The 55,501-nt window shown below is 72.6% G+C and carries 57 protein-coding genes and 1 tRNA gene (1 of these 58 cut by a window edge); 40 read left to right on the top strand and 18 right to left on the bottom strand.

Annotation, left to right across the window (positions count from 1 at the left end):
• The 5 genes from ABD086_RS06605 to ABD086_RS06625 form a co-directional block, all read left to right on the top strand.
• Window positions 1-255 (top strand): type II secretion system F family protein (locus tag ABD086_RS06605; RefSeq protein ID WP_425571562.1); only part of this gene is annotated, 255 nt, incomplete at its 5' end.
• The gene (locus ABD086_RS06610; RefSeq protein WP_343906688.1) at window positions 252-959 is read left to right on the top strand and encodes a type II secretion system F family protein; all 708 of its coding nucleotides are present in this window, start codon (window positions 252-254) and stop codon (window positions 957-959) included. The genes ABD086_RS06605 and ABD086_RS06610, both read left to right, overlap by 4 nt.
• A gap of 137 nt (window positions 960-1,096) precedes the next feature.
• Window positions 1,097-1,288, top strand: a complete 192-nt coding sequence (locus ABD086_RS06615; protein ID WP_343906689.1) for a DUF4244 domain-containing protein — start codon at window positions 1,097-1,099, stop codon at window positions 1,286-1,288.
• Window positions 1,285-1,650: a TadE family type IV pilus minor pilin gene (locus ABD086_RS06620; protein WP_343906690.1), complete on the top strand. Its 366-nt coding sequence runs from the start codon at window positions 1,285-1,287 to the stop codon at window positions 1,648-1,650. Before ABD086_RS06615 ends, ABD086_RS06620 begins: the two co-directional genes overlap by 4 nt.
• The gene (locus tag ABD086_RS06625) at window positions 1,647-1,991 is read left to right on the top strand and encodes an Rv3654c family TadE-like protein (protein WP_343906691.1); all 345 of its coding nucleotides are present in this window, start codon (window positions 1,647-1,649) and stop codon (window positions 1,989-1,991) included. The genes ABD086_RS06620 and ABD086_RS06625 overlap by 4 nt, the downstream gene beginning before the upstream one ends.
• Here ABD086_RS06625 and ABD086_RS06630 read toward each other — a convergent pair.
• Window positions 1,988-2,290, bottom strand: coding sequence for a hypothetical protein (locus ABD086_RS06630; RefSeq protein WP_343906692.1), 303 nt, complete (start codon window positions 2,288-2,290; stop codon window positions 1,988-1,990). The genes ABD086_RS06625 and ABD086_RS06630 overlap by 4 nt on opposite strands.
• Window positions 2,291-2,305: 15 nt before the next feature.
• The gene (locus ABD086_RS06635; RefSeq protein ID WP_343906693.1) at window positions 2,306-4,636 is read right to left on the bottom strand and encodes a DEAD/DEAH box helicase; all 2,331 of its coding nucleotides are present in this window, start codon (window positions 4,634-4,636) and stop codon (window positions 2,306-2,308) included.
• A gap of 177 nt (window positions 4,637-4,813) precedes the next feature.
• Between ABD086_RS06635 and ABD086_RS06640 the strand changes: the two genes are divergently transcribed.
• Entirely contained in the window at window positions 4,814-5,152 is a 339-nt protein-coding gene (locus ABD086_RS06640) for an STAS domain-containing protein (RefSeq protein WP_343906694.1), read from the top strand.
• A 178-nt stretch (window positions 5,153-5,330) separates the two neighbouring features.
• A complete protein-coding gene (locus ABD086_RS06645; RefSeq protein WP_343906695.1) occupies window positions 5,331-7,709 on the top strand; it encodes a sodium-translocating pyrophosphatase in 2,379 nt (792 codons plus the stop codon).
• A gap of 59 nt (window positions 7,710-7,768) precedes the next feature.
• Here ABD086_RS06645 and ABD086_RS06650 read toward each other — a convergent pair whose 3' ends face one another.
• Window positions 7,769-9,145 carry an Ig-like domain repeat protein gene (locus tag ABD086_RS06650; protein WP_343906696.1) on the bottom strand — a complete coding sequence of 459 codons (1,377 nt, stop codon included), beginning with the start codon at window positions 9,143-9,145 and terminating at the stop codon, window positions 7,769-7,771.
• 120 nt (window positions 9,146-9,265) lie between these two features.
• On the opposite strand from ABD086_RS06650, the gene ABD086_RS06655 reads away from it, so the two are divergent.
• Window positions 9,266-10,726, top strand: coding sequence for a DUF7059 domain-containing protein (locus ABD086_RS06655; protein ID WP_343906697.1), 1,461 nt, complete (start codon window positions 9,266-9,268; stop codon window positions 10,724-10,726).
• Here the strand turns inward: ABD086_RS06655 and ABD086_RS06660 are convergent.
• On the bottom strand, window positions 10,716-11,474 hold the full coding sequence (locus ABD086_RS06660) for a hypothetical protein (RefSeq protein ID WP_343906698.1): 759 nt from the start codon (window positions 11,472-11,474) through the stop codon (window positions 10,716-10,718). The genes ABD086_RS06655 and ABD086_RS06660 overlap by 11 nt on opposite strands.
• Window positions 11,475-11,652: 178 nt before the next feature.
• Here ABD086_RS06660 and topA point away from each other — a divergent pair, with 178 nt between their 5' ends.
• The 6 genes from topA (at window position 11,653) to ABD086_RS06690 (ending at window position 18,700) form a co-directional block, all read left to right on the top strand.
• The gene (gene topA, locus ABD086_RS06665; protein WP_343906699.1) at window positions 11,653-14,343 is read left to right on the top strand and encodes a type I DNA topoisomerase; all 2,691 of its coding nucleotides are present in this window, start codon (window positions 11,653-11,655) and stop codon (window positions 14,341-14,343) included.
• Window positions 14,344-14,360: 17 nt separating this feature from the next.
• On the top strand, window positions 14,361-14,954 hold the full coding sequence (locus ABD086_RS06670; protein ID WP_343906700.1) for a hypothetical protein: 594 nt from the start codon (window positions 14,361-14,363) through the stop codon (window positions 14,952-14,954).
• Window positions 14,955-14,990: 36 nt separating this feature from the next.
• Window positions 14,991-15,158: a hypothetical protein gene (locus ABD086_RS06675; RefSeq protein ID WP_343906701.1), complete on the top strand. Its 168-nt coding sequence runs from the start codon at window positions 14,991-14,993 to the stop codon at window positions 15,156-15,158.
• Between the two features lie 181 nt (window positions 15,159-15,339).
• Window positions 15,340-15,987 (top strand): dTMP kinase, encoded by a 648-nt coding sequence (gene tmk / locus ABD086_RS06680; protein ID WP_343906702.1) that lies wholly within the window; start codon window positions 15,340-15,342, stop codon window positions 15,985-15,987.
• Entirely contained in the window at window positions 15,984-17,159 is a 1,176-nt protein-coding gene (locus ABD086_RS06685) for a DNA polymerase III subunit delta' (RefSeq protein WP_343906703.1), read from the top strand. Before tmk ends, ABD086_RS06685 begins: the two co-directional genes overlap by 4 nt.
• A complete protein-coding gene (locus ABD086_RS06690; RefSeq protein ID WP_343906704.1) occupies window positions 17,156-18,700 on the top strand; it encodes an alpha/beta hydrolase in 1,545 nt (514 codons plus the stop codon). The genes ABD086_RS06685 and ABD086_RS06690 overlap by 4 nt, the downstream gene beginning before the upstream one ends.
• A 24-nt stretch (window positions 18,701-18,724) precedes the next feature.
• Here the strand turns inward: ABD086_RS06690 and ABD086_RS06695 are convergent, their stop codons facing one another.
• From ABD086_RS06695 to ABD086_RS06705, 3 genes are read right to left on the bottom strand one after another with little or no spacing between them, the layout of a single operon-like run.
• Window positions 18,725-19,915, bottom strand: coding sequence for a peptidase C69 family protein (locus tag ABD086_RS06695; protein WP_343906705.1), 1,191 nt, complete (start codon window positions 19,913-19,915; stop codon window positions 18,725-18,727).
• Between the two features lie 27 nt (window positions 19,916-19,942).
• On the bottom strand, window positions 19,943-20,344 hold the full coding sequence (locus ABD086_RS06700) for a limonene-1,2-epoxide hydrolase family protein (RefSeq protein WP_343906706.1): 402 nt from the start codon (window positions 20,342-20,344) through the stop codon (window positions 19,943-19,945).
• Window positions 20,341-21,288 (bottom strand): LysR family transcriptional regulator, encoded by a 948-nt coding sequence (locus ABD086_RS06705; protein ID WP_343906707.1) that lies wholly within the window; start codon window positions 21,286-21,288, stop codon window positions 20,341-20,343. Before ABD086_RS06705 ends, ABD086_RS06700 begins: the two co-directional genes overlap by 4 nt.
• Before the next feature lie 117 nt (window positions 21,289-21,405).
• Between ABD086_RS06705 and ABD086_RS06710 the strand changes: the two genes are divergently transcribed.
• From ABD086_RS06710 to ABD086_RS06745, 8 genes are all read left to right on the top strand, one after another.
• Complete coding sequence (locus ABD086_RS06710; RefSeq protein WP_343906708.1) at window positions 21,406-21,588, top strand: hypothetical protein; 183 nt, start codon at window positions 21,406-21,408, stop codon at window positions 21,586-21,588.
• Window positions 21,589-21,738: 150 nt separating this feature from the next.
• Window positions 21,739-21,814, top strand: a tRNA-Thr gene (locus ABD086_RS06715).
• A gap of 378 nt (window positions 21,815-22,192) precedes the next feature.
• The gene (locus ABD086_RS06720; RefSeq protein ID WP_343906709.1) at window positions 22,193-22,540 is read left to right on the top strand and encodes a cupin domain-containing protein; all 348 of its coding nucleotides are present in this window, start codon (window positions 22,193-22,195) and stop codon (window positions 22,538-22,540) included.
• Between the two features lie 65 nt (window positions 22,541-22,605).
• Window positions 22,606-24,078, top strand: coding sequence for an NAD-dependent succinate-semialdehyde dehydrogenase (locus ABD086_RS06725; RefSeq protein WP_343906710.1), 1,473 nt, complete (start codon window positions 22,606-22,608; stop codon window positions 24,076-24,078).
• Window positions 24,079-24,175: 97 nt separating this feature from the next.
• Entirely contained in the window at window positions 24,176-25,669 is a 1,494-nt protein-coding gene (locus ABD086_RS06730; RefSeq protein WP_343906711.1) for a PucR family transcriptional regulator, read from the top strand.
• A gap of 155 nt (window positions 25,670-25,824) precedes the next feature.
• The gene (locus tag ABD086_RS06735; RefSeq protein ID WP_343906712.1) at window positions 25,825-27,789 is read left to right on the top strand and encodes an oxidoreductase; all 1,965 of its coding nucleotides are present in this window, start codon (window positions 25,825-25,827) and stop codon (window positions 27,787-27,789) included.
• Window positions 27,786-28,580, top strand: coding sequence for an SDR family NAD(P)-dependent oxidoreductase (locus ABD086_RS06740; RefSeq protein ID WP_343906713.1), 795 nt, complete (start codon window positions 27,786-27,788; stop codon window positions 28,578-28,580). Before ABD086_RS06735 ends, ABD086_RS06740 begins: the two co-directional genes overlap by 4 nt.
• 113 nt (window positions 28,581-28,693) lie before the next feature.
• The gene (locus tag ABD086_RS06745; RefSeq protein WP_343906714.1) at window positions 28,694-29,371 is read left to right on the top strand and encodes a TetR/AcrR family transcriptional regulator; all 678 of its coding nucleotides are present in this window, start codon (window positions 28,694-28,696) and stop codon (window positions 29,369-29,371) included.
• Here the strand turns inward: ABD086_RS06745 and nhaA are convergent.
• From nhaA to ABD086_RS06760, 3 genes are all read right to left on the bottom strand, one after another.
• Window positions 29,299-30,591, bottom strand: coding sequence for a Na+/H+ antiporter NhaA (nhaA, locus tag ABD086_RS06750; protein WP_343906715.1), 1,293 nt, complete (start codon window positions 30,589-30,591; stop codon window positions 29,299-29,301). The genes ABD086_RS06745 and nhaA overlap by 73 nt on opposite strands.
• Window positions 30,592-30,689: 98 nt before the next feature.
• Window positions 30,690-31,643, bottom strand: coding sequence for a PDR/VanB family oxidoreductase (locus ABD086_RS06755; protein WP_343906716.1), 954 nt, complete (start codon window positions 31,641-31,643; stop codon window positions 30,690-30,692).
• A gap of 46 nt (window positions 31,644-31,689) precedes the next feature.
• Window positions 31,690-32,796 (bottom strand): aromatic ring-hydroxylating oxygenase subunit alpha, encoded by a 1,107-nt coding sequence (locus tag ABD086_RS06760; RefSeq protein WP_343906717.1) that lies wholly within the window; start codon window positions 32,794-32,796, stop codon window positions 31,690-31,692.
• 173 nt (window positions 32,797-32,969) lie between these two features.
• On the opposite strand from ABD086_RS06760, the gene ABD086_RS06765 reads away from it, so the two are divergent.
• The 3 genes from ABD086_RS06765 (at window position 32,970) to ABD086_RS06775 (ending at window position 35,342) form a co-directional block, all read left to right on the top strand.
• Window positions 32,970-33,479, top strand: a complete 510-nt coding sequence (locus ABD086_RS06765) for an Lrp/AsnC family transcriptional regulator (RefSeq protein ID WP_343906718.1) — start codon at window positions 32,970-32,972, stop codon at window positions 33,477-33,479.
• Between the two features lie 265 nt (window positions 33,480-33,744).
• Window positions 33,745-33,897 carry a hypothetical protein gene (locus ABD086_RS06770; RefSeq protein WP_343906719.1) on the top strand — a complete coding sequence of 51 codons (153 nt, stop codon included), beginning with the start codon at window positions 33,745-33,747 and terminating at the stop codon, window positions 33,895-33,897.
• Window positions 33,894-35,342 carry a purine-cytosine permease family protein gene (locus ABD086_RS06775; RefSeq protein ID WP_343906720.1) on the top strand — a complete coding sequence of 483 codons (1,449 nt, stop codon included), beginning with the start codon at window positions 33,894-33,896 and terminating at the stop codon, window positions 35,340-35,342. Before ABD086_RS06770 ends, ABD086_RS06775 begins: the two co-directional genes overlap by 4 nt.
• A gap of 78 nt (window positions 35,343-35,420) precedes the next feature.
• Here the strand turns inward: ABD086_RS06775 and ABD086_RS06780 are convergent, their stop codons facing one another.
• From ABD086_RS06780 to ABD086_RS06790, 3 genes are all read right to left on the bottom strand, one after another.
• Window positions 35,421-35,915, bottom strand: a complete 495-nt coding sequence (locus ABD086_RS06780) for a TetR/AcrR family transcriptional regulator (RefSeq protein WP_343906721.1) — start codon at window positions 35,913-35,915, stop codon at window positions 35,421-35,423.
• 55 nt (window positions 35,916-35,970) lie between these two features.
• Window positions 35,971-36,291 carry a DMT family transporter gene (locus ABD086_RS06785; protein ID WP_343906722.1) on the bottom strand — a complete coding sequence of 107 codons (321 nt, stop codon included), beginning with the start codon at window positions 36,289-36,291 and terminating at the stop codon, window positions 35,971-35,973.
• A gap of 118 nt (window positions 36,292-36,409) precedes the next feature.
• Window positions 36,410-37,066, bottom strand: a complete 657-nt coding sequence (locus ABD086_RS06790) for a TetR/AcrR family transcriptional regulator (RefSeq protein ID WP_343906723.1) — start codon at window positions 37,064-37,066, stop codon at window positions 36,410-36,412.
• A gap of 171 nt (window positions 37,067-37,237) precedes the next feature.
• Here ABD086_RS06790 and ABD086_RS06795 point away from each other — a divergent pair, with 171 nt between their 5' ends.
• The 6 genes from ABD086_RS06795 (at window position 37,238) to ABD086_RS06820 (ending at window position 43,846) form a co-directional block, all read left to right on the top strand.
• Window positions 37,238-38,632 (top strand): NAD-dependent succinate-semialdehyde dehydrogenase, encoded by a 1,395-nt coding sequence (locus ABD086_RS06795; RefSeq protein ID WP_343906724.1) that lies wholly within the window; start codon window positions 37,238-37,240, stop codon window positions 38,630-38,632.
• Window positions 38,633-38,800: 168 nt separating this feature from the next.
• Window positions 38,801-39,076 carry a hypothetical protein gene (locus ABD086_RS06800; protein ID WP_343906725.1) on the top strand — a complete coding sequence of 92 codons (276 nt, stop codon included), beginning with the start codon at window positions 38,801-38,803 and terminating at the stop codon, window positions 39,074-39,076.
• Window positions 39,077-39,087: 11 nt separating this feature from the next.
• Window positions 39,088-40,263 carry an NAD(P)/FAD-dependent oxidoreductase gene (locus ABD086_RS06805; RefSeq protein ID WP_343906726.1) on the top strand — a complete coding sequence of 392 codons (1,176 nt, stop codon included), beginning with the start codon at window positions 39,088-39,090 and terminating at the stop codon, window positions 40,261-40,263.
• Window position 40,264: 1 nt separating this feature from the next.
• A complete protein-coding gene (locus ABD086_RS06810) occupies window positions 40,265-41,647 on the top strand; it encodes a (2Fe-2S)-binding protein (protein WP_343906727.1) in 1,383 nt (460 codons plus the stop codon).
• A 3-nt stretch (window positions 41,648-41,650) separates the two neighbouring features.
• Complete coding sequence (locus ABD086_RS06815; RefSeq protein ID WP_343906728.1) at window positions 41,651-43,039, top strand: NAD(P)/FAD-dependent oxidoreductase; 1,389 nt, start codon at window positions 41,651-41,653, stop codon at window positions 43,037-43,039.
• A 159-nt stretch (window positions 43,040-43,198) separates the two neighbouring features.
• Window positions 43,199-43,846: a lysoplasmalogenase family protein gene (locus tag ABD086_RS06820; RefSeq protein WP_343906729.1), complete on the top strand. Its 648-nt coding sequence runs from the start codon at window positions 43,199-43,201 to the stop codon at window positions 43,844-43,846.
• On the opposite strand, the gene ctlX is transcribed toward ABD086_RS06820, so the two are convergent.
• On the bottom strand, window positions 43,836-44,876 hold the full coding sequence (gene ctlX, locus ABD086_RS06825; RefSeq protein WP_343906730.1) for a citrulline utilization hydrolase CtlX: 1,041 nt from the start codon (window positions 44,874-44,876) through the stop codon (window positions 43,836-43,838). The two genes, ABD086_RS06820 and ctlX, sit on opposite strands and share 11 nt — an antisense overlap.
• Window positions 44,877-45,042: 166 nt before the next feature.
• Between ctlX and ABD086_RS06830 the strand changes: the two genes are divergently transcribed.
• Entirely contained in the window at window positions 45,043-48,807 is a 3,765-nt protein-coding gene (locus tag ABD086_RS06830) for a SpoIIE family protein phosphatase (protein ID WP_343906731.1), read from the top strand.
• A 66-nt stretch (window positions 48,808-48,873) separates the two neighbouring features.
• On the top strand, window positions 48,874-49,944 hold the full coding sequence (locus ABD086_RS06835) for an NADH:flavin oxidoreductase/NADH oxidase (protein WP_343906732.1): 1,071 nt from the start codon (window positions 48,874-48,876) through the stop codon (window positions 49,942-49,944).
• Between the two features lie 122 nt (window positions 49,945-50,066).
• Here ABD086_RS06835 and ABD086_RS06840 read toward each other — a convergent pair whose 3' ends face one another.
• Entirely contained in the window at window positions 50,067-50,561 is a 495-nt protein-coding gene (locus ABD086_RS06840; RefSeq protein WP_343906733.1) for a nuclear transport factor 2 family protein, read from the bottom strand.
• Between the two features lie 151 nt (window positions 50,562-50,712).
• Here ABD086_RS06840 and ABD086_RS06845 point away from each other — a divergent pair, with 151 nt between their 5' ends.
• Window positions 50,713-50,889, top strand: coding sequence for a hypothetical protein (locus ABD086_RS06845; RefSeq protein WP_343906734.1), 177 nt, complete (start codon window positions 50,713-50,715; stop codon window positions 50,887-50,889).
• Between the two features lie 15 nt (window positions 50,890-50,904).
• Here the strand turns inward: ABD086_RS06845 and ABD086_RS06850 are convergent, their stop codons facing one another.
• Window positions 50,905-51,345 (bottom strand): DUF6314 family protein, encoded by a 441-nt coding sequence (locus ABD086_RS06850; RefSeq protein ID WP_343906735.1) that lies wholly within the window; start codon window positions 51,343-51,345, stop codon window positions 50,905-50,907.
• Window positions 51,346-51,403: 58 nt separating this feature from the next.
• On the opposite strand from ABD086_RS06850, the gene ABD086_RS06855 reads away from it, so the two are divergent.
• Window positions 51,404-51,901: a ribonuclease H family protein gene (locus tag ABD086_RS06855; RefSeq protein ID WP_343906736.1), complete on the top strand. Its 498-nt coding sequence runs from the start codon at window positions 51,404-51,406 to the stop codon at window positions 51,899-51,901.
• Window positions 51,902-51,971: 70 nt separating this feature from the next.
• A complete protein-coding gene (locus ABD086_RS06860; protein WP_343906737.1) occupies window positions 51,972-53,036 on the top strand; it encodes an exonuclease/endonuclease/phosphatase family protein in 1,065 nt (354 codons plus the stop codon).
• A 12-nt stretch (window positions 53,037-53,048) separates the two neighbouring features.
• On the opposite strand, the gene ABD086_RS06865 is transcribed toward ABD086_RS06860, so the two are convergent.
• Complete coding sequence (locus ABD086_RS06865) at window positions 53,049-53,381, bottom strand: winged helix-turn-helix transcriptional regulator (RefSeq protein WP_343906738.1); 333 nt, start codon at window positions 53,379-53,381, stop codon at window positions 53,049-53,051.
• 125 nt (window positions 53,382-53,506) lie between these two features.
• Between ABD086_RS06865 and ABD086_RS06870 the strand changes: the two genes are divergently transcribed.
• Window positions 53,507-54,364, top strand: coding sequence for an NmrA family NAD(P)-binding protein (locus tag ABD086_RS06870; RefSeq protein ID WP_343906739.1), 858 nt, complete (start codon window positions 53,507-53,509; stop codon window positions 54,362-54,364).
• On the opposite strand, the gene ABD086_RS06875 is transcribed toward ABD086_RS06870, so the two are convergent.
• Window positions 54,345-55,082, bottom strand: coding sequence for a putative protein N(5)-glutamine methyltransferase (locus tag ABD086_RS06875; RefSeq protein WP_343906740.1), 738 nt, complete (start codon window positions 55,080-55,082; stop codon window positions 54,345-54,347). The genes ABD086_RS06870 and ABD086_RS06875 overlap by 20 nt on opposite strands.
• Window positions 55,083-55,098: 16 nt before the next feature.
• Between ABD086_RS06875 and ABD086_RS06880 the strand changes: the two genes are divergently transcribed.
• The 3 genes in view from ABD086_RS06880 to ABD086_RS06890 are tightly spaced (each overlapping or abutting the next) and all read left to right on the top strand, a layout consistent with a single transcriptional unit that may run on beyond the window.
• Complete coding sequence (locus ABD086_RS06880; RefSeq protein WP_343906741.1) at window positions 55,099-55,224, top strand: hypothetical protein; 126 nt, start codon at window positions 55,099-55,101, stop codon at window positions 55,222-55,224.
• Window positions 55,225-55,458, top strand: coding sequence for a hypothetical protein (locus ABD086_RS06885; protein ID WP_343906742.1), 234 nt, complete (start codon window positions 55,225-55,227; stop codon window positions 55,456-55,458).
• On the top strand, window positions 55,455-55,501 hold the beginning of the coding sequence (locus ABD086_RS06890) for a hypothetical protein (protein ID WP_343906743.1). 373 nt of this gene lie beyond the right edge of the window; only the first 47 of its 420 coding nucleotides appear in the window; the start codon lies at window positions 55,455-55,457; the stop codon falls past the right edge of the window. The genes ABD086_RS06885 and ABD086_RS06890 overlap by 4 nt, the downstream gene beginning before the upstream one ends.

Here is a 55,501-nt window from a genome sequence, read left to right on the forward strand (position 1 = left end):
GTCGCGGAGTCGCTGCGCGCCGCGGCGGCCACCCGCCGAGTGGTGGAGGGCGAGCTCGCCTCGGCCCGTGCCACCGCGCGGCTGGTGGCCGGGCTCCCGGTGCTCGCGCTCCTCATGGGGTCCGGTGCGGGCGGCGACCCGTGGGGGTTCCTGCTGCGCACCCCGGCCGGCCTCGGCTGCCTCGCCGGCGGCCTGGCGTTCGGGCTCGCCGGGCTCTGGTGGATCGAGGCGATCGCCGCCGAGGTCGAGCCGTGACCTGGGTGCCGGTCGCCTGCGCCGCCGTGGCCGCCGCCCTCGCCTTCCCCGCGCGGCCGGTCCTGCGGGTCCGGGGTGCGACCGCGGCTCCCAGCGCCGCCGGCTGGCTGCACCGGCACCGGCTGCTGTGGAGCGGCTTGGCCGGCCTCGGTGCGTTCCTGTTCCTGCAGGGGCCGGTGGCGCCGGTCGCCGGCGCGGCTGCCGCCGTGGCCACCTGGACGGCAGTCGGCCGGGCCGAGCCCGCGGACGTGCGCCGGCGGCGGGCCGAGGTACGGCGCGACCTGCCGCACGTGGTGGAGCTGTTCGCCGCGACCCTGCGCGGCGGCGCCGCGCCCGGCGACGGCGTGGCGGTGGTCGCCGCGGCCCTGCCCGGCGCCGCCGCCGACCGGCTGGCCCCCGTGGCCGCCCGGCTGTCGCTCGGCCTCGACCCGGTCCAGGTCTGGGAGGGTCTCGCTGCGGACCCGGAGCTGGGCCGCCTCGGTCGCGCGCTCGCCCGGGCCCACGCCTCCGGCGCACCGGTCGTCGCGTCGATGGAGCGGCTCGCCGACGACCTCGCCCGAGCCGGCCGGGCCGAGACCGAGGACCGCGCCCGCGCGGTCGGGGTGAAGGCGGCGCTGCCGCTGGGGCTGTGCCTGCTGCCCGCGTTCGTGCTCGTCGGGATCGTCCCGCTGGTGGTGGCACTGCTCACCGCGCTGGACCTCTGACGGCCCACCTGTCGTCCACCGCGCCCCGTCCCGCAGCGGCTTCCACAGCGCGTCCGGCGGGCTCGGCGCGACGTCCCCGGACTGGCGCAGGGTCGACGTCGTCGGCCGCACCGGGCGGCCGGGAAACGGAGAGCCAGATGACCCACCACCTTCGCCGCCGCTCCCACGCGGGGGACCAGCGCGGGATCACCACCGCCGAGTACGCCGTGGGCACCGCCGCGGGGGCCGGCCTCGCGGGCCTGCTCTACAAGCTGCTCACCGGCGGGTTCGGCGACCAGCTGCTCAAGACCCTGTTCGACCACGTGCTGAGCCTGCTGGGCATCGGATGAGCCACACCGACCGCGAGCGCGGGGCCGCCACCGCCGAGTTGGCCATGGTGCTGCCGTTGCTGGTCGCGGTGACCCTCGGCCTGGTGTGGCTGCTCGCGGTCGGAGCGGCGCAGGTCCGCGCGGTCGACGCCGCCCGGGAGACCGCCCGCGCGGTCGCCCGGGGCGACGCCGTTCCGGAGGCCGTGGCCCGCGGCGAGCGGGTGGCCCCGGCGGGCAGCGCGGTCACCGTCCGCGACGACGGCGGTCAGGTCACCGCCGTCGTCGTGGGCCGGGTCGCCGGGCCGGGCGGGCTGTTCGGCCGGCTGCCCGGCGTCACGGTGTCGGCGCAGGCGGTGGCGGCCGCCGAGGAGTCGTCTCCGTGAGGGGCGAGCGCGGCTCGGCGACCCTGTTCGCCGTCGCCTGCATCTCGGTGCTGCTCCTGCTCGGCGCCGCGCTGGGCGTGGTCGCGGCGATGGTGCGGGCCCACCGGGTCGCCCAGTCCGCGGCCGACCTGGCGGCGCTGGCGGCGGCCGACGCGGTGGGCACCGGCCGCGACCCGTGCGCCGCCGGCTCCGCGGTCGCCGCGGCCAACGACGCCCGCCTGGTCGCCTGCGCTCTCCAAGGCCGCGACGCGATCGTCACGGTGACCGTCGACGGGCCGCACTGGCTCGGCCAGGTCGCCGACCTCTCGGCGGAGGCGCGGGCGGGACCGGCCCAGCCCTAGTAGCTGCGCTCCTGGCGGTCGTTCTCGTCGGCGCGCTCCTCGGCCTCGCGCTTCTCGAGCTTCTCGTGCAGCTCGCTGAGCTGCTTGCTCTCGCGGCGCTGCCGCAGGGTGCGCTTGGTGCCCCACTTGGAGAACCCGAAGCCCCACACGATCGCGAGGCCGGCGCCGAGCCCGACGAAGAACATCGCCAGCGCACTGATGTCCAGGCCGAACAGCTGGGTCGACCCCTCCGCGGTGAACAGTGCACCCACGACGGCGACCGCGCCGACGGCCATGAGCAGCAATCCCAGGACGACCATGGCCGGACCCTACGGCTACCCGAGCAGTACGTCGAGGAGCGCGGCGGCGCCGGCCTTGTCGAGCGGGTTGTTCTGGTTGCCGCACTTGGGCGACTGGATGCACGAGGGGCAGCCCTCGTCGCACTCGCAGGACCGGATCGTGTCGCGGGTCGCGGTCAGCCACTCGCGGGCGGCCCGGAACCCGCGCTCGGCGAACCCCGCCCCGCCCGGGTGGCCGTCGTGGACGAAGACCGTGAGCAGGCCGGTGTCCGGGTGCACCGCGGTCGAGACGCCACCGATGTCCCACCGGTCGCAGGTGGCGAACAGCGGCAGCAGGCCGATCGAGCAGTGCTCGGCGGCGTGCGCCGCGCCCGGCAGGTCGCGGCCGGTCAGCCCGGCCTCGGCCAGCGCGGCGTCCGGCACCGTCCACCACACGGCGGTGGTGCGCAGCGAGCGCTCGGGCAGGTCGAGCGGCTCCTCGCCGAGCACGTCGCCGCCGGGCTGGCGGCGCTTGAGGAAGGACACCACCTGGTGGCTCACGTCGACGTCGCCGAAGGACAGCCGGCAGTCGCCCCACCACGCGTACTCGCGCTCGCGGACGATCGAGATGTCGGTGACCTCCCGGGCGCTGGTCGAGTAGTCGGGCTCGGCGCGCTCGATCACCGCCACGTGGTCCTCGAGGTCCAGCGACCGCACCAGCCAGGTCTCGCCCCGGTGGACGTAGACGGCGCCGGGGTGGGCGGTGCCGTGCGCGCTGGAGGCGTCGACGGTGCCGACGACCCGGCCGGTGTCCGCCTCGATCAGCTGCACCGGCGACCCGCCCGTCGAGCGGATGTCGGCCAGGTCGCTGGCGCGACGCCGGTCGGTCCAGAACCAGCCCCGCGGCCGCCGGCGGAGCAGCCCGCCCTCGGTGAGCGCGTCCACGACCTCGAGCGCGGTCGGCCCGAACAGCGGCAGGTCCGCCTCCGTCAGCGGCGCCTCGTGCGCGGCGGCGCACAGGTGCGGGCCGAGGACGTACGGGTTGGAGGGGTCGAACACGGTCGCCTCGACCGGGGCGCCCAGCAGCGCCTCCGGGTGGCCGACCAGGTAGGTGTCCAGCGGGTCGTCGCGCGCGACCAGCAGCCCGAGCGCGTCCTGGGCCCCGCGGCCGGCCCGGCCCACCTGCTGCCACAGCGCGGCGCGGGTGCCGGGGAAGCCGGCCATCAGCACCGCGTCCAGGCCGCTGATGTCGATGCCGAGCTCGAGCGCGTTGGTCGCCGCCAGCCCGGTCAGCTCGCCGCGGCGCAGCGCCTCCTCGATCGCCCGGCGCTCCTCGGGCAGGTAGCCGCCGCGGTACGACGCCACCCGGCCGGGCAGCGCGGGGTCGACCTCGGCGAGCAGCTCGGCGGCGGTCATCGCCACCTGCTCCGCGCCCCGGCGGGACCGGATGAACGCGAGCGTGCGGACGTCCTCCGCGACCAGGTCGGCCAGCAGGTCGGCGGTCTCCGAGGACGCGGCCCGGCGCACCGGCGCGCCGTTCTCGCCCGTGAACGAGGTGAGCGGCGGCTCCCACAGCACCAGCGAGACCTCGCCGCGCGGCGAGGCGTCGCCGGTGACCGCCAGCACGTCGAGGCCGGTCAGCCGGCCGGCGAAGACCTCCGGCTCGGCGACGGTCGCGGACGCGAGCACGAACGTCGGCGACGCGCCGTACAGCGCGCAGATCCGGCGCAGCCGCCGGAGCACGTGCGAGACGTGCGCGCCGAACACGCCGCGGTAGTGGTGGCACTCGTCGACCACGACGTAGCGCAGCGAGCCGAGGAACGACGCCCACCGCGCGTGCCCGGGCAGCAGGGAGCGGTGCAGCATGTCGGGGTTGGTGAGGACGTACTCCGCGTGGTCGCGCGCCCAGTCCCGCTGCTCGCGGCTGCTGTCGCCGTCGTGGGTGGTGACCCGGACGTCGAGCCCGAGCGCCGAGATGCCGGCCAGCTGGTCCTGGGCGAGCGCCTTGGTGGGCGCGAGGTAGAGGACGGTCGCGCCGCGCTGGCCCCGCGTGCGCCGTGCCGAGCGGACGGCGGACAGCGCCGGGAGCTGGTAGCCCAGGCTCTTGCCGGACGCGGTGCCGGTCGCCATCACGACGTGCTGGCCGTGGTGCGCGGCGTCGGCCGCGGCGGCCTGGTGCACCCACGGCGTGTCGACGCCGCGGGCCCGGAAGGCCGCGACGACGTCGCCGGCGGCCCACGCCGGCCAGTCGGCGTGGCGGGCGGGCCGCGCCGGCAGGACCTCGAGATGACGCAGCCGGTCCTCGCGGCCGGGGACGGCGGCGAGCCGCTCGACCACGCCGCGCACACCGGTCGCACCGGGGGGTCGGGATCCGACCGTCGACGTCACCCGACCATTGTCCGCCACGGCGCCGACATCGGCGGCGGCGAGGCGCTCGCACCGCGCCGTCTGTCGACTACTTGTGCACACATCGCCACAGGCGTGGTTTCATTGTGCTGGCCGGATGTCGGGGTGCCTTCCCGCGACGCCTCCGGCGACCTGACCAGCTGCACCCGGGAGACATAGGTGGACCTGACTCTGACGACGCGCGAAGCCGGTGGCAAGACCATCGTTGCCGTCGGTGGCGAGATCGACGTCTACACGGCTCCCAAGCTGCGCGACAAGATCACCGAGCTGGTCGCGGGCGGTGTCTACGACATCGTCATCGACATGGAGGAGGTCGAGTTCCTCGACTCCACGGGGCTCGGTGTCCTGGTCGGCGGCCTGAAGAAGGTGCGCGCCCACGACGGCTCCCTGCAGTTGGTGTGCAACCAGGACCGGCTGCTCAAGATCTTCCGCATCACCGGCCTCGCCAAGGTGTTCGTCATCCACGAGTCCGCGGACGCCGCCCTCGCCGGCAGCTGACGTTCCTCGCCACGGACCCCTCGTCGTACGACGAGGGGTCCGTCGCCATTTCGGGTACTGCACCACGACACGTGATGTGGTCCGGGTCACAACCGCGTGCCGCCGCGCGGCCGGCCATGCGTAGACTCCGGCCCGTCCGTGAGATCTGCATCACTCCATCACTCCCAGGAGGACTCGCATGACGGGGATCTATCCCGCCGCGGTGGAAGTCTCCGGGGGCAATCTCGTCCTGGTCATCGTCGTCGCACTGATCGCGCTGGGCGCGCTCGCGATGGCGGCCATGTTCCGCCAGGAAGTACTTGCCGCCGGTGAGGGCACCGACAACATGAAGAACATCGCCCAGGCGGTGCAGGAGGGCGCGAACGCGTACCTGCAGCGGCAGTTCCGCACCTTGGCGATCTTCGCCGCGGTCGCGTTCTTCCTGCTGCTGGCCCTGCCCGCCGACGACGCCACGGTCCGGATCTTCCGGTCGGTGTTCTTCCTCGTCGGCGCCGGCTTCTCCGCCACCGTCGGCTACCTCGGCATGTCGCTGGCCGTGCGGGCCAACCTCCGGGTGGCGTCGGCCGCGCAGACCGAGGGCCGCAACCCGGCGATGAACATCGGCTTCCGCACCGGAGCGACCGTCGGCATGCTGACCGTCGGCCTCGGCCTGCTCGGCGCCAGCCTCGTGGTGATCCTGTTCCAGGACCACGCACCCCACGTGCTCGAGGGCTTCGGCTTCGGCGCGGCCCTGCTCGCGATGTTCATGCGAGTCGGCGGCGGCATCTTCACCAAGGCCGCGGACGTCGGCGCGGACCTGGTCGGCAAGGTCGAGCAGAACATCCCGGAGGACGACCCGCGCAACGCCGCCACGATCGCCGACAACGTCGGTGACAACGTCGGCGACTGCGCCGGCATGGCGGCCGACCTGTTCGAGTCGTACGCCGTCACCCTGGTCGCGGCGCTGATCCTGGGCTCCCAGGCGTTCGGCGACAAGGGCCTGGTGTTCCCGCTCCTGATCCCGGCCATCGGCGCGCTGACCGCGGTCGCCGGCGTCTACCTGTGCCGCCCGCGCACCGGCGAGAACGGCCTGGTCACGATCAACCGGGCGTTCTACATCTCGGCGGCGATCGGCGCGGTGGCGAGCGTGATCCTGGCGTTCGTCTACCTGCCGGGCGACTTCGCGGACTTCGCGAACGGCACGGTCCAGTCCGACGCCGACCCGCGGATCGTGGCCTCGGTCGCGGTCCTCATCGGCATCGCGCTCGCGTCGATCATCCTCAGCCTCACCGGCTACTTCACCGGCACGGACCATCGCCCGGTCAAGGACGTCGGCAAGACGTCGCTGACCGGTGCGGCGACGGTGATCCTCTCCGGCCTCGCGGTCGGCTTCGAGTCCGCCGTCTACACGACGCTGGTCATCGGCGCCGCGGTCTTCGGGGCGTTCCTGATCGGCGCCGGCTCGATCCCGGTGGCGCTCTTCGCCGTCGCCCTCGCCGGCTGCGGCCTGCTGACGACCGTCGGCGTGATCGTCGCCATGGACACGTTCGGCCCGGTGTCGGACAACGCCCAGGGCATCGCCGAGATGTCGGGCGACGTCGACGAGGCGGGCGCCCAGATCCTCACCGAGCTCGACGCGGTCGGCAACACCACGAAGGCCATCACCAAGGGCATCGCCATCGCCACGGCGGTGCTCGCGGCCAGCGCGCTGTTCGGGTCCTACACCAACGCGCTCGCCGAGGCGCTGGACGAGATCCGCGTGACCGAGGAGCCCGGCAGGCTGAGCATGCTGTCGCTCCAGTTCGACGCGTCCTACCCGAACGTCCTGGTCGGCATGCTGCTCGGCGCCGCGGTGGTGTTCCTCTTCTCGGGCCTCGCGATCAATGCCGTCGGCCGGGCGGCCGGCGCGGTGGTCTTCGAGGTGCGCCGGCAGTTCCGCGACATCCCCGGGATCATGGAGGGCACCGGCCGTCCGGAGTACGGGCGCGTGGTCGACATCGTCACCAAGGACTCGCTGCGCGAGCTCGCGACGCCCGGCCTGCTGGCCATCCTCGCCCCGATCGCCGTCGGCTTCGGTCTCGGCGTCGGGCCGCTCGCCGGGTTCCTGGCCGGCGCGATCGCGACCGGCACCCTGATGGCGGTGTTCCTCGCCAACTCGGGCGGCGCCTGGGACAACGCCAAGAAGCTGGTCGAGGACGGCAACCACGGCGGCAAGGGGTCCGAGGCCCACGCCGCCACGGTGATCGGCGACACCGTCGGCGACCCGTTCAAGGACACCGCCGGCCCGGCGATCAACCCGCTGCTCAAGGTGATGAACCTGGTGTCGCTGCTGATCGTGGGCGCGATCGTGAAGCTGTCGTTCGGCGAGGACGCCAACACGCCGCTGCGCATCGTGATCGCGGTGGTCGCGTTCGCGGGCATCGTCGCAGCGGTGTACGTCTCCAAGCGCCGCTCGACGGTGATCGGCGAGGACGACGCGCCCGGCCGGTCCGCGCCGCCGCCGCCCCCGCCGCCGGTCCAGGCCGCTCCCCCGAGCGACCCCGCGCCGACGCAGCAGTTCGAGGCACCGCAGCACTAGCGCGACCGCAACGACGAAGGCCCGCCCGAGGACACTCGGGCGGGCCTTTCGTCGTACGGCTACCTGGCGACGGTGAGCGTGAGGACCTTCGACGTCGCTCCCGCGACGGTGGGCGAGCCGGCGTACACGGCCTTGAGCCGGTGCTTGCCCGGCTTCAGCTTCGCGAGCCTCACGACCAGCCGGCCGTGGCCGCCCTTGGCGAAAGCGCCCTTCGCGAGCGCCCTGGAGCCGTCCAGGATCTTCACGGCGCCCGTGGGCGACGCCACCCCGGGCACCTTCAGCACCAGCCGCATGGTCGCGGCCTTGCCCTTCTTCACGGTCTTCGACGCGAGCGACGCGGTGAGCGTCGAGGCGAGCTTGGCGACGTGGACCGGGGCGGTCGTGAACCTGCCGGCCTTGTACGCGGGCCGCGTGGCGGTCACCAGCACCGCGAGGTCCCTGCCGACGTCCGCCGACTCGACCTGGTAGGTCTGCGCCACCGCGCCGCTGATCGCGGTCCCGTTGCGCAGCCACTGGTAGGTGTACGCCGGCGGACCGGAGCCCTCGGTGCCGCCGGACCACTGCCCGGGGTCGGCGGTGAGCAGCCTGCCGACCGCGCCCGTGCCGGTGACCCGCGGCTTCGTCACGAACTGGAGCGCGTCGCCGATCGCGGGCCGGACCGGGTCGCTGGTCACGGTGTTGTCGGTGAAGCCCTCCTTGTGCCCGGTGACCTTGACGGAGATGGCGTGGCCGAAGTCCTCGGCCACCAGGGCGTACGTCGCCGCGGTGGCGCCGGCGATCGGGGCGTCGTCGCGCAGCCACCGGTAGTCGTTCGTCACGCCCTCCTGGTCCCACGTCGGGCCGGTCAGGGTCGCCGTCGTCCCGATCTTCTTGGGGCCGCCGATGGACACGTCGCCCGTCGGGCTCAGCTGGGTGCCCTGGGCCAGCGGGATGTCGAGCGCGTCGGTGATCACGGTGACCGCCGGGACACCGGCCAGCGTCCCGGTCACCTGGGCCGAGATCGCGTGCCCGGCGTCCTCGAGCGTCGGGACGAAGGTCGGACCGGTCGCCCCCGGGATCGGCGCCCCGTCGCGCAGCCACTGGAAGCTCGTGGTCACGCCCGGCAGGCTCCACACCGGGTCGGTCGGCGCGATCAGCTGCCCGACCTCCGCCGAGGCGGGCAGCTCGAGGCCACCGACGAGCTGGAGGAGGTCGTCGACCGGCGACGCCGCGGCCGTGGCGGTGGACTCCGTCGAGGTGGGGAGCGGAACGCTCGGAAGAGTGGTCGTCGGAAGCGTGACGGTGGGGAGCTCGGGATCGAGGGCGACCCGGGACGCGGGCGCGCCGGGTGGTGGTGCGGCGGCCGCCTGCAGCACCAGGGACGATCCCCAGGTCATGCCGCCGGCGACGAGTGCCGTGACCACCGTGGCGCCGAGAGCGCGCGCAGAGTTCCGCATCGATTCCTCCCCAGGACGCACCGCCGTCGGCGCGTCGTCCTGCCGGGTGATGCCCGTCACAGGCGGCGCCCGAACCTGCGGTCTGGACCATCGCTCAGGAACGCGGTCTAGTGTCGGTCCGTGACCGAGCCCCCCGTGCCCGAGCTGCCGCACCGGCTGCGTGCCGCCCTGGTGATGGCCGGGTTCACCTACGACGCGGTCGCGGAGGTGCTCGGCCCCGTGGCACACGAGGCCCTCGCGCGCAACGAGACGACGCCCGGCCTCCGCCGTACGACGGGGGGCTGGCCGCTCGAGACGCTGATCCGGCTGTTCCTGCTCCAGGCGCCGGTCGAGCTGGCGGCCGCGCAGCGCGCCCTGCCCGGCCTGGTCGACCGGCTGGCGGCCGAGGGCTTCCTCGAGCAGACGGTGGGCGAGGTCGCCGCCCGCCTCGACGTCCGGCCCTACGCCACGGACGACCAGCACCACTGGGTGGTCAGCGACCTCACGCCCGGCCTGGACGGCGGCAGCAGCCGGGTCGGCCCGGACCACGTGCTCGGGATCAGCTCGGCGTCGACGTCGCTGGCCCAGCTCACCATCCGCGACCGGGTCGGGCGCTCGCTCGACCTCGGCACCGGCAGCGGGGTCCAGGCGCTGCACCTCGCCGGGCACAGCGACGCCGTGGTCGCCACCGACGTCAACCGGCGGGCGCTCCGCCTGGCCCGCTTCAACGTCGACCTGAACGAGGTCTCCGCGCCGGTCGACGTGCGCGAGGGTTCGTTCTTCGAGCCGGTGGCGGGGGAGCGGTTCGACCTCATCACCACGAACCCGCCGTTCGTGATCTCGCCGGCGACCGGCGAGCGGCTGGTCTACCGCGACTCCGGGCTGCCGGGCGACCGCGTCGTCGAGGACATCGTGCGGGCCGCGCCCGACCACCTCACCGACGGGGGCTGGTGCCAGGTGCTGGCGAACTGGGTGATCGCCACCGATGTGCCCTGGGACGAGCGGCTCGCCGCCTGGGTGCCCGAGGGCACCGACGCGTACGTCGTGCAGCGCGAGGTGGTCGACCCCGCGTCGTACGTCGAGCTCTGGCTCAAGGACGCCGGCCTGCACGGCTCGGTCGACTACCTGGTGCGGTACGACACCTGGCTGTCGTGGTTCGAGGACCAGGGCGTCGAGGCGATCGGCTTCGGCTGGATCAACCTGCATCGCACCGGGTCCTCGCGCCGCGAGCTGCTCGAGTGGCCGTACGACGTGGAGCAGCCGATCGCCCCCGCGATCCGCGACTGGGCCCGCGCGGCCGAGACCCGGGTCGACCTCGGCTCCCGCCTGACCGCCCGCCCCGACGTGCGCCAGGAGACCGTCGGCGCGCCCGGGGCCGAGGACCCGGAGACGGTGGTGCTGCGCCAGCAGCGCGGGCTGCGCCGGGCCCGGCGGGTCGACACCGTCGAGGCCGCGCTGGTCGGCGCCAGCGACGGCGAGCTCACCGTCGGGCAGATCCTGGACGCGGTCGCGCAGCTGCTCGACCGCGACCCGGCCGAGACCCGGGACACCTACCTCCCGAGGGTGCGGGAGCTGGTCGCGGAGGGCTTCCTCATCCCTTGAAGCCGACCTTGATGTGGGCGTCGCTCGTCGCGTCGGACGGGCTCACGATCCCGAACTTGACGCTCTTCTGGAGGCCCTTGCTCAGGTCGGTCCCCTTCTTGGCCTTGATCGCGATCTTGAGCTTCCCGTCCTTGCCCTTGCAGGTGATCTTGGCGGGGAGCGGCTTGGCCCGGTCCGTGAGCTTGCCGGTGGGGACGACGCGGTAGCCGCCGTCCTCGGTGCGCTCGGTCCGTACGGCGACGCTGATGGGTACGACGTCGCACGACCTGGCGGCCGCCCGGCCCGCGCGAGCCGGCGCCTCCGACTCGATGTCCGCCATCAACCGGGCGATCCGCAGGCACAAGGCGGCGTGGGCCAGCGCGACGGTCTGGGCGAGGCTCTCGAACGCCTCGGGACTGAGGTCGGTGCCGACGGCGAGGTCGCGCATCTTCTTCAGCGTGCGTCCCGCCAGGACGGCACACGCGACCGTGCGCTTGCCCGGCGTCTTGAACTGCATCAAGGAGAACGTCATCGACTTGAAGAGGGCGGTGTCGCCGGCTTCATCCCCCACCAGGATCGAGATGAGGTCGGTGTCCTTCGGCACGTTGCCCGAGGTCACCGTGTTGGTCCCGCCGGCCGGGGTGGTCGTCGAGACGGAGCCGTGGACGCCGTGATTCCCGTCCCGCCCGACCGGCTCCGCGCTCGCGGCGGTCACCGCCGCCACGAGGACGAGGGCGACGCAGATGGGGACGATCCGGTGCTGTCCCATGGACCGACGGTAGGTCGCCTCCGCAGGCGTGTCACCGGGCCGTCGACGCCGTCTGGACCAGCCGCCCGGGAATGGCTTTCGCGGGGTTCGCGCTACCGTGTCCAGCCGTACGCCCACATCGGCGCGCAGCAGCCCCGGTAGCAACCCCAGTAGCAACGCAGCAGGAGACAGAGGTCCAGTGGCCCACAAGTTGGTGATCGTCGAGTCCCCGGCGAAGGCCCGCACGATCGGCGGGTACCTCGGCCAGGGGTACGTCGTCGAGTCCTCCATCGGCCACATCCGCGACCTCCCGAACAGCGCCGCGGACACGCCGGCGAAGATCAAGGACAAGCCGTGGGGCCGCCTCGCGGTCGACGTCGACCACGGCTTCGAGCCGTACTACGTCGTACCGCGCGACAAGAAGTCGCACATCTCCAAGCTGAAGACCCTGCTCAAGGACGCCGACGAGCTCTACCTCGCCACCGACGAGGACCGCGAGGGGGAGGCGATCGCCTGGCACCTGCTCGACGAGCTGAAGCCGAAGGGCATCCCGGTCAAGCGGATGGTCTTCCACGAGATCACCAAGCCGGCGATCCTGGCCGCCGCCGAGAACCCGCGCGAGCTGGACATGGACCTCGTCGAGGCCCAGGAGGCCCGCCGCATCCTCGACCGCCTCTACGGCTACGAGGTCAGCCCGGTGCTCTGGAAGAAGGTCATGTCCGGCCTGTCCGCGGGCCGGGTGCAGTCCGTGGCGACCCGCCTGGTCGTCGACCGGGAGCGGGAGCGGATGCGCTTCCGGGTCGCGTCCTACTGGGACCTCGAGGGCACCTTCGACGCCGGCGCCAAGCACGACCAGCGGATGTTCCCGGCCAAGCTGCACTCCGTCGACGACGTCCGGGTCGCCCGCGGCTCCGACTTCGGCCAGGACGGCGTGCTCAAGGCGAACGCCAACGTCGTGCACCTCGACCGGGCTCGCGCCGAGGCGCTCGCCGGCGCGCTGCAGGACTCGACGTTCGAGGTCCGCTCCGTCGAGGCCAAGCCGTACCGGCGCTCGCCGTACGCGCCGTTCCGCACCACCACCCTCCAGCAGGAGGCCAGCCGCAAGCTCGGCATGAGCGCGTCGGTGACCATGTCGGTGGCGCAGCGGCTGTACGAGAACGGCTTCATCACCTACATGCGTACCGACTCCACCACGCTGTCGGACGCGGCCGTCGGTGCGGCGCGGGCCCAGGTGCGCGAGCTGTACGGCGGCGAGTACCTGCCCGACGCCCCCCGGGTCTACGCGAGCAAGGTCAAGAACGCCCAGGAGGCGCACGAGGCGATCCGGCCCGCCGGCGACAGCTTCCGCACCCCGGCGCAGACCGGCCTGACCGGCGACCAGTTCCGCCTCTACGAGCTGATCTGGATGCGCACCGTCGCGTCGCAGATGAAGGACGCCGTCGGCAACACCGTGACCGTCCGCCTCGGCGGGGCCGCGGCGACCGGCGAGGACGTCGTGTTCTCCGCCAGCGGCCGCACCATCACGTTCCACGGCTTCCTCAAGGCGTACGTCGAGGGCACCGAGGAGGGCGGCCAGAAGGACGACGCCGAGACCCGGCTGCCGAACCTCGACCAGGGCGACGCCGTCAGCGCCGCGTCGATCACCGCGAGCGGCCACGAGACCAAGCCGCCGGCCCGCTACACCGAGGCCACGCTGATCAAGGAGCTCGAGGACCGCGAGATCGGCCGGCCCTCGACGTACGCGTCGATCATCGGCACGATCCTCAACCGCGGGTACGTCTACAAGAAGGGCACCGCGCTGGTGCCGGCGTGGCTGGCGTTCTCGGTCACCCGCCTGCTGGAGGAGCACTTCCCGCGGCAGATCTCCTACGAGTTCACCGCGAGCATGGAGGACGTGCTCGACGAGATCGCGTCCGGTCGCAAGGACCGCAACACCGAGCTCGCCGAGTTCTACTTCGGCTCCGGCGACGTCGAGGGCCTCAAGACCCTGGTCGACGGGCTCGGCGAGATCGACGCCCGCGAGCTCGCGACGTTCCCGGTCGGCGGCGACGACTCCGGCATCCAGCTGCGGGTCGGGCGCTACGGCCCCTACCTCGAGGGCCCGGACGACGACGGCACGCCGTACGCCGTCCGCGCGAACGTGCCCGACGACCTGCCGCCCGACGAGCTGACGGTCGCCAAGGCCAAGGAGCTGCTGGCGAACCCGGCCGGCGAGGAGATCCAGCTGGGTCAGCACCCCGAGACGGGGCTGGAGATCGTGGCCAAGAACGGGCGATACGGCCCGTACGTCACCGAGGTCCTCCCCGAGGACGCGCCGAAGGGCGCCAAGCCGCGCACCGGCTCGCTGTTCTCGTCGATGTCGCTGGACACCGTCACCCTCGACGACGCGCTCAAGCTGCTGTCGCTGCCGCGCGTGGTGGGCACCGACCCGGAGTCGGGCGAGGAGATCACCGCCCAGAACGGCCGCTACGGCCCGTACCTGAAGAAGGGCACCGACTCGCGGTCGCTCACGTCGGAGGACCAGCTCCTCACGATCGGCCTCGACGAGGCGCTGCGGATCTACGCCCAGCCGAAGCAGCGCGGCCGCGCTGCCGCGGCGGCGCCGCTCAAGGAGCTCGGGAACGACCCGGTCTCGGGCCAGCCGGTCGTGGTGAAGGCCGGCCGGTTCGGCGAGTACGTCACCGACGGTGAGTACAACGCCACGCTGCGCAAGGACGACTCGGTCGACGCGATCACGCTCGAGCGGGCCGCCGAGCTGCTCGCCGAGCGCCGCGCCAAGGGCCCGGCGAAGAAGGCGGCCAAGAAGGGCGCGAAGAAGGCCCCCGCGAAGAAGGCCGCCACGAAGACCGCGAAGAAGACGACGAAGAAGGCCGCCGCCAAGAAGTCCTGACGCGACATACTCGGCGCATGTCCCGAGGTGGTCTCGTGGTCGCGGCCGCCCTGGCCGCCGCGCTCGCCGTGGGCGGGTGCGACGGGACCGGCGAGCCGGACGCCACCGACGGCCCGACCCTGCACCGCGCCGAGGACCAGCCGACCGTGCACGACGGGCTGCTGGTCACCCGCAGCACGGGCGAGGTCTTCGAGCTCCACGACGCCGTGGTGGGCTGCCGACCCTCCCAGGAGGACGAGTCGGTCGAGGTGGTGCGGCTGACCGCGCCGAAGGACGTCACGGACCTGCGGTGGTCGCGCGGACGGGTCCGGGAGCCGTTCTTCTACGTCGAGGCCGAACCCGGTGTCTCCGGCTGGTACGAGCTCCCGCTCACCGCCGGCGAGTCCGCCGAGGGGACCACCTCCGAGGTCACCGTGTTCGGCGTCGACGCGCAGGACCAGAACGAGCTGAACGCCTCCCTCCAGGGCGCGACCGGCAGCATCACGGTCCTCGAGGCCACGTGCGACCCCGAGCCTGCCCTGGCCTTCACCGTCAGCGCGACGCTGGCCAGCGAGATCGGCCTGCCGCCGGTCACGCTGGTCGGGGGGTTCGAGGTCGCCGGGTCGTCCTGACGGCATCCCGCGCGTGCGGATCGGGTACGGCCGGGCATGTCCGATCCCCAGACCTCCCGCTACAAGGCCGTCGGCCTCGTCGTCCTCGGCATCATCGTCGTGGTGCTGCTGGCCTACCTGGTCGTCGCCTGGGCGGCCGGGGGCGACGACACGGGCGAGATCGACCCGCAGAACGGCGACTCCGCCCCCGTCCTCGTGCGCTGACGGGCGGCGCTCCCTGCCGAGTCGGCGCTACTGCTGGCCGTACGGCGCCCGAGTCGGCGCTACTGCAGACGTGGGATCTGCACTGGCGCCGAGTCGGCGCCCTGACGACCTGCACTGGCGCCGACTCGGCGCTGGAGGCCCCGCGGTGGAAACCGTCGGTGCCGCCCCGTAGGTTCTCCGCGTGAGCACCGCGACGTACGCCGAGTCCGGGGTGTTCGTGTGCTTCGAGGGTGGCGAGGGCTCCGGCAAGTCCACGCAGTCGCAGCGGCTGGCCGACTGGCTGGAGCAGGAGGGGTACGTCGCCCTGCTCACCTTCGAGCCCGGCGACACCGAGGTGGGGCGCAAGCTGCGCACGATCGTGCTCAGCCCCGAGACCGGTGAGATCTCGGACCGCACCGAGGCACTGCTGTACGCCGCCGACAAGTCCGAGCACGTCGACACCGTGGTCCAGCCCGCCCTGGACCGCGGCGAGGTCGTGATCACCGACCGGTACGTCGACTCGATGCTGGCCTACCAGGGCGCCGGCCGCGCCCTCGACCTCGACGAGGTCGAACAGGTCGCGCGCTGGGCCACCCATGACCTGCGCCCGCACCTCACCGTGGTGCTCGACCTCGAGCCCGAGCACGGCCTGGGCCGGTTCGAGGAGCGCGACCGCATCGAGGGCGAGTCGCTGGAGTTCCACCAGCGGGTCCGGGAGGGCTTCCTCCGCATGGCGAAGGCCGACCCCGACCACTACCTGGTCCTGGACGCCCGCGCCGACGTCGACGAGATCACCGCGCAGGTCAGCGACGCCGTGCGGCCGCTGCTCGCCCAGGCGGTGCGCCGATGACCGCCGTACGGGACTCGCGAACCGTCTGGGACGGGCTGGTCGGCCAGCAGAAGGTCATCGAGACCCTCAGGACCGCGGCCGCCGGCCACGGGATGAGCCACGCGTTCCTGTTCACCGGGCCGCCGGGGTCCGGCCGGTCGAATGCCGCCATCGCGTTCGCCGCCGCGCTCCAGTGCGAGCAGGACCCGCCCGGCTGCGGCACCTGCCACGCCTGCCACACCGTGCTCGCGGGCTCGCACGCCGACGTGTCGGTGGTGCGGACCGAGGGCCTGTCGATCGGCGTCAAGGAGGTGCGTGAGCTGGTCCGCCGCTCCGCGCTCGCGCCGGTCGGCCCGCGCTGGCAGGTCGTGATCGTCGAGGACGCCGACCGGGTCACCGAGCAGGCGTTCAACGCGCTCCTCAAGGCGATCGAGGAGCCGGCCGAGCGGACGGTGTGGATGCTCTGCACCCCGACGGTCGAGGACGTGCTCCCCACCATCCGCTCCCGCTGCCGGCTGGTCAGCCTGACGACGCCGACCGCCGAGGACGTCGCGGCCTTCCTGGTCCGCACCGACGGCGTCGACACCGCGCTCGCGTCGTACGCCGCCCGCGCCAGTCAGGGCCACATCGGCCGCGCTCGTGCACTGGCCCGCGACGAGCAGACCCGCAACCGGCGCCGCGACGTGGTCGCGATCCCCGCGCAGCTCACCTCGCTCGGCCGCTGCATGCAGGCCGCGGCGCGGCTCACGGAGGTCACCAAGGAGGAGGCCGACGCGATCACCACCGAGCTCGACGCGCGCGAGAAGGCCCAGCTGGACACGGCGTACGGCGTGGTCGAGCGCGGCCGCCGCCCCCGGGAGTACGCCCCCGCCCTCCGCGACCTCGAGACGGACCAGAAGCGGCGGGCCAAGCGTCGCCAGCTCGACGTCGTCGACCGCGGGCTGATGGACCTCGTGTCGGTCTACCGCGACGCGATCGCGGTGGCGTCCGGCGCGCCCGGCCGGCTGGTCAACGAGGAGATCCGCGGCGACGTCGAGCTGCTGGCCCGGGTGTCCTCGCCCGAGACCAACCTGCGGCGCATCTCCGCGATCTTCGAGGCCCGCGAGCAGATGCTCGAGTTCAACGTCCAGCCGGCGCTCGCGCTCGAGTCGATGATGGTGGCACTGGTCGCCCCCGAGGCGCGCACCCGGTGAAGCGCCTCGTCGTCGGGCTGCTGGTGCTCGCGCTGCTCCTGGGCGCCGGCGCGGTGGCGGCCCTGGTGGCGCTCGACGACACCGGCACCTCGCCGTCGTCGCCACCGGCGCAGTCGACGACTCCCGAGCCGGGGGCCCAGGACCCGCCGCGGCCCGCGCTGGCCACGTTCTACTCCCAGCGGCTGTCCTGGTCGTCGTGCCGCGACGGCGACCTCTGCGCGACGCTGACCGTCCCGCTCGACTACCACCACCCCGACGGCGACACCCTCGACCTGGCGCTGCTCAAGGTCCCGGCGACCGGCGACCGGATCGGCTCGCTCGTGGTCAACCCCGGAGGCCCCGGCGCTCCCGGCACCGACTACGCCGCCAACGCGTCGTCGGTCTTCCGAGACCCGATCACCCGGGCCTTCGACGTCGTCGGCTTCGACCCGCGCGGCACCGGCGACAGTGACCCGGTCGACTGCCTGACCGACGACGAGCTCGACCAGTACGTCGCCGAGGACCCCGACCCCGACACGGCCGCCGAGGCCGCGCAGTACCTGCACTGGGTCGACGCGTTCGGCCGCGGGTGCCCGGAGCGCTCCGGCGAGCTGGCCGCGCACGTCACCACGGTCGAGGCGGCCCGGGACATGGACGTGCTGCGCGCGGCGCTCGGCGAGGCGCAGCTGGACTACTTCGGCGCGTCGTACGGCACCAAGCTGGGTGCGACGTACGCCGACCTGTTCCCGGACCGGGTCGGCCGGCTGGTGCTCGACGGCGCGGTCGACCTGTCGATCAGCTCGCGCGAGCTCAGCCTCGAGCAGGCCGCCGGGTTCGAGACCGCGCTGCGCGCCTACGTGTCGGACTGCGTCGCCGGGGGCGACTGCTACCTCGGCGACACCGTGGACGCCGGGCTCGCCCGGATCCGGTCGTTCCTCGACCAGGTGGACGCGGAGCCGCTCCCGACCTCGGAGGCCGACCGCACCCTGCAGGTCGGCAACGCCTTCTACGGCGTCGTCCTCCCGCTCTACAACCGCGACTACTGGCCCTACCTCGACCAGGCGCTGAAGGCCGGCCTGGACGGCGACGGCACGCTGCTGCTCCGCTTCTCGGACCTGTACAACTCCCGCGGGCCGAGCGGCTACACCGACAACAGCACCGAGGCGCAGTACGCCATCAACTGCCTCGACGACCCGTACGCGATCCCGGCGAGCCGGGTGCCGGCCAACGTGCCGGACTTCGAGCAGGCGTCGCCGACGTTCGGGCGGGTCTTCGCCTGGGGCCTGACCACCTGCGGGGGCATGCAGGTCACGGCGACCGAGCACGACCGGCACGTCGACGCGAAGGGCGCGCCGCCGATCGTCGTCATCGGCACGACCCGCGACCCGGCCACGCCGTACGAGTGGGCGGTGCACCTCGCCGACCAGCTCGACTCGGGCGTGCTCGTCAGCCGGGACGGCGACGGCCACACCGGCTACAACGCCGGCAACGCGTGCGTCGACAGCGCCGTCGAGGACTACCTGATCGACGGCACCGTGCCGGAGGACGGGCTCAGCTGCTGAGCAGCGCCAGCACCTCGGCTCGGCTCATGCGGCCGCCCTCTCGAACGACTCCCAGCGGCGGCGCAGCCACCGGGGCCGCGCGTCGCGGCGGGTGACCTGCTCGACGGCCGGCCACCAGCGCTCGCGGACCCGGTCGCCGGTGGCGAGGGCCTCCGCGGTGGAGGGCGGGTCGGCGACCCACGCGCGTTCGAGGCGGTCCCGGTCGGCGGCGATCACGGCCTCGGCGCGCGCCCAGTCGCGCAGCGCGCGCCGGTGCAGCCGCTCGTGCCGCCACCACAGCGACCGGTCGTCGCGCCGGTTGTCGACGCCGGTGGTGGGGTAGGCGTCCTCACCGACCGGGTCGTCGACGCGCAGCGGCACGAACGGTGCGAACGCCGGGTCGGCGCAGCCGGTCGACCAGTGCACCCCGGTGCCGAGGTGGCTGATCCACGAGGACACGGTCTGGCTGGAGGCGAGCAGCCCGCCGGCGTGCATGTTCGGCCCGACCATCGAGCCGGTCAGCGGCGACCACCGCGGCCCGCCCCCGGTGCCGTTGTCGCGGAGGATGCGCATCGCGTCGCGGACGCCGTACGCGGTCGAGGCGCGGGTCTGGGTCAGCGTCTGCCGGGTGTCGCAGGACGCGACCCGGCCGCGCAGCCGGTCGGCGTACCGCTCGGCGAAGCCGGGGATCGTGAGCCCGTTGCTGATGCTCCGGGCGGCGCCGGTGACCCGCTCGGTCGCCCAGTGCCGGCCCGCGGTCTCGAGCACCACCGCGCCGTCGCGGTCCGCGACCAGGAAGCTGTTGTGGTAGGTGAACTTCGGGTGCTCCGCGCTGCACCGGCCGCTCTGGCCGTGCTCCTCCAGCAGCGCGACGATCGTCTCCACGGCCGCGTCGGCCGACGTCGCCCGTTCCAGCGCCAGGCGGAGCAGGTCCATGCCGAGCAGGCCGGGCTCGAGGCTGGTCGGCTCCTTGGTGAACACCGCCTCGTTGCCGATCGCGACGCCGTGCTCGTTGGCGCCCATCTCCGCGCCCCACATCCACCACGGCCGCGACACGACGGTCGCGTGCGTGCGGGCGACCTGCGGGAGGTCGACGTACGTCGTCCGCACCCGCGCGCCCGGCTCGTGGCCGGCGGCCGGCGTCCACTCCCACAGCTGGGCCTCGTTGGGGTCGCGGTCGGAGCTCTTGGCCAGCACCATGCCGGTGTCGACCCGCAGCACGAAGGTGTCGCACACGCTGCGCAGCCTAGGGCTCCGCGGGTGCTACCTGGTGAGGATCCGCGCCAGTCCGACCACGCCGGAGCCGAGCAGCTCCAGCCAGCTGAACGCGTCGTCCCAGAGCACGATCTTCCCGTCGCGCACCTCGAAGGTGCCGCGGACGCTGAACGAGGTCTCCCAGGGGCCCATGCCGATCACGTCGGTGCGGTCGGTGAGCACGGTGTCGCCGTCGGCGGCCACGTGCTTCCAACGCACCTCGAAGCCGACGCCGCGCTTCTCCATGTCGCGGAGCATCGCGTGCACCCGCTTGCCCTCGAACGCCGGGAGCCCGGTGTTGCGCCAGACCACCTCGTCGTCGAGGAGGGCGAGCGCCGCGTCGGTCTCCTTGCGGGCGAGGTGCTCGAGGAAGCTGCGGACGACGGTCTCGGCCGATGTGGGTGCGGTCATGCCTCGACGGTAGCGCCGCCCCGGGGGGCGATGGGCTCGGCGATGTCCTGGATCCGTCGGGTCGCCAGCTCGATCATCAGCCGCGCGGCCGGCGAGAGCGTGGCGCCGGTGCGGTGCACGATCGCGAACGTGTCGTACTGGCGCGGGCGCAGCGACACCCACCCGGCGCCCGGCGCCAGCCGGGGCAGCAGCTGCGCGGCGGCGCCCTTGGGGATCACCGTGTCGGCGTACCCCATGCCGACCAGCTCCACGGCGGTCTCGATGTCCTCGACCTCGATCCGGGTGTGCGGGTTGCGTCCGGTCTCGTGCAGCATCTGGCGCAGCGTCTGGCGGGTGGAGTCCTGGGCCCGGAACGTCGTCTCCGGCATCGCCAGCGAGGCCTGCGACAGCCGGCGGGCGGTGACCGGGGACGCGAGCCGGGTCGGGTCGGCGCTCACGAACACCAGCTCCTCGCGGGCGACCGGGGTGATCGTCAGTCCCTCGCTGGCGACGGTGGAGACCGCGAGCATCGCCGCCTCCAGGCGCCCGCGGCGCAGGTCCTCGGCGACCTCGATGGAGTTCTGGCCGATCAGCTCGACCCGCACGCCCGGGTACCGGGCCAGCACGTCGGCGATCAGCCCCGCCCCGGCGTACAGGCGGGCGATGCCGAACATCCCGAACCGGATCGTGCCGGTCTCGAACGACTTCACGCTCTGCACCGCCCGGCGGGCCTCGTCGACGGCGGCCAGCACCCGCTCCGCGTGGGGTCGCAGGGAGTCCGCGACCGTCGTCGGGACGACGCCGCGCCCGACCCGGCGGAACAGCTGCACCCCGAGCGACTTCTCCAACGCCCGGATCTGCTCCGACACCGACGGCTGGGCGTACCCGAGCTCCTCGGCCGCGGCGGTCAGCGACCCGTGCTCGTAGGTCGCGAGGAAGCAGGTCAGCTGGTGCAGCGACAACATCGGATCACTATAGGGAAATCCTAGAGATTCCGAAGGAAAGCAAGGCTACCCCTATGGCTACCGGTGTTGAACCATGGTGGTGCACCCACCGTCAGCCCACCTCGAGGGAGGTCACCGATGTTCGACCACCACTGCACCGCCTGCGCGAAGCGCCAGCTGATCTTCCCCAGCCAGGTCACGGGCATGGCGAACACCGACCATGGCATCGTCGTGCGCTTCACCTGCTGGTGCGGCGCCGAGCAGACCCTGGTCACCGGCCGCAAGGCGACCTCCGCCTCGAAGGTCACGCTGGCCGCCTGAGACGCTCCGGCGGAGGTGCGGCGTAGTCGCGTTCGCCGTCCCTCCCGGAGTTCCGGACGCCGGTCCCGGTGCCATTTTCGCGCACCGGACCGGCGTCCGTATACTTCCTCGGGTTGCCCGGGCCGGACCCCGTCCGGAGCCGGGCAGCGCGCCGCCTTAGCTCAGTCGGTAGAGCGATTCACTCGTAATGAATAGGTCGTCGGTTCGATTCCGACAGGCGGCTCCACTTCAAATTGTCTGAGCCCGGGTCCACCTCGACGGAGGCCCGGGCTCCTGCTCTACCACCGGCCAGGGACGCCACCGCGCCGGCCGCCTGCTGGACCGCGACGTCATCCCTCCGGCCCCCGACCGGCGGTGGGTCGCGGACTTCACCTCGGCACCGCACCCCTGCCCTGGGAGCGCGAGGTGGGGGTCTCCGCCCGCCCGGCGGGCCATGCGCTTGGTGCGCTGGTACTGCCGGATGGAACAGGCGCATCGATTCATAACGACGGCTAGTACAAGGAGGCGAGGCAGCCTCCTAAGGTCGCTTCTGGGGGCACGCCGGCAACCGACCCTCGTGACTTGATGCGCGCGCACCGCGCACCCACCACCAGGAGGCACCACCGTGATCACCACTCACCTCGACGACGTGGCCTGGCCCGAAGCCCAGCCCATCGCCCCCGAGAGGGTCCTGTCGGGCTCCCCGCGGGCCAACACCGTGGTGCTGCACAAGGACGAGCGCAGTGAGCTGGGCCTCTGGCAGATCTCGCCCGGTGAGTTCACAACGGTTCACCAGGGCTACGTCGAGGCGGTGACGATCGCATCGGGTCGGGGCCGCCTGATCCACGAGAACGGGACCGTCACCCACCTCCGGCCCGGGTCCGTCGCCGTCCTCGAGGAGGGTTGGGCAGGACGCTGGGTGGTCGAGGAGACCATCGTGAAGTGCTACGCCGTCGTCTCCGTCGACGCCTGATCTCGTCTTCCGCTCTTCCCGCCGTTCGCCCGCAACGGCGTCCGCCACCCTGAGGTGATTCGCCCATGACTGCCCTGGTCCCAGCCGCCGAGTCGGTGTTGCTCGACGCCTTGCCGACCGGGCTGTTCATCGGGGGCGGCTGGGTCGCTGCGGCCAGAGGGGCGACGTTTCCCGTGTGTGACCCCGCCACGGGCCTCGTCCTGGCCGAGGTGGCTGACGCCGGGGTGTCGGACGCTCTGGCCGCCCTCGACGCCGCGGATGCGGCGTCCGCCGGTTGGGCGGGAACGAGCCCCCGCGAGCGATCCGTGATGTTGCGTGCGGTCTTCGAACTGCTGCACGAGAGAGCGGACCAGGTTGCGCTGCTGATGACTCTCGAGATGGGCAAGCCGCTGGCCGAGGCGCGGGGTGAGGTCGGGTACGGCGGCGAGTTCCTCCGGTGGTTCTCCGAAGAGGCCGTTCGAATCAGCGGCCGCTACGGCGGCAACCCCGAAGGGACGGGACGGATGGTCGTCTCGCAGCGCCCGGTAGGTCCCTGTTACCTGATCACGCCGTGGAACTTCCCGCTCGCCATGGCGACCCGCAAGATCGCGCCGGCGTTGGCGGCCGGATGCACGGTGGTGATCAAGCCGGCCGATCTCACGCCGTTGACGACGCTGTTCCTGGCGGGTCTCTTCGAGGAGGCGGGCCTGCCGCCCGGCGTCCTCAACGTCATCACGACCCGGCAGGCACCGGCGGTCTCCGAGGCGCTGATCGCCGACCGCCGGCTGCGCAAGGTCAGCTTCACCGGCTCCACCAGGGTGGGGAAGATCCTGATGCGACAGGCAGCCGACAACGTCCTCCGAACGTCGATGGAGCTCGGCGGCAATGCGCCGTTCCTGGTCTTCGAGGATGCCGATCTGCCCAAGGCCGTGGAGGGTGCTCTGCAGGCGAAGTTCCGCAACATCGGTCAGGCGTGCACGGCGGCCAACAGGTTCATCGTCCACCGGTCCGTGGCCGACGAGTTCACCGCCCGGCTCGCCGAGCGGGTTGCTGGGTTGCGAATCGGCCGCGGGACGGACCCGGAGGTGGAGGTCGGTCCGCTCATCAACGACGAGGCGGCCCGCAAGGTCGACGAGCTCGTGCAGGACGCCGTCGCCCGGGGCGCCCAGATCCTCACCGGGGGTGCCCGGGCCGAGGGCGGGGGCGCGTTCTATCTGCCCACGGTCCTGCGAGGCGTGCCGCTCGACTGCGCGATCCTGAGCGAGGAGATCTTCGGGCCGGTCGTCACGGTGGTCGAGTTCGACGACGAGGACGCGGCCGTGCGACTGGCCAACGACACCGAGTACGGCTTGGTCGGCTACGTCTTCACCGAGAGCCTCGCTCGCGGCACGCGGATGATCGACCGGCTCGAGACCGGGATGATGGGGCTCAACGTCGGGGTCGTGTCCAACGCGGCGGCTCCCTTCGGCGGCGTCAAGCAGTCAGGAATCGGCCGCGAGGGCGGGGTCGAAGGAATCGAGGAGTACCTCGCCTCGAAGTACACCTTGATCCCCGGCTGACTCGGGATGCCCCGCGTTGTCGGGCGGGTCTGGGTACGCTGCCCGACGCCGGCGGACGGCATTGCCCTCGGCCCCGCGACCCCCCTGAGGTGAACGTATGTCTGGCCTGACCATCGACGACCTGGTGGCCATGGAGCAGCTCGGCTGCACCGTGATCGCCGGCGCCGACGGCGGACGCCGGCGGGTGGTGTGGGCGCACTCCTGCGAGCTCGACGACCCCTGGAACTGGGTCGGCGCCGACGAGCTGCTGATGACCGTCGGCATGTGCGTGCCGCGCGACGACGCCGGACAGGTCCGCTTCGTGCGGCGGCTGCACGAGCACGGTGTCGCGGGGGTCGCGATCGGTGACGACCTCAAGGCGCCGCCGATCTCGGCGGCCATGGCGGAGGAGGCGGATCGGCTCGCGTTCCCGGTGATCGGGGTGAGTCACACGATCCCCTTCGCGGCCCTGGGGCGCACGGTGGCGCTGGCCAGCCAGAGCAGCCAGATCCGCCGGATCGCCCGGCTGAGCCGGCTCTACGAGCTCGCCCGGACGGCCACGTTCGGCGACGAGTCCCTCCTGAGCCGGCTGTCCGCGGAGCTCGGGCACCGTCTCCACGTCGTGGACGTGCGGTACGCCAGCGAGGTGATGCGCGAGGGCCCGCCCCTGGCCCGCGGGGTCGTCGAGGAGCTGGCTGATCGGCTGAGCGGCCAGCTCGACCGCCTGCCTGCGCGGATCAGCCTGGAGTCCGACGGTGCGGTGACGGCGACCGCGCTGGCCCTGTCGACCCACCGCGCGTGCATGTTGGTCGCCGAGGGCCCCGGGGAGGTCGACCTCGACGTCTTCGTGCTGCTGCATGCCCAGAGCCTGATCGCGATGGAAGTCGAACGGATCACGCGCGACCGGGAGCGTGCCGACCTCGACGGGGGCGAGATCCTTCGCCAGTTCATCCAGGGCACCCTGGGGCTCGACGCGGCCCAGCTGAGCCTGCGCCAGTTCGGGCTGGCGGAGGTGGAGTCTTCGACGGTCATGGGGTTCGACGCGGCACACCTGCCGACGGTGCGGCTCCTGATGGGCGACACGACCCTGCCCCACCTGTCCTGCGAGTGGGGCGAGCACGGCTTCCTGATGGCCCCGACCGCCGCCGCGGCGGAGGCCGTCGAGCTGCTCAGGCCCCACGTGCCGGCCCTGGGCATCTCGGCCCCGAGCTCGTCTCTGCAACACCTCGGTGACAGCACCCGACAGGCCTTGTGGGCGCTGCAGGCGGCGCACGCGGGTGGTGGCGGAATCGCCGACTACACCACAGCCGCCCCGCTCTTCCTGCCGCGGACCCTGGCCGACGCCCACTTCGCGACCCGGATGATCCTCGGCAGCCTGTTGGAGCACGATGGGGCGCACGGCTCGGACCTGGTGAACACCCTCGAGGTCTACCTGTCGACCGACCGCAGCTGGGTGGAGACCTCCCGGCGCCTGATGATCCATCGACAGACGCTGGGCTACCGGTTGCGCAAGATCGAGACGCTGACCGGCCGGAGCACGAGGAGCTCGGCCGACATCGCGATGTTCTGGATGGCGCTCGTCGCCCGCCGCATCACTCGCGAAACCGCGTGAGTCGTACGGCGGTCTGAATCGCGTGCGTCGATTCGAACTGCCGGACGCTTCCTGCGCCGTCTTGCCGACCGCAAACTCGAGTGGCGATCCGCGGGTGAAGCGCGGCTTCATCCCATATCTTCGTATTATTGTTGTCCTGCCAGAAAGTGGTCCCCATGCTCACCCGACTGTTCACGCCCCTGCGGATCGGACCCACCGAGCTGAAGAACCGGATCGTGTCCACCGGGCACGACACGGTCATGATCGCGGACGGGCTCGTCACCGACCAGCTGGTCGCCTATCAGGCTGCTCGTGCCGCCGGCGGCGCGGGACTCATCGTGCTGCAGGTCGGCGGGGTGCACGAGAGCGCCAGGTACACCTCGCACGCCCTCATGGCCCACACCGACGAGTGCATCCCCGGATACCGTCGGCTCGCGGACGTGGGTCACGAGCACGGAAGCCTCGTCTACGCCCAGCTCTTCCATGGTGGGCGCGAGGTCATGGAGAGTGCGGACGGGTCGCTGGGTGTCTCGTACGCCGCCTCGGCCGTCCCGAACGAGCGGTTCCGGGTCTTCCCGCGGGCCATGGAGATCGGCCTCGTCCGCGAGGTGATCGAGGGATTCGGGGCGGCCGCGCAGCGCCTGCAGGCGGCCGGCCTGGACGGCGTCGAGATCGTTGCGTCGCACGGGTACCTCCCCGCCCAGTTCCTCGGTCCTGACACCAACCTGCGCGCCGACGAGTACGGCGGGTCCTTCGAGAACCGCCTGCGGTTCCTACGGGAGGTGCTGGAGACGGTTCGGCGCCGCACGGGCGGCGAGATGGCCGTCGGCGTGCGGATCAGCATCGGCGAGGACGGCCCCGACGGCCTGACCGCCGACGACGCCCTCGAGGCGCTGGCCACGCTGGACGGGGCGGGCCTGCTGGACTATGTCTCGGTGACCCGGGGCAGCTCGGCGAGCCTGGCCGGGTCGGACCACATCGTGCCGACGATGGCACGGGAGCCGGGCTACACCACTCCGCTGTCCGCACGCGTGAAGCGGCGGGTGTCGGTGCCGGTCATCGTGGCCGGGCGGATCAACCAGCCCCAGGACGCCGAGCTGGTCCTCGAGCGCGGGGAAGCCGACGCGATCGGCATGACCCGCGCCCTGATCTGCGACCCGGAGATGCCGAACCTCGCCGCGCGGGAGGAGTTCGACAGCATCCGTGCCTGCATCGGCTGCAACCAGGCGTGTATCGGGCACTTCCACGCGGGCTACCCCATCTCGTGCATCCAGCGCCCCGAGACCGGGCGCGAGCTGCTGTACGACCTCAAGGTCCCCGCTCGCGAGCCGCGCGAGGTGATGGTGGTCGGAGGCGGGCCCGGCGGGCTCAAGGCGGCCGTGGTCGCCGCCCAGCGCGGCCACCGGGTCACCGTCTACGAGGCGGGTCGGCGGGTCGGCGGACAGGTGCTGCTCGCCGAGCGGCTCCCCGGGCGTGCGGAGTTCGGGGGAGCGGTGACGAACCTCGTCAACGAGGCGGCGCGCAGCAACGTCAAGATTGCGACCGGAGTGCGGGTCGACGCCGCCTTCGTCGCGGAGCAGGCGCCCGACGCAGTAGTGATCGCGACGGGAGCACAGCCCTACCGCCCGAAGTTCGAGTTCACCGACGATGCCGTCGTGCTGGAGGCCTGGGACGTGATCCAGGGCGAGGTCCCGCCCCCGGGCCCGGTGCTGGTCGCCGACTGGCGCGGGGACTGGGTGGGGATCGGCACCGCGACGATGCTCGCCGAGCGCGGTCGACGCGTCACGCTCGCCACCATCGGGTACCAGGCCGGCGAGCTGCTCCAGCAGTACACCCGCGACGAGATGCTCAAGCAGATGCTCATGGCGGGAGTGACGGTCGCTCCGCTGACCCGGCTGTACGGCGCCGACGACGACACCGCGTATCTGCAGCATGTGCTGACCGACGAGCCGGTGCTCGTGGAGGGCATCAGCGCCGTGGTCCTCGCCCAGGGTCAGGCGCCAGACACCACGCTCGCCGACGAGCTGGCCGCCCTGCCGGCCGACAGGAGGCCCGAGACGCACGCCGTCGGTGACTGCGTGGCGCCTCGCACCGTGGAGGAGGCGATCCTCGAGGGCATGCGGGTCGGACACGCCCTGTGAACGGCCCGACGAGCGGCCTCCCCGGCGGCCGGCTCACCGACAAGGTGGCGCTGGTCACCGGGGCCTCCCGCGGGATCGGGGCCGCGATCGCCGAGCGGTTCGCAGCCGAGGGCGCACGCGTGGTCGGCATGAGCCGGACGGCGCCGGCGGGTGCGCCGGTGGCCTCCGTGGAGCACCTGGCCGTCGACGTGGCGCACGACGACGAGGTCCGTGCGGCGGTCGAGGAGGTGGTGGCACGGCACGGGCGCCTCGACGTGGTCGTCAACAACGCGGCGGTGGAGCGCGAGGGCACCGTGGAGGAGACCAGCCTCGACGTGTGGACCGAGGTCATGGAGGTCAACGTCCGGGGCGTCTTCCTGGTGAGTCGGCACGCGATGGTCCACCTACGCCGGACCCGCGGAGCGCTCATCAACATCGCGTCCGTCGACGGGTTCTGGGCGGAGCCGGGGCTGGCCGCCTACAGCGCCTCGAAGGGTGCGGTCCTCGCGCTCACCCGGGCGATGGCGCTGGATCACGGTCCGGAGGGCGTGCGCTGCAACAGCATCTGTCCCAGCTATGTCTCGACCGACATGCTCGAGCAGTTCTACGACGCTCAGCCCGACCCGCAGCGCGCACGCGCCCAGGCCGCGGGGGTGCACGCGCTGCGCCGCATCTCCTCACCCGGCGACATCGCCGGGGTCGCCGCGTTCCTCGCCTCGGCCGACGCCGCGTTCGTCACCGGACAGGCGATCGTGGTCGACGGTGGGCTGACCGCGGGGCGGGCGTTCCCCCTCGAGAACGTGGGCGTCTGATCGGACCCGGCGACGGGGCTGCCAGTGTCAGTGCGCCATCGGTCATACTGACGTCGACGGTCCGCACCCACCGGGATCCGTCCGACACCCTGCCCGTACCGAGGAGGAACGCCGTGGCTCCCCGATCGCTGCGCGTGGGTCGGGACCTGACCGCCGAGGAGCGGCGGACCGCGGTCCTGAGGGCGGCGGTCGAGTGCGTGGCCGTGACCGGCTACGACAACCTGCGGCTGCGCGACGTCGCCCGCGCCGCCGGGGTCTCCACCGGGCTCCTCCAGCACTACTTCGAGACCCGCGACGAGCTTGTCGCCGAGGCTTTCCGCCAGGCCAGCGAGGACCTCCTGCAGGAGTGGAGCGTCCTGTTGGCCTCGAACCCCCCGCCCTGGGAACGCCTGGACGCGCTGGTGAGCCAGCTCGCCCTGCGCGACGGGCTGCGCACACACTGCATGGTCTGGGTGGAGTTCGCCACCGCGTCGGCCCGCATCGCCAGCATGCGCGAGGGGTTCCGGGCGATCTACGACAAGTGGTACGCGCTGGTCCGCGAGACCGTCGAGGACGGCACCAACGCCGGGATCTTCACCCCGGTCACGTCCGTCCCCGACGTCGTCGAGCTGCTGCTGAATCACATCGACGGCTGCGAGCTGAACATCGCCTCGGACCCCGAGGGGATGACGGGCGTCCGGATGCGCGAGCTGACCCTGCGCCTGGCGGCGACCCTGCTTCAGTACGACGGGTACGAGGTCGCCGACGCGGCCGGGAGTGGTCCACGCGAGGTGGCGCGCAGCGCCCCGTAGCCCAGGACCGCTGCGAGCGTGCTGCCCACGAGGATGCCCATCCGGGCCCAGTCGGCCGACGCCGCGTCGGTGAAGGCGAGGCCGGCCACGAACAGCGCGACCGTGAAGCCGACGCCTGCGCACAGCGCGACCGACGCGAGCTGGAGCCAGGAGACCCCGGAGGGCAGGACAGCCAGCGGCGTGCGGCTGACCAGCCAGACGGCCAGCAGGATCCCGACGGTCTTGCCGAGCACCAGGCCGAGCACGATTCCCAGCGCCACCGGGGCCTGGTGGAGGTGGCGGAGGTTCGCGACGTCGATGGGGAGCCCTGCGTTGGCCAGGGCGAAGACGGGCAGCACGACGAAGGTCACCCACGGGGTGAGCCGCCACTCCAGGCGCTCCAGCGGTGACTCGGCCTCGACGGTCATCCGCCGCAGCTCGCGCAACGAGTACGCCTGCGGGGAGTCGGTGTGCACCAGCGAGCGCACCCACGCCAGGTACGGCTCCCGCGGGTGGAACGGGCGGGCGGGCGTCAGGAAGGCGAAGACGACGCCGGCGATCGTGGGGTGCACGCCGGACTGCAGCAACGCGTACCAGCAGAGGATCGCCAGCGCGGCGTACACGGCCAGCGCCCGGACGTGCGCGCGGCGCAACAGGAGGGCCGCGAGGACGGTGAGGACGGCGAGGCCGATCCAGCTCGCCACGACCCCGTGGGCGTAGAACACCCCGATCACGACGATGGCCCCGAGGTCGTCGACGATCGCGAGCGTCAGCAGGAAGAGCCGGGCACCGGTCGGGACGCGGTCCCCCACGGCGGTGACCACCGCCACCGCGAACGCGATGTCGGTGGCCATCGGGACACCCCACCCGTGTTGCCCGGGGCCGCCGAGGTTGACCGCGGTGTAGATGAGGGCGGGCACGACCATGCCACCGAACGCCGCCGCGATCGGCAACGCGGCCGCCCGCGGGTCCCGTAGCTCGCCGTCGACCATCTCGCGCTTGATCTCCAGGGAGACCAGGTAGAAGAAGACCGCCATGGCTGCGTCGTTGACCCAGTCACGCAGGGAGTGGCCCGAGAGCCCGGTCCAGTGACCCACCTCGAGGGTGACGGGGGCGCTCCAGAACCGCTCGTAGTGATCGGCGAGCGGCGAGTTGGCGAGGACCAGCGCGATCACCAGGCCTGCCATCATCACGAAGGCGCCGGCCGTGGCCGTGGCGCCGATCCGCTTCAGCGGCCGCACGACCCGGCGCGGCAGAGCGCGGTCCGAGCGGCTCCAGGGAGCCGGCAGGACTCCGTCTTCCGGGTGCCGGGTCCGCGTCGGCGAGGGGCCCACGCCGGTCACAGGTCCAGCACCAGTCGGGGGGTCGATGACCGGCCCACGCAGACCATCATGGTGTCGTTGGCCGCCCGCTCCTCGTCGCTGAGGAGGCTGTCGCGGTGCAGGGGAACGCCCTCGAGCACCCGGGTCTCGCAGCTGCCGCAGATTCCCTCGCGGCAGGAGGTGTCGACGGCGACGCCGACGCGCAGCAGCGCGTCGACGATCGGTTCGTCCGCCGGCACCTGCACGGTCACGCCCGTTCGCTCGAGCACCACCTCGAAGGCAGTGTCCGCCGCGGCGCCGGGTTCGGCCGCGCGCGGCCGGAATCGTTCGACGTGCGTGGACCCGGCCGGCAGGGTCAGGGTCCGCTCCTCGACCGCGGCGAGCAGCGGCTCGGGCCCACAGCAGTACACGTGCACCCCGGGGCCGCACTGGGCGAGCGCCCCCTCGATGTCCGGGTGCCCGTCCTCGTCCTGGGGCGAGATCAGCACGCGGTCGCCGTACGGCTCGAGCTCCGGGAGGAACGCCATGCTCGCGCGCCGCCGGCCACCGTAGAGCAGCCGCCAGGTGAGGCCCTGGGCCTCGACGGCCGAGATCATCGGGAGGAGGGGGGTGATCCCGATCCCGCCGGCCACGAAGAGGTACTCCGCTGCCGGCTGGAGGATGAAGTTGTTGCGCGGACCCACCACGGCCAGCTTGTCCCCGGGCCTGAGGCCGTGCACGAACTGCGAACCGCCCCGGCTGTCGGGCTCCAGCAAGACGCCGATCCGCCACGTGGCGAGGTCGTCGGTCCGGCCGCACAGCGAGTACTGGCGGGTCAGTGTCCCCAACTGGACATCGATGTGGGCCCCGGGCGTCCACGGCGGGAGATCCGTGCCGTCCACCCGGCCCAGGTGGACGGCACGGACGCCGAGGGCGACCTCTTCGATTCCCACGACCTCGACGTCCAGCCGGTGTTCGTCGTGCGAGATCACGCGTGTCTACTTCCTCGGCGGGGTGGTGTTCGGTGAGTGGGTCGGCTCAGCGGGCCGAGCTGCCGTGGATGGCGTCCTTGGTCAGCTTCTGGAAGTGCTCGATCTGGTTCTCGTCGGGGACGAGGCGGCCGGTGTCGATCAGGCCGCTGGCCATGCCGCGCTGCACGGACTCGATCAGCGGTACGTCCTCGGCGCCGACCTCGTCGAGGAACGCCATGAAGTCGCGCTCCACGTCGGGGTCGACGTCGGGGTCGAAGAAGTAGTCGAAGTAGCCGATCGTGTGGTCGACGGCGGTGGGACGGAAGGAGTAGATCAGCAGGTTGTTCTGCCCCGGCCAGGTCATCGGTGCGAAGTTCGGCCAGACGTAGTCGTTCTGGTTGACGCCGATCGGGCCCTCCGCCTTGTACGGAGCCGCCGCCGCATCGTGGAGAACCCGGTCCTGCGGCGCGGTGTTCGAGATGAACGTGTGGGCGTCGGTGGCGAACGTGTAGCCGAGGGCGCTGGTGTCGAACGTCCGAGAGTAGTTCGGGTGTGCGACCAGGCAGTGGTAGCACTCGAGGTAGTTCTCGGCGACGATCTTCCAGTTGCCGGCGATGTCGAAGGTGGTGCGCTTGCGCATCGTGAGCGACTCGAGCTTCACGTTGGCGGCGCGCAGCGACGCCTCGACTGGCCCGATCCAGTCCTGGAAAGCCCCCACCTGCGGGTCCAGGCTGACGAAGACCAGGGGCCCCCACACCGCCACCGGCAGCTTGGTCAGGGGGAGCTGCGACTTGTCGAAGTCGTCGATCTGCTCCGAGCGGGGGGCGCCGACGAGTGTTCCGTCGAGGCCATAGGTCCACGCGTGGTAGGGGCACTTGAAGGCGCGGGTGTTGCCGCACCCGCTGGCGACCTCGGAGAACCGGTGCCGGCACACGTTCACCATCGCGTGGACCCCGTCGCGCGAGCGGGAGACGATGATCGGGGTGTCGACGAGGGTGGTCGTGATGTAGTCGCCCGGCTTGGCCAGAGCGTCGACCGTGCCGACGTACTGCCAGGTCTTGGCGAAGATCTCCTTCTGCTCGATCTCCAGGATCGCCGGGTCGGTGTAGTACGACGCCGGCAGCGTTTCGACGAGCGCGCCCGTACGAGGCCGCGGTTCTGCGTGGGTAGTCATGGTCGCTCCTTCGTGTGACTCGGAGCACGGTAGGCCCCCTCTTACTGTTTGCGCAAGCAGATCCGGTATTCATTCCGAAATGCGCGACCGCGCCCCCGTGCGCAATCCGGGTGTCGCAAACTTCATGACGACCTTCCGCGGACAGTGCCCCGTCTCGCGGCTATGCTGCCGGGGTGTCAGAGACCCCCGATACGGGTTCCGGTGACGGCTGGTCTGCGCCCCGTTCCCGCCACCCGCTCGATGACCTCGACCGGGCGGTGCTGCACGAGCTGCAGCTCGACGGCCGTCGGTCGTTCCGCGACATCGCCCGCACGATCGGCGCCTCGGAGGCCACAGTCCGCTTCCGGGTGAACCGGCTACGCGAGAACGGCGTCCTGCAGATCCTCGGTTTCGTCGATCCCGCCGCGCTCGGGTACGGCGTCCTCAGCAGCCTCTTCCTGCGGGTGCGGCCTTCGGCGACCATGGCGGTGGTGGAGGCGATCGCGAGCTGGCCCGAGGCGATGTACGTCTCGAGCACCGTGGGCCGCGCCGACCTGTTCGTCCAGATCGTGTGCGAGGACCAGGAGCGCCTGTTCCGTCTCATCAGTGAGCGGATCGGGTCCCTCGACGGTGTCGAAGGGGTCGAGACTCTGATGGAGGTCAAGGTGCACAAGGCGCAGTACGTCTACGCAAGCCTGGAGTGAGCTCGCGCCCGCGGCACGTTCGCGGCCCGGACGGTCTTCCGCGACGTGTACAGACGATCGCTCGAAGCCCTTGACAATTAATACCGAATTATTGGACTGTGAGCGCCGCCACAGTCCTCCATCTCGGCGGGGGTCTCGGCAACCCCGGCGCCGTCCGGGGCCCGATCGGTTCACAATCACGCTGGAGGAATCCATGAGCGCGTCCGCTGCAGGTCGACCCTTGGGCTCGCCCCCCGTCGTCCCTCGATCTCGGCGCAGGGAGGCAGTGGAGCTGCCCGCCGACGTGGCCGAACGCTTCCGCGCGGCCACCTCGCCGGAGAACGAGGGCGAATCCTTCGCCCGCAACGACTACCTGGTGCTGTTGGCCGCCTGTCTGGTGGTCCCCGCGCTGTTCATCGCCCTCGCGTGGCTGGCATGAGCGCCCCGAAGGCGGGCGGCGGGAGCGATGGCGTCCCCCTGCTGTTGTCGGAGCGCCGCTGGACCGGGCTGGACCTCCTGGCGTCGTCCGCCTCCACGTCGGTGGCCACCTGGTGCTTCATCATCGGCGGCACCGTCAGCTACTACCTCGGCGCGGTGGCGGGCTCCTTCGCGATGATGGCCGGGGTGCTGATCGGCATGCTGTTCATCATCCTGGCCCTGGTGCCTGCCTCCACGAAGTACGGCCTGGACTCGACCTCCGCGTCGAAGGCGTTCCTCGGTACCCGGGGCTGGGGCTTCTCGGCCGTGTTGCTGTTCGTCAGCCTCGCGGGCTGGAACGCGCTGCTGCTCATCGTGCTCGGCCGCGCCGCCGACGCCATCCTGGTAGCGGCGGGGGTCGTGCCCAAGGACAGCGGTGCCTGGGTTGCCACCCTCGCGATGCTGCTGGGCGCCCTGGTGGTCTGGTCGATCGCTCGCAAGGGTCCCGACGCGGTGCGCGACTCCCAGAAGTGGATCGCGGCGGGGGTCCTACTGCTCTCGGGCGTGGTCATGGCCCTGCTGGTGCAGAAGGTCGGAGTGTCGGGGCTCCTCGATGCCAAGCCCAGCGCTCCCTCGCCGGACAAGGCGTTCAACGTCATGACCGGCGTCGAGCTGTTGATCGCCTCCGCGGTGGGATGGTGGCCCTACGTGGGGGGCATGGTGCGCCTGGTGCCCAGCGCGCGCCGCGCCCTGTGGCCGAGCATCCTCGGCCTCGGCGTACCTGTCGCGATGGTCTCGCTGATCGGTCTCTACGCGGGCCTCGTCGTCCCCGCCTCTGGGGGCGACCCCACCGTGTTCCTGACCGAGGTGGGTGGTTTGCTGTTCGGCGTCATCGGCCTGTCGTTCATCATCCTGGCCAACATCGGCTCGACGGTGGTGGGCGTCTACGCCATGACGGTGAGCCTGCGCAACGTGCCGGCGGTCGCACGGCGGACCTCGTGGAACACCACCACGATCCTCTCCCTGTTGCCGGTGGTGTTCGTGATGGTGTTCCTCGCCGACGAGTTCTTCGAGAACTTCCCGTCCTTCCTCGCGATGTGCGCGCTGATCTTCGGCCCCATCTGCGGCGTCCAGATCGTCGACTACTTCATCCTGCGCCGTCAGCAGCTGGACCTGACGGACCTGTACGGCGCCGGCTCCGACAACAAGTACAACTTCTGGGCCGGGTTCAACCCCGCCGGATTCGTGGCGATCGCGGCGGGTGTCGCGGCGTACTTGGCGCTGCTCAACCCACTCACCTACGAGTCGCACGCCTTCTACTCCTACACCAGCGCCACCGTGCCGTCGGTGCTCGTCGCGGGAGCCGTGTACTGGCTGGCGAGCCAGGCGGTGATCGCTCGGGGCAAGGGCGGGTACTCGCGCGCTGCCCGCACGCGGGCGCGGTCCTCCGCGTCCTCGATGGGCTGAGCCGGCGAGCGACTAGGGGGGTGGGCCCCAGCGGCCGGCCCGCCCCCCTGGTGAGCCGAGCTGTCGCCGCGTAGGTGCTCAGGATTCGGTGAGGAGGGCGACCTGCCGGCGCAGAGCGTCGATGTCCAGGGCATGCCCGGTGACCAGCGTCTGGAGCATGGCCCCGTCGATGAGGGTCACCAGGGCTCGAGCTGTCTCGACGCCCACCGCGGGTGCCAGTGCCGCGGTGGCGTCCTCGAGCCACGCGAGTGCCAGCGGCCGGAGGCGCACGTCGCGGGCGGCGGCGAGATAGAGCTCGTAGTCCACGAGGGCTCGGGTGCGGTCGGTGAGGTACTCCTGCACGAGGTCGGGCAGCACGGTTGACACCCGCCCGTCCTCCGCCAGGGCCGTCGCCCAGTTGGACAGCTGGGTCCGCGACGTGTTCGCGGCGTGCTCCAGCGCGGCATCCAGCAGGTCGTGCAGGGTGGGGAAGTAGTAGGTGGTGGTCCCGAGTGGCACGCCCGCGCGAGCCGCGATCGCTCGGTGGGTCACCCGCTCGAGCCCCACCTCTGCGATCATCTCGATGGCTGCCACGACGAGGTCGTGCCGGCGCTGTTCCGGGTCCCGGGCGCGACGTCCCGTGCTGGCGCTAATGAGCGCCCGCCAGGTTGAGGACGATGACACCTCCGACGATCAGCGCGATGCCGGAGACGGTCGCCGTCGTGAGGTTGTCGCCCAGGAACACCAACCCGATGGACACGATGGCGGCGGTCCCGAGACCCGACCACATCGCGTAGGCGACGCCGGTGGGGATCTCCCGCATGGCCTGGGCCAGCATCCCGCAGGCGAGCAGGTACGAGACCATCGCGCCCATCGACGGCCACAGCTTGGTCAGGCCCTCGCTCGGCTTGAGGAGGCTGGTGCCCAGGACCTCGAAGCCGATCGCGACGGTGAGCCACACATACGCCATTGACCAACCCCCATTGTGTACGTTTGTACTAATAGCGGGACCCTATCGTAGTGCCGCGGGCCTGCCGTCGGGTCCGGCCGAGCTCTGCGAGCCCGACAGCGCGGTCCCAGGATCGGCCTCAGCGCCCGGTGGCGGCCTCGGACACGCCCAGGAGTGCCGCGGCGGCCGCCTGCAGCTCCGTCGTCAGCACGTCGCGGTCCATGGTCCGGGCCTTCAGGGCGACGGCGGTCTCGCCTCCGTCGATGATCGCCAGGAGGGTGGCGACCACGGAGTCGACGTCGGCGACGGGCGCGAAGGATCCGTCCTCGATCCCGCGCCTCACTGCGGTCCGGATCGGCGCGCTCCACGCGTTCCAGAACTCCGCCATGAGCTCGCGCAGCCGGTCGTCGTGGCGAGAGGCGGCCACGAACTCGATCCACAAGGCGCACCGCTGCGCCAGGTCGGACCCGGCGTACACGTTCGCGAACATGGTTCGCAGGGCCTCCCAGGGGGTGGCTGTGCGGGATGGTGTGCCGAGCACCTGGTCGATGACGCCGTAGGCGTGCTGCGTGAACGCCGCTCGGATGAGCTGGTCTCGAGAGTCGAAGTAGTGCTGCAGGGTCCCGACTGACACGTTCGCGCTCGCCGCGACGTCCTTCAGCCTGACGTTCGACGTGCCCCGCTGCGCGACCAGGCCGAGCGTCTTGTCCAAGATCAGCCGCTTGCGCTCATGGAGGACGTCGTCGTCGAGGGCGGGCCGTCCGACACGTCTGACCGTGACCACTGCACTCCTCATGTCTCCTGGCGCGGTATGTCTCCTGGCGCGGTTCGCCCGCCTCACCCTAGGGCGCCTGCCGTGCCCCACCTGGCGCCGGCGCCGCGGCGACCCAGGGCGGCGTGCCGCGACCGAGTCGTTGACAGCCGGCGCGACCGTGTATTAATAATACGGCACTATGAGGAAAACGCGATGAACGCCGCCCCTGCCCAGCCCGCGTACCGGGTGACCAACCCGGTCACGGGGGAGATCGTCGAGGAGTTCCCCACCGCGACGGACGCCGAGATCGAAGACGTCCTCGCCCGGGCCGCGGCCGCCCAGAAGGACTGGGCGAAGCGGTCCGTGGCGGAGCGATGCGCGATCGTCGCGGCGGCGGCCAGGCTGTTCGCAGAGCGGGCCGACGAGCTGGGCACCCTTGCCACCACGGAGATGGGCAAGGACCGGGGGGCGGCTGCGGAAGAGGTGGAGTTCTGCGCCGACATCTTCGCCTACTACGCCGATCGCGGGCCGGAGCTGCTCGCCGACCAGGTCCTGCCGACCGAAGAGGGAGCCCAGGCACGGGTGCAGCGGCTCCCGATCGGCCCGCTGCTGGGCGTGATGCCCTGGAACTTCCCCTTCTACCAAGTCGCGCGCTTCGCGGCGCCCAACCTCGTCGCGGGCAACGCGATCATCATCAAGCACGCCGAGAACTGCCCGACGTCAGCCGTGGCCATCGAGCGACTGCTGCGCCAGGCCGGGTTGCCGGACGGCGTCTACGTCAACGTCTTCGCCAGCCACGACCAGGTCGCCGGCATGATCGCCGACCCGCGTGTGGCCGGTGTCTCGTTCACCGGTTCCGAACGCGGCGGCGCGGCCGTCGCCGAGCTGGCGGGCCGGAACCTGAAGAAGGTGGTGCTCGAGCTCGGCGGGTCCGACCCCTACATCGTGCTCGACACGGAGGACGTCACCGCGGCGGCGTCCGCCGCCTGGGGTACGCGGATCTACAACAACGGACAGGCCTGCAACTCCAACAAGCGGATCATCGTCATGGCAGACATCTACGACGACTTCGTCGCCGCGCTGACGGCCGAAGCCAGCGGCCTCGAGCCCGGGGACCCGGCTGGGCTGGCGCCGAACGCCTTCCCGCCCATGGCGTCGCGTCCCGCGGCTGAGGCCCTGGTCGCCCAGATCGAGGACGCCGTCGAGAAGGGCGCGACCCTCCACGCCGGAGGCAGGCTCGTCGAAGGACCTGGCGCCTACGTCCGTCCGGCCGTCCTCACGGGCGTTCGACCGGGTATGCGTGCCTACACCGAAGAGCTGTTCGGGCCGGTGGCCGTGGTGTACCGGGCGGAGTCCGACGAGGACGCGGTCCGCATCGCGAACGACTCGGACTTCGGGCTCGGTGGCGCCGTCTTCAGCGTCGACCCGGCACGGGCGGCGGCGGTCGCCGACGCCCTGGACGTCGGGATGACCAACGTCAACACGGCCGCGGGGGAGGGAGCTGCGCTTCCCTTCGGCGGTACCAAGCGGTCGGGATTCGGCCGCGAGCTGGGACCCCTCGGCATCGAGGAGTTCGTGAACAAGCGGCTCTACTACGTCCACGGCTGACCGCGCGGCGGGTTCGGGACCGGGCAGCCGGCCGGGAGCCCTCGGTAGGAAATGGGAAGGGCGAGACCAGTGACAAGGGACGTCGGCGTGTTCGCGCGAGCCCTGGCAGCGTGGCGTGGCCGGCGACCCTCGCGGCGCCGGCGCGAAGCGCTCGCCCGGAGGACGATCGTGTGTCCCTGCCACGACGCGACGCTCTTCGACCTGCGGGACAGCTGGGAGGCGGGCTACCGGCACCCCGAGACGCTCAAGCGGGCTACTGCGGTGTTCATGGGGCCGTGTCAGGGCAAGCTGTGCGGCAAGGTGGCCGGCGACGTCATCGCCGCGCTGCAGGGGGCAACCGAGCCCGAGGAACGCCGTCCCTCGGTCCGTCCGCCCCTGTTCCCGGTCCGGATGGGCGACCTCGCGTACGAAGACGAGTCCGCCCCGGCCGGAGACAGGGCATGACTCTTCCCGGAGTGGCTGCCGGTCCCCCGAAGGCAGGCTACGACGTCGTCGTCGTCGGGGCCGGGGTCCAGGGCCTCGCCACGGCCTACGAGCTCGCGCGGTCGGGCGTCACCGACGTCGCCGTCTTGGACAGGTCCTGGCCTGGTGGCGGAGCCAGCGGGCGGAACGGGGAGATGATCCGGTCCGCCTTCTCCAGCCGCGAGTGGTCGCAGCTGTTCGACCTCAGCCTGCGCCGGTTCTCGGAGCTGTCCGCGGAGCTCGACTTCAACATCCTCTTCAGTCCGTCCGGCTACCTCGTGCTCTCCACCACCGACGACGAGCTGCGCCGACAGCACCTCGTCGCTGCGAAGCAGGCCGAGTACGGCGTACAGAGCGAGGTTCTCGATGCGGCCGAGGTGCGGAGGCTCGTCCCGCACGCCAACCCGGAGCTCGCGCGCGGCGGCATCTTCCAGCGGCGCGCGGGATTCGCCCATCACGACGCGGTGGTCTGGGGCTACCTTCGTGCCGCGGCTCGCGCGGGGGTGTCGGTCTTCAGCGGGGTCGACGTGCACGCCGTCCTGGCCAGCGGTGGTCGGGTGACCGGCGTCCGCACCGACCACGGTGACATCGCGGCCGATGTCGTCGTGAACGCGGCGGGCGCCTACTCCGACGACCTGAACCTCACCGCCGGCGTCCGGCTGCCGTTGGTCAAGGCCCGGCTCGAGATGCTCGTGACCGAGCCGGTGAAGCCGTTCCTGCGGTGCGCCGTGGCGACGCCCCACCTGCTCGGCTACTGCCACCAGACCGCCCGCGGCGAGTTCGTCGGCGGCACCGAGCTCCCCGGCCACGACGAGACCGACAGCCTCAACACGACCTACCACATGCTGCGCGACATGGCCACCAAGTGGGTCCGGTTGTTCCCCGACCTGGGAGGGGTGCGCATCCTGCGCAACTGGGCCGGGACCGTCTCCCAGGCCCCAGACCTGGCGCCGGTCCTCGGAGAGGCGCCGGGTGTCTCGGGCTACCACCTCAGCATCGCGTGGGTCTACGGATTCATGGGCGCGCCCGCGGCCGGCCGGCTGCTGGCCGAGAGCATCGTCACGGGCCGCGTCGACGCCGTGATGGCGCCTTTCGAGGCGCGCCGCCTCATCGAGGGGCGCTCCATCGCCGAGTCCACGCTCGTCCTCACCACCGACGGAAGGTCCTGAGTTGACCAGCGCCCATCCCGACGAGTCCGTGGCCTTCACGTTCGAGGGCCGCACGTTGTCGGCCCGGCCGGGGCAGTCGATCGCCTCCGCGATCCTGCAGTCCGGAACGCCGGTGCTGACCCGTAGCTTCAAGTACCGCCGTCCGCGCGGGTACACCTGCGGGTACGACATCTGCGGCAACTGTCCCGTCACGGTCAACGGGTTGCCCGGCGTGACCTCCTGCACGACCCCCGTGCGGGGCGGGGAGGTCGTACGCCGGGAACGAGGTTGGCCGAGCACCGACCGCGACCTCCTGCGGGCCACCGACCTCCTGGTGAGGTTCGTCCCCGCGGGCTTCCAGTTCAGGCTCTTCCGTTCGCGCCCCCGGCTCGCGCACCTGGCCGAGAAGGTGATGGCCCGGATCGCGGGTGCCGGCCGGTTCCCGACACCACAGGCGGCGCGGGCCGTCCGCACGCGCACGGAGGTCGACGCAGCCGACGTTCTCGTGGTCGGCGGCGGGCTGTCCGGCTGTGCCGCCGCGCTCGGGGCCGCGGGCAGCGGATCGTCGGTGACACTGGTCCATCCCGGCCCGCTCGGCGGCCGAGCGAACGCCCGAGACTCCGTCGTCACGTACGACCAGGAGACGGCGCCGGCCGCCGAGCTCGCCGGACGCCTCGCGTCCGCCGTGCTGGCCCACCGCGACATCAGGGTCGTCGACGGTCGCGTGATGTCCTACTTCGAGACCGGGCTGATCCCCGTGGTGGCCGATGGACTCGTGCTCGAATGCCGCCCGAAGCACCTGGTCGTCGCCACGGGCTCCTACGATGTGCCCGGCCTGTTCCCCGGCAACGACAAGCCCGGCGTCGTCCTCGCGGACGGCGTCAGCAGGCTGCTCCGGGTCGATCGCGTCGTCCCCTGGCGGCGAGCCGTCGTGATGACCGACGGCGACCGCGGAAGCGCCCTGGCCGACCAACTCGAGCGGGCCGGTGTCGAGGTGGTCGCCATCGTGGTCCAGGAGGGTGTGGGCGATCCGTCCGAGCCCAGGCCCGGTTCCGCCGGCCGGCAGGCCGACGGCGACCGGGTCCTCCGCGGCACCGTGCGCGCCGCTCGCGGGGCGAGGGCGCTGCGCGCGGTCGACGTGGAGGTGGAGGGCCGGGTGCGGACCATCCGCGCCGACTTGCTGTGCGTGGCTCTGGCACCGCGTCCCGCCAACGACCTGGCGCTGCAGCAGCAGTACGTCGCGGCCGGCACCCCGCAGGCGGTGGTCGGCGGATGGGCAGGCGCCGACCTGTCCGCCTCGACGCCCGGCCTGTCGGTCGTCGGGTCGGCGGCCGGCTGGACCAGCGAGGATCCCGACCGTGCCCGTGCCGTGGGCGCCGCCGCCGGCTCCGGCCAGGGGAAGTGAAGGATGGTCAGCATCACCAGGGCCCAGACGACCTCGTTGTGGGACATCGGCGCCGAGGAGCACCCCCGGGATGCCCTCACCGCCGACACGTCCTGTGACGTGCTCATCGTGGGCGCGGGGTACACCGGGCTGTGGACCGCCTACTACCTGACCGAGCTCGCCCCGCACCTGCGCATCGTCGTAGCGGAGGCCGAGCATGTCGGCTACGGGGCCTCCGGCCGGAACGGCGGCTGGCTCTCGCACCTGCTTCCGGGAAACCGGAACGTCTTCGAGCGAGGGCCGCGTGGGCCAGAGGGTCTCGTCGCGTTCCAGCGCGCGATGGTCCAGGCCGTTGACCACGTGCTCGACGTGACCGCCGCGCACGGGCTGGAGATCGACGCCCACCGGGGCGGCAACCTCGTGGTCGCGCCCAACGAAGCCGGCCTGCAGCGGCTCCGGGCCCGTCACGCCGCGGACCTGCGCGCGGGCCTGACCGACGAGGAGGTGCGGCTGCTCACGGCCGAAGAGGTCCGGGAGCGGATCGACGTCGTCACAGCGGTCGGTGGCCTCTACGCGGCCCCATGCGCCCGGATCCACCCGGGCAAGCTGGTCCGGAAGCTCGCCCGCCTGGTCGAGGCCCGCGGGGTCCGGCTGTACGAGGGGACGCGGATCGACCGGGTGGAGCCGCGGCTCGCGCACGCGGCCGGCGTGCGGATCTCGACCGAGCACATCCTGCTGTGCACGGAAGGGTTCAGTGGACCGCTGCTCGGGCCCCGGGCAGTCGTGCCGATCAGGAGCTCGATGATCGCGACCCAGCCCCTCTCCGCCGAGGAGTGGACCAGGATCGGTTGGGCGAACGCGGAATGCCTCTCCGACACCTCACACACGTTCATCTACGCCCAGCGGACGGCAGACGGCCGCATCGCCCTGGGGGGGCGCGGCAAGCCCTACGAGTTCGCCTCCGGGATCGACGGGCGCCATGCCTGCCATCCGGACACCCGACATGCGTTGCTCGAGCGCCTGTCGCTCTACTTCCCCGGCGTCCGCTTCCAGGCGGACTACGCGTGGTCCGGGGTGCTGGGGGTGACCCGCGACTGGTGTGCGAGCGTCCGGCACGACCGCCGGACCGGGATAGGCGCATCGGTCGGCTACGCCGGCCACGGGGTCGCGGCGGCCAACCTGGCGGCGCGCACCCTTGTCGACCTGGTGCTCGCGCGAGACACCGATCTCGTCCGACTGCCGCTGGTCGACCATCGCCCTCCCCGCTGGGAGCCCGAGCCACTCCGCTGGGCGGGAATCCACGCGATGTACCGGCTCTTCCGCACTGCCGACGGGCGAGAGGAGCGTCGAGGGGCGACCTCGACCTCGCTCATCGCGCGTTTCGCCGGCCGGCTGGCAGGCCTTTCGGACTGACGGAGCCGCATCCCCACAACCTTGCGTCCTCGCCAGCAGCTCGACCCACCCGAACGTGGAGCATGAGCGCCAGGATGAACGAGTCATCCGGGCGGTCGCCGCGCCGTCTGACCACGCACGGCGCTTCCCGGCGGTCCCCGCATCGGGCAGGCTGGGGCGGTGCGAGCGTCCCACCGCGGCCTCGCCGGCACCGCCTACGGCGTGCTGGCGGTCGCCGACACCCTGCTGGCCGCCGCGCCGGACCGGTGGCGGCGGGCGCGGGTCGTCACCAAGCCGCTGCTGATGCCGGCGCTCGCGGCCCACGGCGGGTCCGGGGCGGTCACGGTCGCGCAGGTGTGCTCGTGGGCCGGGGACGTCGCGCTGATGCGCGAGGGCCGGCGGCCGTTCCTGGCCGGGCTCTGCTCGTTCCTCGCCGCGCACGTGGCGTACGTCGTCGCGTTCCGCGCCCGGTCCTCCGTGCCGCTGCTGGCCTCGCCCGGACGGCGCCGGGCCCTGGGCGCCGGCAGCGTCGCGGCGCTCGCGATGGCCGCGGCGGCCGCTCGGGAAGACCGGGCCTTCGCGCTGCCGGTCGCGGCGTACGGCGCGACGCTGGCGGCGATGGCCGCGTCGGCCGCGGCGGTCGACCGCGACCGGGGGCGGGGCCGGGTGCTCGCGGGGGCGTCGCTGTTCCTGCTGTCCGACTCGCTGCTCGGGGCGCGCACGTTCCTGCTCCGCGAGCGGGTGCCCGTGCTCGACAGCGCGGTGATGGCCACCTACACGGCGGCGCAGTGGTGCATCGCCGAGGGCGCGGCTCCGGTCAGGCGTTGACGTCGGCCATCGACACGTCCTGGCCGTCGGGCGTGGTCGGGTGCTCCTCGTTGATCGCCTCGACGGCCTCGGTGAGCTCCGGCTCGGCGGCCACCGGGCGCCGGTCGAGGTGGATGCCGGCGATCATGCAGCGCACCGACCCGCCGGCCAGCTCGATCGTGGGGATGTCGACCGCCACGATCTCGCAGGACTCCTCGATCGCCGCGACCTGGTCGGGCCGGAGGCTGCGGCGGGCGCGCCCGGACATCGCCATGATGTAGCGACGCCGGCCCTCCGGCGTCCGGCCGCACAGCTCGACGGCGTTGCCCGCGAACTCGCGGACCTGCTCCTCGGTGAGCGCGATCACCGTGCGTCCGTTGACGGTGAGGCGCTCCCGGACCTGCTCGCGACGGTGCTCGTCGGGGATCATCTCGAGGGCGATCATCGCGACCTCGGTCCCGACGCAGGCGATCACGTTGGTGTGATAGACCGGCACGCCGTCGGAGTCGACCGCCTCGAAGGCCATCGGCTCGTAGTTGAAGTCGCTGCAGAACCGCTCCAGGACGTGGGTGTCGGCCCGGTGGCTGACCGCCATGTATGCGACCCGGGAGACGTGGTCGAGGACCATCGCCCCGGTGCCCTCGAGGAAGATGCCGTCGGGCTCGAGGCCGGAGTAGTCGACGATCGTCTGGCACCGGTACTCCGACTTCAGCATCTCCAGGACGTCGGCGCGCCGCTCGTGCCGCCGGTTGGACGCGTACATCGGGTACACCGCGACGTAGCCCCCGGCGTGGGTGGACAGCCAGTTGTTCGGGAAGACGCTGTCGGGCCGGGTGTGGTCCTCGTCCGGGAAGACGTGGACGCGCACCCCGGCGTCCCGGAGGGCCTGGGCCAGCGCGTCCATCTCGGCCAGCGCCTTGTGGGACGTGGTGTCGTCCGACTGGCCCTGCGGGACGTCGCGCTGGAACGCGTTGTCCGCGGCCGTGGCCGGGTTGGGGACGAATCTCTCCGCGCGCACCAGGATGACGGCGGACGGGGCCTGAGCACTCACGTTCGCCGAATGTAGAGCACACGGGGGCCGCTGTCCGTGCTGGGTGGGGTCCCCGGGCCCCGATCCGACCCGGGATCCACCCCACCCGTGAGGGTGAACTTCCACCCGCGACATCGTCCCTCCGGCGGTCAGCCACTAGGTTCGTGGTGACCAGGAAGGCGGGTCGGTGACCACCACCTCCATGCGCGACACCCTGCGGGCCAGCGGGCTCGTGGGTGCCGACCTGCTGGCCGCCGACTGGGCGGCGACGCCGCTCGGCGACCCGGACAACTGGCCGCTCAGCCTGCGCAGCGCCGTGCGCATCCTGCTGACCTCCCGGTTCTCGATGTGGATGGCGTGGGGCCCGGAGCTGACCTTCTTCTGCAACGACGCCTACCGCCGCGACACCCTCGGCAAGAAGTACCCGTGGGCCCTCGGCCGCCCGGCGTCGGAGGTCTGGTCCGAGATCTGGCCGGACATCGGGCCCCGGATCGAGCGCGTGATGAGCACCGGCGAGGCCACCTGGGACGAGGCGCTGCTGCTGTTCCTCGAGCGTTCCGGCTACACCGAGGAGACCTACCACACCTTCTCCTACAGCCCCCTGGCCGACGACGAGGGCGGCGTCGCCGGCATGCTCTGCGTCGTCTCCGAGGTCACCGAGCAGGTGGTCGCCACCCGGCGGATGACGACGCTGCGCGACCTCGGCGTCCGGACGAGCGCCGCGGGCGACGAGCTCGCCGCCGTCCGCGCGGCGTGCGCCCAGCTCGAGTCCAACCAGCACACGCTGCCCTTCGTCGCCGTCTACCTGTTCGACGAGAACGGCGAGCGTGCGGTCCTCACGGGCGCCTCGGGGATCCGGCCGGACCATCCGGCGGCGCCCTCCACGCTCACCGACGAGTCGTCGCCGTACCCGCTCGACCGGCTGTGGGCCGGCGAGTACGTCGTCGAGCCGCTCGCCGGCCGCTTCCCGGACCTCCCGACGGGCGCCTGGCACCAGCCGCCGGAGCGGGCGCTGCTGGCTCCGCTCGTGCAGCCGGCCCAGGAGCACCCGTACGGCTTCCTCCTCGTGGGGCTCAACCCGCACCGCCCGCTCGACGAGCCGTACCGCGACTTCATCACGCTCGTGGCCGCGCACCTATCGGCAGCGATCTCGGACTCCCGTGCCATCGAGGCCGAGAAGCAGCGGGCCGAGACCCTCGCCCGGCTCGACCAGGCCAAGACCGACTTCTTCGCCAACGTCAGCCACGAGCTGCGTACGCCGCTGACGCTGCTGCTGGCGCCCGCCGAGGACGCGCTGGCGAGCGAGGACGAGCCGTTGCCCGCGCACCAGCGCGAGCGGCTGGCGACGATCGTGCGCAACGGCCAGCGGATGCTGCAGCTGGTCAACACGCTCCTGGACTTCTCGCGGCTCGAGTCCGGCCGGGCGACGTCGGAGTTCCGTCGTACCGACCTCTGCGCCCTCACCGGTGAGCTCGCCGCCATGTTCCAGGCGGCGGCCGACAGCGCGGGCCTGCGGCTCGAGGTGGCGTGCGACAGCCCGGTCTGGGCGTGGGTCGACCACGACCAGTGGGCGAAGGTCGTGCTGAACCTGCTCTCCAACGCCTTCAAGTTCACCTTCGAGGGGGCGGTCCGGCTCACGCTCGACGAGCGGGACGGCGAGGTCGTGCTGGCCGTCACCGACACCGGCACCGGGATCCCGGACGCCGAGATGCCGCACCTGTTCGAGCGCTTCCACCGGGTCGCCGGCGCGCGGTCCCGCACCCACGAGGGCTCGGGCATCGGCCTCGCGCTCGTTGCCGAGCTGGTGGCCCTCCACGGCGGCCGCATCGAGGTCGACAGTCGCCTGGGCGAGGGCTCGACGTTCACGATCACGCTGCCGGTCGGTCGCGACCACCTGCCGGCGGACCAGGTGCACGACGACACGGTCGTGCGCGAGCTCGGCGAGGGACCCGCGCGCCAGTTGGTGGCCCAGGCGCTCAGCTGGTTGCCGAGCGACGAGGTGCCCGACAGCCCCGAGGAGCCGATCCCCGCGCCGGCGGCCGACCCCTCGCGCGCTCGCGTGCTGGTCGTCGACGACAACGCCGACATGCGGGCCTACATCGCGGACACCATCGGCCGCCACTGGACCGTCGACGTCGCCGCCGACGGCCTGGAGGCGCTCCGGCGCATGGAGGAGACCCGCCCCGACCTGGTCATCACCGACGTGATGATGCCGCGCCTGGACGGGTTCGGGCTCCTGGAGCGGATGCAGGCCGACCCGGTCCTCACGGCCATCCCGGTCATCATGCTGTCGGCGCGTGCCGGCGAGGAGGGCATGATCGAGGGCCTGGAGGCCGGCGCCGACGACTACCTGGTCAAGCCGTTCTCCGGGCGCGAGCTGATGGCTCGCGTGCGGGTGACGCTCGCCCTCGACCGCGAGCAGCGGGTGCGCGAGGCGCTCGAGCGCAGCGAGGCGCTCCTCGACCAGGCCCAGCAGCTGGCGCGGGTCGGCAGCTGGGAGATCGACCTCGACCACGACACCGTCGTCGCCTCGCGGGCCCTGCTCGAGCTGCTCGAGATCACCCGCCACGAGCTGGACGAGCTCGGCGCCTCCGGGGCGATCCGCTCGCGGGTGCACCCCGACGACCAGGCGATGGTGGGGGCCCGGCTGAGCGAGGCGCCCGCCGGACAGCGCCTCTCGTTCGAGACCCGCGTCGTGCTCCCGTCGGGGCAGGAGCGGCTCTTCGAGGCCCGCGGCGAGGTCGTGCTCACCCGCCCGCAGGGCGGACGCATCCTGCGCGGCTCCGTCCAGGACGTCACCGACCAGCGCGCCACCCAGCAGCGGCTGATCGCCGCCCAGGCCGAGCGCGAGGCGGCGGTCCGGGAGCGCCAGATCGCCGAGGAGCTCCAGGCGAGCCTGCTGCCGGCCAGCCGGTTCGACGTCGACCAGCTGGAGGTGGCCGCCGTCTACCGCGCCGGCGTCGAGGGCACCCAGGTCGGCGGCGACTGGTACGACGTCATCGACCTCGGGGCCGGCCGCACGGCGCTGGTCGTGGGCGACGTCATGGGCCGGGGCGTGCGGGCCGCGGCCGTGATGGGGCAGCTGAAGTCGGCCGTACGGGCGTACGCGACCCTGGACCTCAGCCCGGTCGAGGTGCTGGAGCACCTCGACACCCTGGTCCAGGACCTCGCGGGCGACCAGATCGTCACCTGCATCTACGCCGTGCACGACGCGGCCGAGCAGACCCTCACCTACGCGAACGCCGGACACCTGCCCCCGCTCGTGCGGCGGGCGAGCGGCGGGGCGGACGTCGCCGAGGGGCCCGACGGGACCGGGCCGCCGCTCGGGGCCGGCTACTTCGGGAGCGAGCCGGCCACGACGGCGGTCGACGACGGGGACGTCGTGGTGCTCTACACCGACGGCCTGGTCGAGCGCCGCGGGCGCGACATCCAGGACGGGATCGACACCCTGGTGGGGCTGGTCGACGAGCGTCGCGACGTACCGCTGGCCGAGCTGCCGACCACCCTGGTCGAGGCGCTGGTCGGCGCGGACGCCGACGACGACGTCGCGGTGGTCACCGCCCGCGTCGCACCCACCGAGGGTCAGCTCTTCGAGGTCAGGCTGAGCGACGCGGCGACGGCCCCGCGGGAGGCGCGGCGCACGGTCGCCGAGCAGCTCGGCCGGTGGCAGGTCGCGGGCGAGACCGTCGACGACGTGGTGCTGGCCACCAGCGAGCTGGTCACCAACGCCCTCGTCCACGCCCGCCCGCCGGTCGACCTCCGGCTGCGTGCGCTCGGTGACCACCTGGTCCTGGAGGTGCAGGACCGGGCGCTGCTCCGGCCGCGGCGGCGTCGCCCCGAGGACGACGACGAGCGCGGGCGCGGCCTGAACATCGTCGAGGCGCTGAGCCGCGAGTGGGGCACGCACCGCACCGCGACCGGCAAGACCGTCTGGTGCTCGATCGGCCGCTGACCGTCTCGGCCGGTGGCGCCGGTCACGTGGGGGAATCCGCGTGGCGTCGCCGGGGTTGGCCCCTGCGTGAGCCTCCTCTTCTCGCCGATCACCCTCCGCGACGTCACCGCCCGCAACCGGGTCTGGGTCTCCCCGATGTGCCAGTACTCCGCGATCGACGGGATGCCGGACGACTGGCACCTGGTGCACCTCGGGTCGTTCGCCCGGGGCGGTGCCGGCCTGGTCTTCACCGAGGCCACCGCGGTCGTGCCCGAGGGGCGGATCACCCCCGAGGACACCGGCATCTGGAACGACGAGCAGCAGGCGGCATGGGCGCGCATCGTCGACTTCGTGCACAGCCAGGGCGCCGTCGCCGGGATCCAGCTCGCGCACGCCGGCCGCAAGGCGTCGACGTACTCGGGCTTCACCGGCGAGCGCGGCGGCGTGGCGGACGCCGACGGCGGCTGGCGGCCGGCCGCTCCGTCGGCGGACCCGTTCCCCGGGCTGCGCCCGGACCCGGAGCCGCTCGACCGCGCCGGCATCGAGCGGGTCGTGACGGCGTTCGGCGACGCCGCCGAGCGCGCGCTCGCCGCCGGCTTCGACGTCCTCGAGCTGCACGCCGCGCACGGCTACCTGCTGCACGAGTTCCTCTCGCCGCTGTCGAACCACCGCGACGACGAGTACGGCGGCTCCTTCGACAACCGGGTCCGACTCGTGCTCGAGGTCGTGCGCGAGGTCCGCGGGCGGGTGCCGGCGGGCGTGCCGCTCGTGCTGCGGGTCTCGGCGACCGACTGGGTGGACGGCGGCTGGAGCGCCGACGACACCGTGCGGCTGGCCGGCCTCCTGCGCGACGAGGGCGTCGATCTCGTCGACACCTCGACCGGTGGCAACGTGCTCGCCGAGATCCCGGTCGAGGCCGGCTACCAGGTGCCGTTCGCGGCCCGGGTCCGCAGCGAGGCCGGCCTCCCCACCGGCGCGGTCGGCATGATCACCGAGCCCAAGCAGGCCGAGGAGATCCTCGCCGAGGGATCCGCGGACGTCGTGCTGCTCGCCCGCGAGCTGCTCCGCGAGCCGCACTGGCCGCTGCGGGCGGCGGACGAGCTCGGCGAGACCGGCACCGACCTCTGGCCGGTGCAGTACCGGCGCGCGGCTCGCTGACCGTCGGCCGGGTCGCCCGGCGAGGTGGGCGTGGTGGCGGCCGCGCGATCTTCGGGTCGTGTGCCTGAGAACGCGCTATGGCGCGTCGTGGGGCACACGACCCGTGCGTCCCGCGCCGCCGGTCAGCCGCCGAACGCCGCCAGCCAGGTCCGGCCCTCGTCGGAGAGCCGGCCGTGCTCGTCGGCGACCCGCGCCCACCGGCGCGTCGCGCGCAGGAACGTCGCCGGGTTGTAGACGTCCTCCTCGCGCGACCACAGCCCGTCGCCGGCGTACGTGAGGATCGTGATGTTGCTGGCGCCGTGCCGCTGCCCGTCGCCGGGGTCGACCAGGTCGTTCCAGACCTCGCAGACGACCCGGTCGCGGTCCTCGTCGACGACGTGCCACTCCATCGGGAACCGCGGCATCTCGCTGCCCGGGAACGTCGTCATCGTCCGCACGATCCACTGCCGGATCTCCTCGCGGCCGGTGAAGTCGCCGTACGCGTGCTCCCGGTACGTCGCGTCCTCGGCGAACAGGTCCGCGAACCGGGCCCAGTCGCCCGACCCGGCGATCCGGTCGACCTCGTCCTGGTAGTGCTGGAACGCCTGCTCGAGCTCCGCGCGCGAGAACCTGCCCATGCACGGGACTGTAGTGGAACACGTTCTAGTTAGCGACGGTTCGGGGCGCCCCAAGTCGACATCGAGTGCGCTCCCAGTGGCCTCCAAGAGCCCCGTGGGAGCGTGTGCTGACCGGGACGACCCGGACCGATCACCCCCAGGAGAAATCACCATGGACCTCACCACTCTGCAGCCCGCCGTCATCGCCTTCTTCGTCGTCGCCGGCGTCGCGATCGCGATGGCCCTCGTCGCCCTCGCCGTGCTCGTCGCCGACGCGCGCCGCCCCGCCGGTCGCGTCGTCACCCTGTCGGCCGCGCACCCGGCCGCCGCCGGCCGTCGCGCCGCCTGAGCCGTCGTGCGGCCGTCAACCCGAGTGGTGGGCCGGGTGGCGGGCCGGCCGGCGCCCGGACAGGACCGTGGACATCACGTAGTCCTTCTCCGGCCCGGTCGCCCGCCACTCGACCGTCCACCGCTCGACCGGATCCTGGTCGAGCCGGATGAGCCCGGTGTAGAGGTCGGCGGCGCAGGGGTGCCGGACCCGCTCGCCGACCGCCCACGGGTGGAAGGGTCGGCCGTCCTCGAACTCCACGAACCACGCGTCGCCTGACAGGACCACGAACAGGGTGCGGAACACCGGCACCTCGTGCCCGGCCCAGGTCATCGTGCCCTCCTCGGCCCACCGCACCCGGCCCGGCGACTCCAGCTCCAGCGTGGCCGTGCCGTGCACGTCCCGCCGCTCGCCGGTCCGCCGGTCGTCGACCACCCGGCTGAGCTCCCAGGTGCCGAGCAGGGCCAGCGGTGTCATGCCCCGGACGGTACTGCCCACGCCAGGTGCCGCCCACCCCGTGTGCGAGGGTGCTCCCGTGCCCCGCCCCGCTCGCCCGTCGCGCCCGCCCATGCCCGTCCCGCCCGGTGCCCGGGAGGTCTTCACCGACGGCGCCTGCGCCGGCAACCCCGGCCCCGGTGGCTGGGCCTGGGCGCTCGACACCAGCGTCCACGCGTCCGGCCGCGAGGACGCCTCGACCAACCAGCGGATGGAGATCCGCGCCGCGCTCGAGGCGGTCCGCTCCCTCGACGGCCCGCTGCTCGTGGTCAGCGACTCCACGTACGTCGTGAACTGCTTCCGCGACCTGTGGTGGCGCGGCTGGCTGGACCGCGGCTGGGTGAACTCGGCCCGCAAGCCGGTCGCCAACCGCGATCTCTGGGAGCCGCTGATCTCGTTGTTCGTCGAGCGCGGGGACGTGGCGTTCACCTGGGTCAAGGGCCACTCCGGCCACGCCATGAACGACTTCGTGGACCGGCTCGCGGTCGCGGCCTCGAAGGGCCCGGCTCCAGAAAAGGGAGCCGCGACACTCGCGTGACCTGCGGGGCGGGAGATACCCCTGGGACTAGCGTGATCGGACCTGCCGAAGCGAGCTGAGGGGAAGCAGCGTGGTCCGACGGGTCCGTCCGGGGCGCCGCCACGACCGTGAGCGACCCCTGCGCAGGACCCACCGCTGGGCCGGGCCGCCGCCGCTGCTGCTGGTCGCGACGGTGGCCGCGCTGCTGGTGACGCCGTTCGTCGACGACGACCCCGCACCGCCGGCGCAGATCTCGACCGCGGCGGTCACCACCACGTCGCCGCGCTCCGTCGAGCCGCACACGGTCCGCCCGCAGCGGATCGCCGGCAGCCAGGGCGGCCAGGCGTCGCGCGGGGTCGCGCCCGTGCGCCTCAAGCCGGCGTACGTCGGGGTCGCCAGCTTCAACATGTTCCGCAAGCTCTCGGCCGCGCACGCCCGGCAGGACGCGCTGCGGCTCACCCGGCGCGCCGGCGTCGACGTGGTCGGCTGGCAGGAGGCGGACCGGTTCACCGGGGTCCTCCACCACCTGCCCGGCTGGCAGACCCGGACCTTCCCGTTCGGGAGGAAGAGCTCGGAGCTCGCCGTCTCGTGGCGCGCCTCGGAGTTCCAGCTCGTGTCGGCGCGGCAGCGCCAGGTGGCGCGCGGGGTCGGCTACCGCGAGGGCCGCTACCCGTTCGGCAACCGGATGGTCGCCACCGTCACGCTCCGCCACCGCGACACCGACCGGCTGCTCACGGTCGTGAACGCGCACCTGCCGCAGAAGATCGAGGACCTGTCCCGCCCCGGCCGCTGGACGCCGACGATCAACGCCTACCGCGCGCGCAACCAGCTGGACCGGATCGCCGGCATCTGGCGGACCGTGCCGGGCCGGTGGGTCGTCGGCACCGGGGACTTCAACTTCGACGCGCGCGCCGACGCGGCCCACCGCCCCGTGGGCGGCCCGCGGCGCGTGCTCGGGCCGACCGCGGTCTCGTCGTACATGGAGCTCGGGATGAAGGTGGCGCCGACGTTCCCCGAGAACGGGCGCAACATCGACTACGTGTGGGCGGACCGGAAGGCGTACGCCGACGGGCGGATGTCCTTCGTCGGGCAGTGGGTGGTCGGCGGGTTCAACAGCGACCACAACGCGCTGCTCGCCCGGCTCCGCCTGTCCTAGAGCGAGGGCCGGTCAGCTCCGCACCTGGTGCTGCGCCCACTGGACGAGCGGGGCGAGCAGCTCGACGGCGCGGTGCCCGTCGTCGGTGAGGGAGTACTCCACGTGCGGGGGTACGACGGGCAGCGCGTCACGGCGCACCAGACGGTCGGCCTCGAGGGTCTGCAGGGTCTGGATCAGCATCTTCTCGCTGACGCCGGCGATCTCGCGCTTGAGCTCGCTCCAACGCAGCGTGCGGTGGTCCAGCGCGAGCAGCACCAGCACGCCCCACTTGCTGGTCACGTGCTCGACCAGCGCGCGCGTGTCCGGGCAACCGGTGTCGATCTGGAGGTCGCGGACGTGGCTCATGCCGCCAGGGTACCCACCTCGAGGTGGGTACCCCACTTCAAAGTGGGTACCGCCGATCGGGAAGGTGTACCGGGGGCGATCGGTTCCTGCGGGTGTCCCGAACACCGAACGCACTGGAGGAAGTCATGTCGATCGTCGTCACCGGAGCCACCGGCCACCTGGGCCGCCTGGTCGTGGAGTCGCTGCTGGACCGCGGGGTCGACCCCGCCGAGGTCGTCGCCACCGGGCGGTCGGTGGAGCGGCTCGCGGACCTGGGGGAGCGGGGCGTTCGCGTGGAGCGGCTCGACTTCGACGACGTCCCGCAGGACGTGCCGTGGCTGGCCGCGGGCGACGTCGTGCTGCTCGTGTCGGGCAGCGAGGTCGGCCGGCGCGTCGACCAGCACGCCGCTGTCATCGGCCTCGCGCAGCGCGCCGGCGCGGCCCGGATCGTCTACACCAGTGCGCCCGCGGCCGACGACACCGCGCTGGTGCTCGCGCCCGAGCACGCCGCCACCGAGCGGGTGATCCGGGAGAGCGGCGTGCCGTTCACGTTCCTGCGCAACGGCTGGTACACCGAGAACTACCTGCCCACCTTCGAGCAGGCTGCCGCGACCGGCGTCGTGGCGGGCAGCGCGGGTGACGGGCGGATCGCCAGCGCGCCGCGCGCCGACTACGCCGAGGCGGCCGCCGTCGTGCTGGCCGAGCCGGGCCACGAGAACGCCGTCTACGAGCTGTCCGGCGACGTCGCCTGGTCCTTCGACGAGCTCGCCGAGGCCTTCGCGGCGGCCCTCGGCCGCGAGGTCGCCTACCAGCGGCTGACGTCGGAGCAGCACCGTGACGTGCTCCTGGGCGCGGGCCTCGACGAGGGCACGGCGGGGTTCGTGGTCGCGCTCGACCAGAACGCCGCCGAGGGGCTGCTCGCGGTCACCACCGGGGACCTGGCGCGGCTGGTCGGCCGGCCGACCGTGCCGATGCCGCAGACCGTCAGCTCCTGGTCCCGGTGACCACCTGACCGTCGATGTCGGGGGTCAGCCCGGCCGCCGCCATCAGCGCCGCGCTGACCGGGGCCTGGCGTTCGCTCGACTCGACGAGCACCCGCCCGCCGGGCGCCAGCCAGTCCCGCGCGCCGGCGATCACCCGCCGCTGCACGTCGAGCCCGTCGGTGCCGCCGTCCAGCGCCACCCGGTGCTCGTGGTCGCGGGCCTCGGGCGGCATCGTGGCGATCGCCCCGGTCGGCACGTACGGCGCGTTCGCGACCACCACCGCCACGCGCCCGCGCAGGTCGCGCGGCAGGGCGTCGTAGAGGTCGCCGTGGTGCACCCGCGGCAGGTTGCGGCGGGCGCACGCCACGGCGGCCGGGTCGACGTCGGCGGCGTGCACCTCGACGCCCGGGACGGCGGCCGCCACCGCGGCGCCCAGGGCGCCCGTCCCGCAGCACAGGTCGACGACGACGTCCCCGGCCCGCAGGCCGCGCGCGGCGCGGCGGACCAGGGCCGCGGACCGCTGCCGCGGGACGAAGACGCCCGGCTCGACCGCGATCCGCAGGCCGCAGAACTCCGCGAACCCGACCACCTGCTCGAGCGGCTCCCCGGCCACGCGGCGGGCCACCATCGCGTCGAGTGCCGCCCGGTCCGGCGCCTCGCGGAGCAGCAGCGCGGCCTCCTCCTCGGCGAAGACGCACCCCGCGGCGCGGAGGGTGGCCGCCAGGGCGTCGGGATCCATGGCCGATGATGCTCCCATGCCCAGCGTGTCCACCCAGGTCACCTACATCGTGGTCGGGTACGCCGTCCTCGTCGCGATCCTCGCGCTCGTCGTGGCGGTGCGCCGCCGGGAGCGGCCCCGGTGGCTCGACCAGATGGTGTAGATGCTCGAGCTGCTCCTCGTGGTCCGCGCGCTGGCCGGCCTCGGCCCGCTGGTCGGCGACGACCACCCGGCCTCGACGTCCACCTACGTGGGCTACCTGTTCGCGTCGATCTGCGTGCTGCCGATCGCGATGAAGTCGATCGAGGGCGACCGCGCCGTCTGGTCGTCCGCGGTCGTCGCCGTCGCGGCGGCCGCGATCGGCGTGATCGCCGTACGGCTGGAGATGACGGCATGACCGCACGCTCGGGGCCGCACAAGGTCCTGCTCGCCTTCTACGC

The sequence above is a fragment of the Nocardioides aquiterrae genome, from assembly GCF_039526625.1.
Taxonomy (GTDB): Bacteria; Actinomycetota; Actinomycetes; order Propionibacteriales; family Nocardioidaceae; genus Nocardioides; species Nocardioides aquiterrae.

Excerpts from the sequence above, each read along its gene's own strand:
- ABD086_RS06650 (WP_343906696.1), bottom strand. The coding sequence starts at position 9,145 with ATGCGGAACTCTGCGCGCGCTCTCGGCGCCACGGTGGTCACGGCACTC.
- ABD086_RS06760 (WP_343906717.1), bottom strand. The coding sequence starts at position 32,796 with ATGACTACCCACGCAGAACCGCGGCCTCGTACGGGCGCGCTCGTCGAA.
- ABD086_RS06880 (WP_343906741.1), top strand. The coding sequence starts at position 55,099 with ATGCCCAGCGTGTCCACCCAGGTCACCTACATCGTGGTCGGGTACGCC.
- ABD086_RS06730 (WP_343906711.1), top strand. The coding sequence starts at position 24,176 with ATGTCTGGCCTGACCATCGACGACCTGGTGGCCATGGAGCAGCTCGGC.
- ABD086_RS06790 (WP_343906723.1), bottom strand. The coding sequence starts at position 37,066 with ATGAGGAGTGCAGTGGTCACGGTCAGACGTGTCGGACGGCCCGCCCTC.
- ABD086_RS06670 (WP_343906700.1), top strand. The coding sequence starts at position 14,361 with ATGTCCCGAGGTGGTCTCGTGGTCGCGGCCGCCCTGGCCGCCGCGCTC.
- ABD086_RS06885 (WP_343906742.1), top strand. The coding sequence starts at position 55,225 with ATGCTCGAGCTGCTCCTCGTGGTCCGCGCGCTGGCCGGCCTCGGCCCG.
- ABD086_RS06850 (WP_343906735.1), bottom strand. The coding sequence starts at position 51,345 with ATGACACCGCTGGCCCTGCTCGGCACCTGGGAGCTCAGCCGGGTGGTC.
- ABD086_RS06705 (WP_343906707.1), bottom strand. The coding sequence starts at position 21,288 with ATGTTGTCGCTGCACCAGCTGACCTGCTTCCTCGCGACCTACGAGCAC.
- ABD086_RS06660 (WP_343906698.1), bottom strand. The coding sequence starts at position 11,474 with ATGGGACAGCACCGGATCGTCCCCATCTGCGTCGCCCTCGTCCTCGTG.
- ABD086_RS06685 (WP_343906703.1), top strand. The coding sequence starts at position 15,984 with ATGACCGCCGTACGGGACTCGCGAACCGTCTGGGACGGGCTGGTCGGC.
- ABD086_RS06620 (WP_343906690.1), top strand. The coding sequence starts at position 1,285 with ATGAGCCACACCGACCGCGAGCGCGGGGCCGCCACCGCCGAGTTGGCC.
- ABD086_RS06795 (WP_343906724.1), top strand. The coding sequence starts at position 37,238 with ATGAACGCCGCCCCTGCCCAGCCCGCGTACCGGGTGACCAACCCGGTC.
- ABD086_RS06865 (WP_343906738.1), bottom strand. The coding sequence starts at position 53,381 with ATGAGCCACGTCCGCGACCTCCAGATCGACACCGGTTGCCCGGACACG.
- ABD086_RS06870 (WP_343906739.1), top strand. The coding sequence starts at position 53,507 with ATGTCGATCGTCGTCACCGGAGCCACCGGCCACCTGGGCCGCCTGGTC.
- ABD086_RS06845 (WP_343906734.1), top strand. The coding sequence starts at position 50,713 with ATGGACCTCACCACTCTGCAGCCCGCCGTCATCGCCTTCTTCGTCGTC.
- ABD086_RS06630 (WP_343906692.1), bottom strand. The coding sequence starts at position 2,290 with ATGGTCGTCCTGGGATTGCTGCTCATGGCCGTCGGCGCGGTCGCCGTC.
- ABD086_RS06840 (WP_343906733.1), bottom strand. The coding sequence starts at position 50,561 with ATGGGCAGGTTCTCGCGCGCGGAGCTCGAGCAGGCGTTCCAGCACTAC.
- ABD086_RS06615 (WP_343906689.1), top strand. The coding sequence starts at position 1,097 with ATGACCCACCACCTTCGCCGCCGCTCCCACGCGGGGGACCAGCGCGGG.
- ABD086_RS06700 (WP_343906706.1), bottom strand. The coding sequence starts at position 20,344 with ATGACCGCACCCACATCGGCCGAGACCGTCGTCCGCAGCTTCCTCGAG.
- ABD086_RS06675 (WP_343906701.1), top strand. The coding sequence starts at position 14,991 with ATGTCCGATCCCCAGACCTCCCGCTACAAGGCCGTCGGCCTCGTCGTC.
- ABD086_RS06725 (WP_343906710.1), top strand. The coding sequence starts at position 22,606 with ATGACTGCCCTGGTCCCAGCCGCCGAGTCGGTGTTGCTCGACGCCTTG.
- ABD086_RS06875 (WP_343906740.1), bottom strand. The coding sequence starts at position 55,082 with ATGGATCCCGACGCCCTGGCGGCCACCCTCCGCGCCGCGGGGTGCGTC.
- ABD086_RS06710 (WP_343906708.1), top strand. The coding sequence starts at position 21,406 with ATGTTCGACCACCACTGCACCGCCTGCGCGAAGCGCCAGCTGATCTTC.
- ABD086_RS06645 (WP_343906695.1), top strand. The coding sequence starts at position 5,331 with ATGACGGGGATCTATCCCGCCGCGGTGGAAGTCTCCGGGGGCAATCTC.
- ABD086_RS06775 (WP_343906720.1), top strand. The coding sequence starts at position 33,894 with ATGAGCGCCCCGAAGGCGGGCGGCGGGAGCGATGGCGTCCCCCTGCTG.
- ABD086_RS06785 (WP_343906722.1), bottom strand. The coding sequence starts at position 36,291 with ATGGCGTATGTGTGGCTCACCGTCGCGATCGGCTTCGAGGTCCTGGGC.
- ABD086_RS06815 (WP_343906728.1), top strand. The coding sequence starts at position 41,651 with ATGGTCAGCATCACCAGGGCCCAGACGACCTCGTTGTGGGACATCGGC.
- ABD086_RS06735 (WP_343906712.1), top strand. The coding sequence starts at position 25,825 with ATGCTCACCCGACTGTTCACGCCCCTGCGGATCGGACCCACCGAGCTG.